The 49,881-nt window shown below is 59.8% G+C and carries 50 protein-coding genes and 1 pseudogene; 19 read left to right on the plus strand and 32 right to left on the minus strand.

Features of this window, described 5'->3' with window-relative positions; translation table 11 throughout:
• Positions 1 to 97: 97 nt before the first annotated feature.
• The 5 genes from BFP95_RS14725 to BFP95_RS14745 form a co-directional block, all read right to left on the minus strand.
• Positions 98 to 1,513 carry an MFS transporter gene (locus BFP95_RS14725; protein WP_065875373.1) on the minus strand — a complete coding sequence of 472 codons (1,416 nt, stop codon included), beginning with the start codon at positions 1,511 to 1,513 and terminating at the stop codon, positions 98 to 100.
• 142 nt (positions 1,514 to 1,655) lie between these two features.
• Positions 1,656 to 2,393, minus strand: coding sequence for an NAD-dependent epimerase/dehydratase family protein (locus tag BFP95_RS14730; protein WP_065875374.1), 738 nt, complete (start codon positions 2,391 to 2,393; stop codon positions 1,656 to 1,658).
• A 15-nt stretch (positions 2,394 to 2,408) separates the two neighbouring features.
• A complete protein-coding gene (locus BFP95_RS14735; RefSeq protein ID WP_065875375.1) occupies positions 2,409 to 3,041 on the minus strand; it encodes a glutathione S-transferase family protein in 633 nt (210 codons plus the stop codon).
• A gap of 137 nt (positions 3,042 to 3,178) precedes the next feature.
• Positions 3,179 to 3,604 carry a DUF6252 family protein gene (locus BFP95_RS14740; protein WP_139113247.1) on the minus strand — a complete coding sequence of 142 codons (426 nt, stop codon included), beginning with the start codon at positions 3,602 to 3,604 and terminating at the stop codon, positions 3,179 to 3,181.
• A 153-nt stretch (positions 3,605 to 3,757) separates the two neighbouring features.
• Positions 3,758 to 4,789 carry a LacI family DNA-binding transcriptional regulator gene (locus BFP95_RS14745; RefSeq protein ID WP_175405978.1) on the minus strand — a complete coding sequence of 344 codons (1,032 nt, stop codon included), beginning with the start codon at positions 4,787 to 4,789 and terminating at the stop codon, positions 3,758 to 3,760.
• A gap of 212 nt (positions 4,790 to 5,001) precedes the next feature.
• Between BFP95_RS14745 and BFP95_RS14750 the strand changes: the two genes are divergently transcribed.
• Together BFP95_RS14750 and BFP95_RS14755 are read left to right on the plus strand one after the other, a co-directional pair.
• A complete protein-coding gene (locus BFP95_RS14750) occupies positions 5,002 to 5,535 on the plus strand; it encodes a gluconokinase (RefSeq protein WP_065875378.1) in 534 nt (177 codons plus the stop codon).
• Positions 5,536 to 5,618: 83 nt separating this feature from the next.
• Positions 5,619 to 6,971, plus strand: a complete 1,353-nt coding sequence (locus BFP95_RS14755) for a GntP family permease (RefSeq protein WP_065875379.1) — start codon at positions 5,619 to 5,621, stop codon at positions 6,969 to 6,971.
• A gap of 155 nt (positions 6,972 to 7,126) precedes the next feature.
• Here BFP95_RS14755 and alaC read toward each other — a convergent pair whose 3' ends face one another.
• Positions 7,127 to 8,338: an alanine transaminase gene (gene alaC / locus BFP95_RS14760; protein ID WP_065875380.1), complete on the minus strand. Its 1,212-nt coding sequence runs from the start codon at positions 8,336 to 8,338 to the stop codon at positions 7,127 to 7,129.
• 196 nt (positions 8,339 to 8,534) lie between these two features.
• Between alaC and BFP95_RS14765 the strand changes: the two genes are divergently transcribed.
• Positions 8,535 to 9,017 (plus strand): GyrI-like domain-containing protein, encoded by a 483-nt coding sequence (locus BFP95_RS14765; RefSeq protein ID WP_049711832.1) that lies wholly within the window; start codon positions 8,535 to 8,537, stop codon positions 9,015 to 9,017.
• Positions 9,018 to 9,059: 42 nt separating this feature from the next.
• Here the strand turns inward: BFP95_RS14765 and BFP95_RS14770 are convergent, their stop codons facing one another.
• Positions 9,060 to 9,665, minus strand: a complete 606-nt coding sequence (locus BFP95_RS14770; RefSeq protein WP_065875381.1) for a pyridoxamine 5'-phosphate oxidase family protein — start codon at positions 9,663 to 9,665, stop codon at positions 9,060 to 9,062.
• Positions 9,666 to 9,685: 20 nt separating this feature from the next.
• A complete protein-coding gene (locus BFP95_RS14775) occupies positions 9,686 to 10,174 on the minus strand; it encodes a GNAT family N-acetyltransferase (RefSeq protein WP_065875419.1) in 489 nt (162 codons plus the stop codon).
• 139 nt (positions 10,175 to 10,313) lie between these two features.
• Between BFP95_RS14775 and BFP95_RS14780 the strand changes: the two are divergent.
• Positions 10,314 to 10,546, plus strand: a pseudogene (locus BFP95_RS14780) (SRPBCC domain-containing protein); the annotation flags it as partial.
• A 47-nt stretch (positions 10,547 to 10,593) separates the two neighbouring features.
• On the opposite strand, the gene BFP95_RS14785 reads toward BFP95_RS14780, so the two are convergent.
• Positions 10,594 to 11,448 carry a LysR family transcriptional regulator gene (locus BFP95_RS14785; RefSeq protein WP_065875382.1) on the minus strand — a complete coding sequence of 285 codons (855 nt, stop codon included), beginning with the start codon at positions 11,446 to 11,448 and terminating at the stop codon, positions 10,594 to 10,596.
• Positions 11,449 to 11,537: 89 nt separating this feature from the next.
• Between BFP95_RS14785 and BFP95_RS14790 the strand changes: the two genes are divergently transcribed.
• Positions 11,538 to 11,999, plus strand: coding sequence for a multidrug/biocide efflux PACE transporter (locus BFP95_RS14790; RefSeq protein ID WP_065910357.1), 462 nt, complete (start codon positions 11,538 to 11,540; stop codon positions 11,997 to 11,999).
• On the opposite strand, the gene BFP95_RS14795 is transcribed toward BFP95_RS14790, so the two are convergent.
• Complete coding sequence (locus tag BFP95_RS14795) at positions 11,956 to 12,714, minus strand: SDR family NAD(P)-dependent oxidoreductase (protein WP_065875384.1); 759 nt, start codon at positions 12,712 to 12,714, stop codon at positions 11,956 to 11,958. The genes BFP95_RS14790 and BFP95_RS14795 overlap by 44 nt on opposite strands.
• A 105-nt stretch (positions 12,715 to 12,819) precedes the next feature.
• Between BFP95_RS14795 and BFP95_RS14800 the strand changes: the two genes are divergently transcribed.
• Complete coding sequence (locus BFP95_RS14800; protein ID WP_065910360.1) at positions 12,820 to 13,716, plus strand: LysR family transcriptional regulator; 897 nt, start codon at positions 12,820 to 12,822, stop codon at positions 13,714 to 13,716.
• Here the strand turns inward: BFP95_RS14800 and BFP95_RS14805 are convergent.
• Entirely contained in the window at positions 13,713 to 14,630 is a 918-nt protein-coding gene (locus BFP95_RS14805) for a LysR family transcriptional regulator (RefSeq protein WP_065875386.1), read from the minus strand. The genes BFP95_RS14800 and BFP95_RS14805 overlap by 4 nt on opposite strands.
• A gap of 121 nt (positions 14,631 to 14,751) precedes the next feature.
• Here BFP95_RS14805 and BFP95_RS14810 point away from each other — a divergent pair, with 121 nt between their 5' ends.
• From BFP95_RS14810 to BFP95_RS14820, 3 genes are read left to right on the plus strand one after another with little or no spacing between them, the layout of a single operon-like run.
• Entirely contained in the window at positions 14,752 to 15,510 is a 759-nt protein-coding gene (locus tag BFP95_RS14810) for a 5-oxoprolinase subunit PxpA (RefSeq protein ID WP_065875387.1), read from the plus strand.
• A 58-nt stretch (positions 15,511 to 15,568) separates the two neighbouring features.
• Positions 15,569 to 16,447 carry a 5-oxoprolinase subunit B family protein gene (locus BFP95_RS14815; protein ID WP_065910362.1) on the plus strand — a complete coding sequence of 293 codons (879 nt, stop codon included), beginning with the start codon at positions 15,569 to 15,571 and terminating at the stop codon, positions 16,445 to 16,447.
• Positions 16,444 to 17,418, plus strand: a complete 975-nt coding sequence (locus BFP95_RS14820; protein ID WP_065875389.1) for a 5-oxoprolinase subunit C family protein — start codon at positions 16,444 to 16,446, stop codon at positions 17,416 to 17,418. Before BFP95_RS14815 ends, BFP95_RS14820 begins: the two co-directional genes overlap by 4 nt.
• A gap of 124 nt (positions 17,419 to 17,542) precedes the next feature.
• Here BFP95_RS14820 and BFP95_RS14825 read toward each other — a convergent pair whose 3' ends face one another.
• Positions 17,543 to 19,159: an inorganic phosphate transporter gene (locus BFP95_RS14825; RefSeq protein WP_065881063.1), complete on the minus strand. Its 1,617-nt coding sequence runs from the start codon at positions 19,157 to 19,159 to the stop codon at positions 17,543 to 17,545.
• Between the two features lie 139 nt (positions 19,160 to 19,298).
• The gene (locus tag BFP95_RS14830; RefSeq protein WP_065875391.1) at positions 19,299 to 20,318 is read right to left on the minus strand and encodes a transporter; all 1,020 of its coding nucleotides are present in this window, start codon (positions 20,316 to 20,318) and stop codon (positions 19,299 to 19,301) included.
• Between the two features lie 259 nt (positions 20,319 to 20,577).
• Here BFP95_RS14830 and BFP95_RS14835 point away from each other — a divergent pair, with 259 nt between their 5' ends.
• Positions 20,578 to 22,206: a methyl-accepting chemotaxis protein gene (locus tag BFP95_RS14835; protein WP_065910365.1), complete on the plus strand. Its 1,629-nt coding sequence runs from the start codon at positions 20,578 to 20,580 to the stop codon at positions 22,204 to 22,206.
• Here the strand turns inward: BFP95_RS14835 and BFP95_RS14840 are convergent, their stop codons facing one another.
• Both BFP95_RS14840 and BFP95_RS14845 read right to left on the minus strand, forming a co-directional pair.
• Positions 22,207 to 23,379, minus strand: coding sequence for a GAF domain-containing sensor histidine kinase (locus tag BFP95_RS14840; protein ID WP_065875393.1), 1,173 nt, complete (start codon positions 23,377 to 23,379; stop codon positions 22,207 to 22,209).
• Positions 23,380 to 23,561: 182 nt separating this feature from the next.
• Positions 23,562 to 23,867 carry a PepSY domain-containing protein gene (locus tag BFP95_RS14845; RefSeq protein WP_065875394.1) on the minus strand — a complete coding sequence of 102 codons (306 nt, stop codon included), beginning with the start codon at positions 23,865 to 23,867 and terminating at the stop codon, positions 23,562 to 23,564.
• 155 nt (positions 23,868 to 24,022) lie between these two features.
• Between BFP95_RS14845 and BFP95_RS14850 the strand changes: the two genes are divergently transcribed.
• Entirely contained in the window at positions 24,023 to 24,886 is an 864-nt protein-coding gene (locus tag BFP95_RS14850) for a sterol desaturase family protein (RefSeq protein WP_065875395.1), read from the plus strand.
• Here the strand turns inward: BFP95_RS14850 and BFP95_RS14855 are convergent.
• Together BFP95_RS14855 and BFP95_RS14860 are read right to left on the minus strand one after the other, a co-directional pair.
• A complete protein-coding gene (locus BFP95_RS14855; RefSeq protein WP_065875396.1) occupies positions 24,878 to 25,540 on the minus strand; it encodes a helix-turn-helix domain-containing protein in 663 nt (220 codons plus the stop codon). The two genes, BFP95_RS14850 and BFP95_RS14855, sit on opposite strands and share 9 nt — an antisense overlap.
• A complete protein-coding gene (locus tag BFP95_RS14860; RefSeq protein WP_065875397.1) occupies positions 25,541 to 26,668 on the minus strand; it encodes a glycerophosphodiester phosphodiesterase family protein in 1,128 nt (375 codons plus the stop codon).
• A 232-nt stretch (positions 26,669 to 26,900) separates the two neighbouring features.
• Here BFP95_RS14860 and BFP95_RS14865 point away from each other — a divergent pair, with 232 nt between their 5' ends.
• A complete protein-coding gene (locus BFP95_RS14865) occupies positions 26,901 to 27,224 on the plus strand; it encodes a DUF2025 family protein (RefSeq protein ID WP_065875398.1) in 324 nt (107 codons plus the stop codon).
• 228 nt (positions 27,225 to 27,452) lie between these two features.
• Here BFP95_RS14865 and BFP95_RS14870 read toward each other — a convergent pair whose 3' ends face one another.
• The gene (locus BFP95_RS14870; RefSeq protein WP_065875399.1) at positions 27,453 to 27,773 is read right to left on the minus strand and encodes an antibiotic biosynthesis monooxygenase family protein; all 321 of its coding nucleotides are present in this window, start codon (positions 27,771 to 27,773) and stop codon (positions 27,453 to 27,455) included.
• Positions 27,770 to 28,471: a CTP synthase C-terminal region-related (seleno)protein gene (locus BFP95_RS14875; RefSeq protein ID WP_065875400.1), complete on the minus strand. Its 702-nt coding sequence runs from the start codon at positions 28,469 to 28,471 to the stop codon at positions 27,770 to 27,772. Before BFP95_RS14875 ends, BFP95_RS14870 begins: the two co-directional genes overlap by 4 nt.
• Before the next feature lie 80 nt (positions 28,472 to 28,551).
• Between BFP95_RS14875 and BFP95_RS14880 the strand changes: the two genes are divergently transcribed.
• Positions 28,552 to 29,469 carry a LysR family transcriptional regulator gene (locus BFP95_RS14880; protein ID WP_065875401.1) on the plus strand — a complete coding sequence of 306 codons (918 nt, stop codon included), beginning with the start codon at positions 28,552 to 28,554 and terminating at the stop codon, positions 29,467 to 29,469.
• Here the strand turns inward: BFP95_RS14880 and BFP95_RS14885 are convergent.
• From BFP95_RS14885 to BFP95_RS14900, 4 genes are all read right to left on the minus strand, one after another.
• Positions 29,454 to 29,984: a DUF1003 domain-containing protein gene (locus tag BFP95_RS14885; protein ID WP_065875402.1), complete on the minus strand. Its 531-nt coding sequence runs from the start codon at positions 29,982 to 29,984 to the stop codon at positions 29,454 to 29,456. The two genes, BFP95_RS14880 and BFP95_RS14885, sit on opposite strands and share 16 nt — an antisense overlap.
• Positions 29,985 to 30,060: 76 nt before the next feature.
• Positions 30,061 to 31,380, minus strand: coding sequence for a methyl-accepting chemotaxis protein (locus BFP95_RS14890; protein ID WP_065875403.1), 1,320 nt, complete (start codon positions 31,378 to 31,380; stop codon positions 30,061 to 30,063).
• 262 nt (positions 31,381 to 31,642) lie between these two features.
• Positions 31,643 to 32,701 carry a diguanylate cyclase gene (locus BFP95_RS14895; RefSeq protein ID WP_065889877.1) on the minus strand — a complete coding sequence of 353 codons (1,059 nt, stop codon included), beginning with the start codon at positions 32,699 to 32,701 and terminating at the stop codon, positions 31,643 to 31,645.
• A 193-nt stretch (positions 32,702 to 32,894) separates the two neighbouring features.
• Positions 32,895 to 33,521: a TetR/AcrR family transcriptional regulator gene (locus BFP95_RS14900; protein WP_065875405.1), complete on the minus strand. Its 627-nt coding sequence runs from the start codon at positions 33,519 to 33,521 to the stop codon at positions 32,895 to 32,897.
• A 122-nt stretch (positions 33,522 to 33,643) separates the two neighbouring features.
• Here BFP95_RS14900 and BFP95_RS14905 point away from each other — a divergent pair, with 122 nt between their 5' ends.
• The 4 genes from BFP95_RS14905 to BFP95_RS14920 all read left to right on the plus strand — a co-directional run bounded on the left by BFP95_RS14905 (position 33,644) and on the right by BFP95_RS14920 (position 37,816).
• Positions 33,644 to 34,693 (plus strand): MBL fold metallo-hydrolase, encoded by a 1,050-nt coding sequence (locus BFP95_RS14905; protein ID WP_065875406.1) that lies wholly within the window; start codon positions 33,644 to 33,646, stop codon positions 34,691 to 34,693.
• Between the two features lie 273 nt (positions 34,694 to 34,966).
• Positions 34,967 to 35,548 carry a hypothetical protein gene (locus tag BFP95_RS14910; protein WP_256534212.1) on the plus strand — a complete coding sequence of 194 codons (582 nt, stop codon included), beginning with the start codon at positions 34,967 to 34,969 and terminating at the stop codon, positions 35,546 to 35,548.
• 110 nt (positions 35,549 to 35,658) lie between these two features.
• On the plus strand, positions 35,659 to 37,161 hold the full coding sequence (locus BFP95_RS14915) for an amidase family protein (RefSeq protein ID WP_065910369.1): 1,503 nt from the start codon (positions 35,659 to 35,661) through the stop codon (positions 37,159 to 37,161).
• 97 nt (positions 37,162 to 37,258) lie between these two features.
• Positions 37,259 to 37,816: an AAA family ATPase gene (locus BFP95_RS14920; protein ID WP_065910371.1), complete on the plus strand. Its 558-nt coding sequence runs from the start codon at positions 37,259 to 37,261 to the stop codon at positions 37,814 to 37,816.
• Here the strand turns inward: BFP95_RS14920 and BFP95_RS29010 are convergent.
• The 7 genes from BFP95_RS29010 to argH form a co-directional block, all read right to left on the minus strand.
• Complete coding sequence (locus BFP95_RS29010; protein WP_083207121.1) at positions 37,746 to 38,126, minus strand: helix-turn-helix domain-containing protein; 381 nt, start codon at positions 38,124 to 38,126, stop codon at positions 37,746 to 37,748. The two genes, BFP95_RS14920 and BFP95_RS29010, sit on opposite strands and share 71 nt — an antisense overlap.
• 94 nt (positions 38,127 to 38,220) lie before the next feature.
• The gene (locus BFP95_RS14925) at positions 38,221 to 39,171 is read right to left on the minus strand and encodes a hypothetical protein (protein ID WP_065910376.1); all 951 of its coding nucleotides are present in this window, start codon (positions 39,169 to 39,171) and stop codon (positions 38,221 to 38,223) included.
• A gap of 89 nt (positions 39,172 to 39,260) precedes the next feature.
• Entirely contained in the window at positions 39,261 to 40,451 is a 1,191-nt protein-coding gene (locus BFP95_RS14930) for an MFS transporter (protein WP_065875411.1), read from the minus strand.
• A 101-nt stretch (positions 40,452 to 40,552) separates the two neighbouring features.
• Entirely contained in the window at positions 40,553 to 41,374 is an 822-nt protein-coding gene (locus BFP95_RS14935; protein ID WP_065875412.1) for an ABC transporter substrate-binding protein, read from the minus strand.
• A gap of 25 nt (positions 41,375 to 41,399) precedes the next feature.
• A complete protein-coding gene (locus tag BFP95_RS14940; protein WP_065875413.1) occupies positions 41,400 to 42,164 on the minus strand; it encodes an amino acid ABC transporter ATP-binding protein in 765 nt (254 codons plus the stop codon).
• Positions 42,165 to 42,188: 24 nt separating this feature from the next.
• The gene (locus tag BFP95_RS14945) at positions 42,189 to 43,067 is read right to left on the minus strand and encodes an amino acid ABC transporter permease (RefSeq protein WP_025859372.1); all 879 of its coding nucleotides are present in this window, start codon (positions 43,065 to 43,067) and stop codon (positions 42,189 to 42,191) included.
• A gap of 118 nt (positions 43,068 to 43,185) precedes the next feature.
• Complete coding sequence (gene argH, locus BFP95_RS14950) at positions 43,186 to 44,613, minus strand: argininosuccinate lyase (RefSeq protein WP_065875414.1); 1,428 nt, start codon at positions 44,611 to 44,613, stop codon at positions 43,186 to 43,188.
• 193 nt (positions 44,614 to 44,806) lie between these two features.
• Between argH and BFP95_RS14955 the strand changes: the two genes are divergently transcribed.
• Together BFP95_RS14955 and BFP95_RS14960 are read left to right on the plus strand one after the other, a co-directional pair.
• On the plus strand, positions 44,807 to 45,766 hold the full coding sequence (locus BFP95_RS14955) for a LysR family transcriptional regulator (RefSeq protein ID WP_065875415.1): 960 nt from the start codon (positions 44,807 to 44,809) through the stop codon (positions 45,764 to 45,766).
• Between the two features lie 270 nt (positions 45,767 to 46,036).
• Positions 46,037 to 47,581: a Fic family protein gene (locus BFP95_RS14960; protein ID WP_065875416.1), complete on the plus strand. Its 1,545-nt coding sequence runs from the start codon at positions 46,037 to 46,039 to the stop codon at positions 47,579 to 47,581.
• Positions 47,582 to 47,730: 149 nt separating this feature from the next.
• Here BFP95_RS14960 and BFP95_RS14965 read toward each other — a convergent pair whose 3' ends face one another.
• Positions 47,731 to 48,378: an HAD-IB family hydrolase gene (locus tag BFP95_RS14965; protein ID WP_065875417.1), complete on the minus strand. Its 648-nt coding sequence runs from the start codon at positions 48,376 to 48,378 to the stop codon at positions 47,731 to 47,733.
• A gap of 302 nt (positions 48,379 to 48,680) precedes the next feature.
• Positions 48,681 to 49,844, minus strand: coding sequence for a ribonucleotide-diphosphate reductase subunit beta (locus tag BFP95_RS14970; protein ID WP_175405967.1), 1,164 nt, complete (start codon positions 49,842 to 49,844; stop codon positions 48,681 to 48,683).
• Positions 49,845 to 49,881 lie beyond the last annotated feature (37 nt).

A 49,881-nucleotide genomic window follows, 5' to 3' on the forward strand; every position in this document is an offset into this window, starting at 1 on the left:
GGAGCAAATAGCGTGCCGGGTGCGAAGCGCCCGGTTTTGTTGGGGATGACGTGGCCGCCGCGGCAAGCATTGTCCCGCAGGCGGCCAACTGTTGCCGTCAATGGGCGATATTTTCCAATGCCAAATTACGCGTACGCGGCCCGAACCAACTGATGGTGATCATCACGATCAACATGCTGCTGGCAATAAACGCCAACACCCCTGGCGTGCCCAGGTGTTCAAGGATAAAACCGATCAACAGGCTGCTGAACACCGTGGACAAGCGGCTGAACGAATAACAGAACCCCACCGCCCGCGCGCGGATGTTGGTGGGGAACAGCTCGCTCTGGTACGAGTGATAGCTGAAGCTGAGCCAGGCATTGCAGAACGTAATCATCACCCCGCAGATCACCAGCCCCACCGCCGTGGTCTGCAGCGCGAACAGGCTGCCGAAGATCACCGCGCCCATGGCTGAGCCGACGATCTGCCATTTGTTTTCAAAGCGGTTGGCCACTTTCACAAACAGCAACGGCCCCAGCGGGTAGGCGAGGGTGATGATAAAGGCGTAGAGCAAGCTGTGGGTCACGCTGACGCCCTGGCCCGAAAGCAGCGCCGGCAACCAATTGCCAAAGCCGAAAAAGCCGATGGCCTGAAACACATGAAACACAATCAGCATCAACGCGCGGCGACGGTACGGCGGTTGCCAGATATCGGCAAAACGGCCACTGCCCTGCACGCTGACGGCTTCCGGCTCAGGCTCGTCCAGTGGTTTGCCGTGATCTTTCTGACAGCGCGCCTCAAGGTTGTCCATGATCGCACCGGCTTCTTCGAAGCGGCCCTTTTGCGCAAGCCAGCGCGGCGACTCCGGCAGGCGTTTGCGCAGTTGCCAGATAAACAACGCAAACACCGCGCTCGACAGTACCACCCAGCGCCAGCCGGACACGCCGAACGGCGCTTGCGGCACCAGCCACCACGACATCAATGCCACGGCTGGCACTGACAGAAATTGGATAAAGAACGCGAAGGCAAACGCCGAGCTGCGCATGCGCTTGGGCACCAGTTCAGACAGGTAGGCGTCGATGGTCACCAACTCAATGCCCAGGCCAATCCCCACCAGAAAACGCATGCAGATGATGCCCACGGCGGAGGTTTGGATACCCATCAGCACGGTGGCGACGGTGTACCAGATCAACGCAAAGGTGAAGATCGCCCGCCGACCATAGCGGTCGGCGATGGGGCTGAGCAGGCTGGCGCCGAGGAACAGGCCAAGGAAGGTTGCCGAGGCGAACGCGGCCTGGTCGGAGAAGCCGAATGCGCCCGCGCTGCCGGTATGGAAAATCCCGTCGCTGATCAAGCCGGGGCTGATATAGGCGGTCTGGAACAGGTCATACAGCTCGAAAAAGCCACCAATCGACAGCAGCGCCACCAGGCGCCAGACCGTCGCAACGGCGGGCAGGCGGTCGATGCGCGCGCTGATATGGGCTGCACGGAGGGGGTCGATGCCGTCGGCGGCAGAGGCGGTGAGTGTGGACATGGGAGGCGATTCCAGGGGCAGTGACCTGGAATCTTAGCGGGCTAACGGAAATCGGTGCTTGTGAAGTTGAGCTTGTTTGGCCGCACATTCACCGATTTATTGCGCCAAAGCTCTATCTTTCAAGGTTTTATGGCGCAGAGCCTCAGTAGGTTACGGGTATTTCAAACGTCTGGAAGGCGTCGTCCACCGGTTGGTAACCCAGCACGCGTGTGGTTTCGCTCAGGTCCAGGCGCTTGAAGCGGTTATTGGATATGCCATGGGCGATCAGGTGCTTCACGCCTTCAGCCTCCACCGAGCGCTGCAGCAACTGCACCGCATCACGCGGGCTGAGCCAGGCGCTGAGGTCGCGGGCGTTGTTCAGGTCGTGGGTTTCGGGAAATTCAAAGGCGCCGATGCGCAGGGCGATCGTCGAAAGTGGCGTTTTGGCTGCGTAGTAACCACACAGTGCTTCGCCATAGCATTTGCTCACGCCATACAGGTTGGCGGGCATCACCTGCATGCCAGGGGTGATCTGGCGGTCTACCGGATAGCCTTCGATGGTCTGGGCGCTGCTGGCGAACACCAGGCGTTTTACCCCGGCGGCCACGGCGGCTTCGAACAGGTAGGTGGTGGCGAGGATATTGTTGGGCAGCAATTCGTCGAATGACGCGCTGGCGTGCGGAATGCCTGACAGGTGCACGATTACGTCGATGCCGTCGAGCAGGGCGGCGAGGCTGGATGGGTCGCTGAGGTCGGCGTGCACAAAACGGTGCTCGCCCAGGTCGACATCCGGCGCGATACGGTCTGTGAGGGTGAAACGGTAGCGGTCTTTCGAGGCCTCGAAAAACGTCTTGCCGATTCTGCCGCAGGCGCCGGTGAGCAGTACGTTGAGTCCTTTCACGGTGGAGTCCTTATTTTAGTTATGGCCGTCGAGGGCAAAAGTCTGGAAGCCTTTGTGCTGGCTCAGCCGCTGGTAGTACGCGCCAATAGCCGGGTAGGGCGGGCGTGCCATAGGCGTCATCTGCCAGCGGTGCACCGACAGCCCGATCAGGATGTCGGCGAGGGTGAATTCATCACCGGCCACGTAAGCGTTTGTGCGAACGAGCTGTTGCTCCAGAATGCCCATCTTGTCGTTCCAAACCTGCACAGCAGCGTCGATCTGCGCGGCGTCCAGACCATCCGGGTTATTACGCACCAAGGCCGTGAACGCATCGCCCCAGGCGCGGTTGAGTTCGATGGCTTGCCAGTCTATCCACTGCTCGACCCGGGCCCGCGGTGCAGGTTCGGCGGGCAGCAGGTCATGCCGTTGGTAGAGGTTCACGAGGTAGCGGCAGATGGTGTTGGATTCCCACAGCACGCCGTGGTCGTCGATCAGCACGGGGATCTGGGCGTTGGGGTTCAGGGCGAGGAATTCAGCAGACTGGGTAGGCTTGAAACCGATGCCCCAATCTTCGCGGGTGTAGTCGATGCCGAGTTCCTGGCAGGTCCACAGCACTTTGCGCACGTTGATGGAGGACGTACGGCCGAGGATTTTCAGTGAGTGTCCCATGGTGCTTCCCTTGCGATGGAGAGCAGCCAATTTAGCAGGGACATGCGGGTGGAGCGAGACCGTCGTAAGGCGCTGGCGTTAAGAGCTCTCTGGCAAGCGAAGGGCCCTTAGCGCGTCAAATGAATAAAAATACTTCTTCAAAGTGAAGGGCCAGTAAGTTTAACAACACCGTTTGTTATCTTCATTTCCGGTTCAGCTTCCATGCCTGGCGCGTTGAAGCTAAAAGTCCCATCCAATAGCGAGTTGGCAAAATCAACACTTAATAGCGTGAAGGTTCCACTGTCCGCAAAGTAGCTCCATCCAAAGCCTGAGTAACGATGATAATAATAGGCAAACACTTCCTCGTCTCGCCCAATGTTGTAGGTTCCTGGGGAGATATTTTTGTTTAGGTAGATGAATAAAACTCGATCCTTTGATTTGTCGCTGCCAACGACTACAAATTGGGTATTGCTCGCGTCTTGAAGATCCACTGAGTCTGAGGTGAATGGGAGGGGTGTAACCGATGCATTGCAGCCGATCACACCTTTGGCGAATAGCGTTTTATTGGAGATGAGCGAGTACATGGCAAGACCCTTTTCAGTGAGAACCAAGTGTCAGGAAATATCCTTGAGGATGTACTTATAAGGCGCCCACCGGTGCTTGCCTACTGTCAAAGTTGACAGGTCAGAAGAGTACAACCTGCTGTGTTTTGGCTCAGAATGCACGCCGCAAAGCGCTTACGTGCTCTCGCGCACCTGCAACTCAAACCCCATATCCACCACCGGCTTGGCGATCTTGTTACCCGCCATGATCGTTAGCAAATGCTCCGCCGAGCGCCGGCCAATCGCTTGACGCGGCGTGCTGATGCTGCTCAGGCGCGGCACCATATAAGAAGAGGCGGGCAGATCGTTGAAACCCAGCACCGCGACGCGCTCCGGCACCTTGATGTCATGGCGCATGGCTTCCAGCAGCGCGCCTTGGGCCAAGTCGTCGTTGCCAAAGAAGATCGCATCCACATCCGGATGGGCGGCCAACAGCTGCAAAAACAGCTCGCCACCCAAGCCGACCGAAGAGGGCCGCGGTGTCAGCAATTCCAGCGCCGGGTCATACAGGCCGGCCTGTTGCAGCGCCCGGCGGAAACCTTCGCCACGCAGCAAAGTGCGTTGGTCCAGTTGCGCACCGATGTACGCCAAGCGTTTGTACCCACGGGACAGCAAATGCGCTGCCGCCGTTTCACCCGCCGCCAGTTGCGAGAAACCCACGCAGTTCACGCCGGCATTCGGGTCCAGGTCCATCATGTACACGCAGGGCACGTTGCTGGCCTCGACCATCCGTCGGGCGCTTTCGGTGCGATCGAACCCGGTGAGCAGCAATCCACGTGGCTGGTAGGCCATGTAGTTGCGCAGCAGGTTTTCTTCTTCGTCACGGGAATAGTGGAAGTTACCGATCAGTACTTCAAAACCCTTGGGCCGCAGCACTTGGTGGATAGCTTCGAGGGTTTCGATGAACAGCAGGTTGGACAGCGACGGCACCAACACCACCACCGAATGGCTCTGTGCCGAGGCCAGGGCGCGGGCGGCGGGGTTGACCACGTAGTTGAGTTCGGCGGCGGCTTGCTGCACTTTTTCCACCAGCTCGGTGGCGACGGTGCTGATGCCACGCAGGGCGCGCGACGCGGTAATCGGGCTGACGCCGGCCAGGCGGGCGACTTCGTTAAGGGTCGGGCGACCCGTGGTGCGCAATTTTTTATCGTTCTTAGAGGTCATCAGGCGGCTTGCCAAACAAAAATCGAGGCACTAAGGTAGCGCTGTCTCCAAACGGCTGCAAATGCTTGAACGTTGGGTTGCCTGATCCCGTTCGAATGATTGGAGCGGATGCACGCGTCACTCCATAAAAAAAGACAAGAGGCGCGGGAAAAGCCTGTTTTTGCACTAGCCTTACAGCGTGCAAAGGTAGCGCTATCTGCGTCCTGAGGTGTTTCATGAGTCAACCTGTTACCGCCCTGGTTATCATGGGTGTTGCCGGCTGTGGCAAGACCAGCGTCAGCGAGGCCCTGTGCCGGCTGAACGGCGCCACCGCCATTGAAGGCGACAGCTTTCATCCCGCCGCGAATATCGAAAAGATGAGCGCCGGCCACCCCCTCGACGACGACGACCGCGCCGGCTGGCTCGACATCCTGTGCGATGAACTGCGCCGTTCGCTCAAGGCCGGCGAACACCCGGTGCTCACCTGCTCCTCACTCAAGAAAAAATACCGCGACCACCTGCGCGAAGCCGCGCCGGGCCTGGGGTTTGTCTTTTTGGAGCTGACCCGCGAAGTGGCCGCCGACCGCGTGTCCCATCGCCCCGGCCATTTCATGCCGGCCAGCCTCATAGACAGCCAGTTCGCCACCCTTGAATCGCCGATAGGCGAACCGCTGACCCTGGCCCTCAACGCCAGCGAAGACAGCATCGAGGAACTGGCCGAGCAGACCAACACTTGGTGGCTGCAACACGGCTTTGAACGAACCCGATAATTTTTTGCCGGAAAGATAGCGCTATCCCCGGCGAAAGATTCAACACCCGCTTTAATAACAACAACAAACAGGAGAGACCCCCCATGTTTGGCATGTCCCACGAGTCCTACCTGCTGCTAGACGCAGTGGTCACTATCATCGGGTTGATCGTTCTGATCACCAAGTTCAAGGTGCACCCGTTCATTGCACTGATCATCGCGGCCGGCTTCCTCGGCCTGACCTCGGGCATGCCCGTGGACAAGATCATCAAGGCGTTCCAGGACGGTTTCGGCGGGGTGCTCGGCTTTGTCGGCATCATCCTCGCGCTGGGCACCATGCTCGGCAAGATGATGGCCGAATCCGGCGGTGCCGATCAGATCGCCCAGACCCTGATCCGCGCCTTTGGCAAGGACAAGGTCCAGTGGGCCATGATGTTTGCCGCGTTCCTGGTGGGTATCCCGCTGTTCTTCGAGATCGGTTTTGTCTTGCTGATCCCGCTGGTATTCATCGTCGCGCGCCGCACCGGCGTGTCGCTGATCAAGATCGGCATCCCGCTGCTGGCCGGCCTGTCGGCGGTACACGGCCTGGTGCCACCGCACCCGGGCCCGCTGCTGGCTATCGGCGTGTTTGGCGCGGACATCGGCAAGACCATCCTGTACGGCCTGATCGTCGCACTGCCGACTGCCATCATCGCAGGCCCGATCTTCGGTACGTTTATCGCCAAGTACATCCCGGGCAACCCGTCCCAGGAACTGGTCGACCAACTGGCCCGCGAGACCGATAACAAGTCGTTGCCGAGCTTTGGCATCACCCTGGTCACTGTGCTGCTGCCGGTGTTCCTGATGCTGCTCAAAACCTTTGCCGACATCGCGTTTGCCGAAGGCAACGTGGTGCGCAACTGGATGGACATGATCGGTCACCCGATCACTGCGCTGCTGCTGGCGTTGCTGCTGTCGCTGTATACCTTCGGCCATCGCCAAGGCATTCACTCCAAGCAAATCCTCAAGCTGCTCGACGCCAGCCTTGCGCCGACCGCCGCGATCATTCTGATCATCGGTGCCGGTGGTGGCTTCAAGCAGATGCTGGTGACCAGCGGTGTGGGCGACGTGATTGGCCATATGGCGGTCAACGCGCAGATCAACCCGATCCTGCTGGCGTGGCTGGTGGCGGCGGTGATTCGCGTCGCGACGGGCTCGGCCACCGTGGCGACCATTACTGGCGCGGGCATTGTGGTGCCGGTAGTAGGCATGATTCCAGGGGTTAACCGTGAGCTGCTGGTGTTGGCGACAGGGGCGGGTTCGTTAATCCTGTCTCACGTCAACGATGCGGGGTTCTGGCTGGTTAAGCAGTACTTCAACATGACCGTGGCTGAGACGTTCAAGACGTGGACGGCGATGGAGACGATTCTGTCGATCGTGGCGTTGATCTTTATCATGCTGTTGTCGTTGGTGGTGTAAGCCGCACCACCGTTACCCCTGTGGTAACCCGATCAAATGTGGGAGCTGGCTTGCCTGCGATGCAGGCACCTCGGTGTAGCAAATACACCGAGGTGATGCTATCGCAGGCAAGCCAGCTCCCACATGTTTGACCGCATTTCTTCAGGGAGATTGGGTCAGGCCTTGGTGACCAGGCCATCCGCCCGGAACATCCCGCGAATCCCGCGCACGGCCTGGCGAATCCGGTCCTGGTTCTCGATCAGTGCAAAGCGCACATGATCATCCCCGTACTCGCCAAACCCAATCCCCGGCGACACACACACCTTGGCTTCCAGCAGCAACTTCTTGGCAAATTCCAGCGAACCCATGGCGGCATACTGCTCGGGGATTTTCGCCCAGACGTACATCGACGCCTTCGGATTTTCCACCATCCAACCCAGCTCATGCAGGCCCTTGACCAACACATTGCGGCGCTGGCGGTACTGCTCGGCAATGTCCTTCACGCATTGCTGATCGCCTTCCAGCGCCGCAATCGCCGCCACTTGCAGCGGGGTGAACGTGCCGTAGTCGTGGTAGCTCTTGATCCGCGCCAGGGCGTTGACCAGTTCCGGGTTACCCACCATGAAACCGATGCGCCAGCCGGCCATGTTGTAGCTCTTGGACAGGGTGAAAAACTCCACCGCAATGTCCTTGGCGCCCGGTACCTGCATGATCGACGGGGCTTTCCAGCCGTCGTAGACGATGTCGGCGTAGGCCAGGTCGTGCACCACCAGCACGTCGTACTGCTTGGCCAGCGCAATCACGCGCTCGAAGAAATCCAACTCCACGCACTGCGCAGTGGGGTTGGACGGGAAGCCCAGGATCATCATCTTCGGTTTGGGGATCGAACCGCGAATCGCCCGTTCCAGTTCAGCGAAGAAGTCCACGCCAGGAATCAGCGGCACCGAGCGGACCTGGGCGCCGGCAATCACGGCACCGTAGATGTGGATCGGGTAGCTCGGGTTCGGCACCAAAACAGTGTCGCCCTGGTCCAGGGTGGCCAGCATCAAGTGCGCCAGGCCTTCCTTGGAACCGATGGTCACGATGGCCTCGGTTTCTGGGTCGATGTCCACTTCATAGCGGTCTTTGTACCAGCGCGAAATCGCCCGGCGCAGGCGCGGAATGCCTTTGGAGGTGGAGTAGCCGTGGGTGTCTTCACGCTGGGCGACGGTGACCATTTTCTCCACGATATGCGGTGGGGTCGGGCCGTCAGGGTTACCCATGCTCAAGTCGATGATGTCTTCGCCGCGCCGACGCGCAGCCATCTTCAGCTCGGCAGTGATATTGAACACGTAAGGGGGGAGTCGATCTATGCGCGCAAAGCGGCGCGGCAAACCTTGGTCAGCCATTGTTGCCTCGAGGGTACGTAAGCGCCCGGAACCGTCCGAGCGACGTCGGCCACTGCGGTGGCCTGCGGGGCAGACAATACGGTCGGTGATGGCCAGTTGTCCAGATGCGTAGGAAAATTTTCTGCATGGAGTCCAATACGGATATGCCCCTATACTCGATGCGGGTTTGTTCCCTCATAAGAAGGAGACTGTTCGTATGGATCAGCAGACAAAACAACCGTTAGAACCGCGCATGGAAGCGGGCAAGGCCCTGGTGATTGCCGGCGTACAAGGGCGTTATTCAAAGGCCACCGTGGGTGATATCCCCAAGCTTTGGGAGTTGTTCGATACCTGCATCAAGGATATCAAGCAGCGCGTTGGCGGGGTGACGTATGGCGTTTGCCATAACCCCCATCACGGCGAATTCGATTACATGGCCGGTGTTGAAGTCCCGAGCAAAGCCGAAGTGCCGGGCAACTTCGAGTCTATCGAAATTCCGCCGCTCAACTATGCCGTGTTCCCGCATTACGGGCCGGTGCAGGCGCTTGAGCAAACCTACGAGCGCATCATGTTCGAATGGCTGCCCCATTCGGGCTATAAGGTGATGGGCGCGGATTTCGAGCGGTATAGCGCGGATTTTGATGGGCGCAAAGGCACCGGGACGGTGGAGATCTGGTTGCCGGTTGGCGAAAGAGGCTGACGACCGCCTTGCAGAAGCCGGCTAGCCGGCTTCTGCGGGATATCAGTACAACGTATTTCTGACCCGCTCCGGCATCTCCCGGTCATACGCCTCGGCGTCGAACTGCCCATCATTGAGCCGTTTGTGAAACGCCCCCGCTGACGGCAACGCCGAGCGGTCCAACTGTTTCTCTGGGTTCCAGCAATCCGAGCGCACAAACGCCTTGGAACAGTGGAAATACGCGGCCTCCACCTGCACCAGTATCACCGACCGCGCCGGTTTGCCATTCACCGCAAAGCTCTCCAGCAGCGCAGGTTCGATGGAAATCTGCGCCCGGCCATTCACGCGCAAGGTCTCGCCAATCCCCGGGATGATGAACAGCAAGGCAATCCGCGGGTCCTGGATCAGGTTGCGCAAGGTATCCACGCGGTTGTTCCCCGGCCGATCCGGAATCGCCAGGGTGCGCTCATCCACAATCCGCACAAACCCAGGCACATCGCCGCGTGGCGAACCGTCGATGCCGTCCGGCCCGGACGAACTCACCACCACCAACGGCGACGCCCGCACCATGGCCTGGTAGTCCTCGTTGAGAAACGGGATTTCCTTGCGCACGGCGCGCTCGTGGGGGAGGCCGTAGAGGGTGTCGAGTTGTTCGAGGGTTGTCAGCATGCTTACCACCTCCTTACCGTTCAAAATACTAACGCCAACCGGCGCTCATACCCAATCCGCCCCTTGTACGCCTCCCCACTGTCCACCCATCCTGCCGCCAGATACAGCCGCATCGCCGCCACATTGTCCGCGTCCACCGACAACTCCAAGCCCTTGATCTGTGGCCACGCTTGCAATGCCGCCGCCGGCAACGCCTGCAAACACGCCTTGCCGAATCCGCGCCCTTGCTGGTGCCGGTCCACCTGCAATGCATGCAGCGTCGCGCTGTGTTCATGCGCCCAATGGGGCAGGCAAGGTGGGCGTTTGAGCAACAGGAAGGCCACGGGCTGGTCGTCGGCTAGCAGGGCGAAGCCTTTGATCGCGTCGGGATTGGGATTGGCCAGCAGGCTGTTCAGCGCACAGTAGATATCACCGGAATACGCCAGTTGCTCGGGATGCACTTGCAGGGTGTCGAGCTGCTGTTTCTGTACAAGGCTCAGCGTCTCATAGGGGACGAGGCGGGTTTCCATGGGGGGGCGCATCCGAAATCCTACAAAGAGGCGGGGATTCTAGCGGGTTTGGCGTCTGTCGGGTCGACCGGAAACCTTGAGCGACGCGAACTATAGTGAGCCCCGTGCGCCCATTGAATCTCTGAACACAACAATACGGCGCCTGGTGTTTACCGATGCGTTTACGCCGGGCTGGATCCCGTCGGGTAAGCCGTTCATGACCGCTGAAGTGACCCTGCAAGAGGTCGACGGCAACAAGACCCTCTACACCGCCGCGCCATGCACTGGAGCGCTGAAGATAAAAAAGCCCCTGAGGCCATGGGGTTTCATGACGGCTGGGGCCAGAGCCTGGATCGGCTGGTGACGCTGGTCACCGAAGGCATGAGGGATTGAGCTAACGGTAGGCGCTCCCACATTTGATCTTCATTGTCTGGTCGGGATCACTCGAGCATCTTGCCCAACAACCAACTCCCCGCCGGCCCCGGCGGGTGCTGCCGCGACCACAACGCGTCCACCGCCACCGAGCGCGGCCAACTGCGTGCTTTGAGCTCCACCAATTGGCCGCCATCAAAACGCTCCACCAGCCAGCGCGGCAGCGGTGCCCAGCCGAAGCCCAGTTGCGCCATCTCCATCAACATCAAGTAACTCGGCGCCGACCACACGCGGCCGCTGGGGCGGGTTTCAGTCGGGTTGATGATGCTGGCCAGGCGCAGTTCGCGATGCTGCTGCAGCGTGTCGGCGGGGATGTTTTTCAGTTTGGCCAGTGGGTGCCTGGCCGCGACGAACAGTGAGATTTCCGTGCTTTCTGCTACCGGCGCGCCGGTGAGGTCAGGCGGGTAGTTATCCTGTTTTTCAATAAAAGCGAGGTGCGCACGGCCACTTTGCACCAAGGCCATCAAGTCCTCGCACTCAGCGATCAGGCATTCCAGTTCAAGGTCCGGGTAACGCTGCTCAAAGGCGCTGAGCGCGACCTCGAAGCGATCGGACTGGTAAGTATCGGACATGGCGATGGTCAGCTTCGGCTCCAACCCCTGGGCCAGTTGGCTCGCCGCCAGTTCCAAACGACTGCTGGCCTCCAGCACCTGCTCGGCGCGTTGCAGCAACACATGGCCGGCCGGGGTCAGTGTCGGCTTGCGGCTAGTGCGGTCAAACAGCACCACGTCCAAATCAATCTCCAGGCTCGCCACTGCCGCGCTGACGGTGGACTGGCTCTTGCCCAGCTTGCGCGCCGCTGCGGAAAACGAGCCTTGCGTAGCTGCCTGTACGAACGCCTGCAGCACTTCATGGGAGGCCATGACTATCGCCTTGATCGATGGTTATTGGTTATGAAGTATCGAGTCAAAGGGTAAACATGGCAACCCTCGTCACTCACAGAGCGCTGGTTATGAGCCCTACCAAGTCGGTTACTGAACGTGTTTGCCAAGCCATCGGTTTTGAGGGATTGGCATTGTTGATCTGCACCCCATTGCTGGCGTGGATCATGGACAAGCCCGCCCTGGAAATGGGCATGGTCACCCTGGCGATCAGCCTGATCGCGCTGACCTGGAACGTGATCTTCAACGGCCTGTTCGACCGCCTCAAAGCGCGCCTGCAACTGGCCAACACGCCGTGGACGCGGGTGTTGCATGCGTTGCTGTTTGAAGGCGGGCTGATTCTGGTGTGTGTGCCGCTGATCGCGGCGTGGCTGAACATCAGCCTGATCCAGGCGTTCATCCTCGACATAGGTGTACTGCTGTTTTTCCTGCCGTACACCTATGTGTATCACTGGGGCTATGACGTGCTGTGCGAGAAGCTCCTGGGGCTTAAAGAAACATCCCCCCCGAAGCCTCAATGCGCTGACCGGTGATCCAGTTGCTGCCGTCGGCCAGCAAACTCGAAATCGCCCCGCCGATGTCGTCCGGCAAGCCGGCTCGGCCCAGGGCGGTGTTGTTGGCGACCATGGTATTGAGGGCAGCGTTATCGCGCACGGCGCCACCACCGAAGTCGGTTTCAATGGCACCAGGTGCGATGATGTTGACGGTGATACCACGAACGCCCAACTCTTTGGCCTGGTAGCGCGTGAGCACTTCCATCGCACCTTTCATCGACGCGTACGCTGAATAGCCCGGCAGGCTGAACCGCGCCAGGCCGCTGGAGATGTTGAGGATGCGGCCACCGTCGCGGATCAGCGGCAGCAGTTTTTGCGTAAGAAAGAACGGCCCCTTGAAGTGGATAGCCACCAATTGGTCGAACTGCGCTTCAGTGGTGTCGGCAAAGCTGGCGTGGGCGCCGATGCCGGCGTTGTTGACCAGAAAGTTGAAGTGATCCTGTGCGAAAACCGCCTTGAGCACATCGCCGACGCTGCCAACAAACTCATTGAAGCTCGCACTTTGGCTGACATCCAGTTGCAGCATCGCCGCGCGGCCACCCAATTGTTCGATCTGCGCGACCACGGCCTGCGCCTCGTCGGCCTTGCTGTGGTAAGTGCCGATGATATCGACGCCTTGCGCCGCCAGGTGCAGTGCGGCGCTTTTGCCCAGGCCACGGCTGGCGCCGGTGATCAATGCGATTTTACGGGTCATGGTGAAGTCCTCTGAAGTAGTGGTGAGACTGAGTGTATTTGTCCGGTCATAACGTGATAAACAGGGTTAAACCGGAATCACTGGCCGGATAGAGCGAACAATCCCATGAACAAACTTGAGCTGCTGCGCACCTTCGTGCGCGTCACCGAACTGTCGAGTTTTACCCAGGCAGGCGAGAGCCTGGGCCTGCCGCGTTCAACCGTTTCCGAGCATGTGCAGGCGCTGGAGGAACTGCTCGGCGCTCGCCTGCTGCAACGCACCACGCGCAAGGTCCAGGCGACCCAGGACGGCCGCGTGTTGTATGAGCGCAGCAAGGATTTGTTGTCGCACATGGAGGAACTGGAAGGGCTGTTTCGCCAGGACGAAGCGCAGCTGAGCGGGCGTATTCGTGTGGACATGCCCAACGTGATGGCGCGGGAATTGATCCTGCCGCAACTGCCGGCATTCATGGACGCACACCCGCTGATCGAGCTGGAAATCAGCACCACCGACCGTCAGGTCGACCTGCTCGCGGAAGGCTTTGATTGCGTGCTGCGCGTCGGCGCACAACCGGACCAGACCGTAGTGGCACGCTTGCTGTGCAACCTGCCGATGATCAACTGCGCGAGCGCGGCGTACTTGCAACGTTACGGCGTGCCCGAGACCCTGGCCGACCTCGCGCAGCATCAGTTGGTGCATTACGTGCGGCCGTTGGGCTCACGCTCGGCGGGCTTTGAATACGTGCAGGGCAACAAGGTGCAGCGCGTTCCCATGGCCGGGCGGGTGACAGTCAACAGCACCGATGCGTACAGGGCGGCGTGCCTCGGCGGCTTCGGCATTATCCAGGTACCGGCGCTGGGCATTCGTGACCTGCTGGAAAGCGGTGAGTTGGTGGCGCTATTGCCGGACTACCCGGCACCCCCGCTGGATGTCTCGCTGCTTTACGCCGGCCAGCGACATTTGCCGCAGCGTGTACGGGTATTCATGGACTGGCTTGCCGCCACCTTGCAAGCCCGGCTTTAGCGTCGTGCCGACAACTGCTGCGGCGCCAGGAACGCGTCGTGGAAGTAATCGCGCACCGCCTGCATCGCCGGGGTAAACGCACGCTCACGGTGCCAGGCCAGGCCGACGCTCATGGGCGTTACCGGGTCGGTGACGGTCAGGGTTTCGATGCGTTTGCCTTCCAGTGACCAAGGCCTGTGCACCAAATCTGACAGGATCGCCACACCGCTGCCATTGGCAACCATGCTGCGCACCGCCTCCACCGAACTGGTGCGCAGCCGCACCCCTGGCGTTTGCCCGGCCTGTTCCCAGTAGCGCATGGCGCTGTGTTCGGCCTCGTCGACGGTGAGCAGGATGTAGGGTTCCTGGGCCACATCCGCCAAGCTCACGGCGCCGCGTTCGCACAGGGGGTGATGGCTGGGCAGCCACAGGCGACGTTCCGAATTGAACAGGATTTCCGAGACGATATCCGGGTGGGTGAGGTTGGCGGTGAGCACCACCGCCATGTCGAACTGGCCGTCGAGCAAACCTTGTTCGATGGCTTGGCGCTCCTGTTCAAAGACCTCGATGGTCACGTCCGGGTGCCAGTGTTCCATGCGCTGCAGGTGGTGGGGCAGGAAGTAGCCGAGCACCGTGTAGCTGGCCGCCAGGCGCAACACGCCACTGGCGCGGTAGTCGGGCAACGGGCTGTTCAACGCATCATCGACACTGCGCACAATCACATAGGCGCGGTTGAGAAAGTGCCGGCCGGCATCGGTCAGGTTCATGCCCTGGGCCGAGCGCACGAACAGTTGCACACCCAGCATGGCCTCCAATTCCTTGATCGCCGTGGTCACTGCCGATTGGGAGATATTCAGGTGAATCGCCGCCTGGGAAATCTGGCCAATCTCAGCCGTGGCGACGAAATAGCGGACTTGGCGCAAGGTCAGGGACATCTGCCTCTCCAAAACGTAGGGCTATCTGATTTTCAGAAGATGGGTCATCTGATAATAGATCTTCCCAAGGGGTCAAGCGGCAGCCTACTTTCCAATATCACCTTTTGGCGGAGCGACCCTGATGCAGGCAGTGGATTTCAACTCAGACATGGGCGAAGGCTTCGGCCCCTGGACCATTGGCGACGGCGTCGACGCGGAGCTGATGGCTTATATCAGCTCGGCCAATATCGCCACCGGCTTTCACGCCGGTGACCCCGGCACCATGCGCCGTACCGTCGAGCGTGCCAAGCAACTGGGCGTCGCTATCGGTGCGCACCCTGGCTTCCGTGATTTGGTCGGCTTCGGCCGGCGCCACATCAACGCGCCGGCCCAGGAGCTGGTGGACGACATGCTCTATCAGCTCGGCGCGCTGCGTGAAATCGCGCGCGCCCAGGGCATGACCCTGCAACACATCAAACCCCATGGCGCGCTGTACATGCACCTCGCCCGCGACGAAGAAGCCGCGCGGCTGCTGGTGCAAAACCTGCAAATCATCGAGCCGACGTTGCTGCTGTACTGCATGCCCAACTCAGTGATCTGGCGCGTCGCCCAGGAACTCGGGCAGCCGGTGGTGCGCGAGTTTTATGCCGACCGTGAGTACGATCTGACGGGCTCCATCGTGTTTACGCGCAATGTGCGGGCGCTGGATCCGGCGACCGTGGCGGCGCGAGTCCTGCGTGCGTGTCAGACCGGTCTGGTGCGCACCGTAGAAGGCGAAGACTTGTTTATCGAATTCGATTCCATCTGCCTGCACAGCGACACGCCCGGCGCGCTTGAACTGGTGGAGGCGACCCGCGAAGCCCTGGACCAAGCGGGCATCACCGTCAAAACACCCCAATAAGATCGAAACATCATTTTTTTTCGCCTGCCTTTCTACAATGATTCCAAGAGGAACAGACATGGCTGAAACGTCCCCCATCCGCTACAGCTTCGGCGGTGATGAACACCTGTTTGCCGAGGTCAGCGAGAGTATGTCGCTGGAGGCCTTTTTCAAAGGCATGGCCGTGACGCGTGCGGTGGAGCGCCTGGCGCTGGAGGGCGTGCTGGACGTGTGCCTGGCCAACGCATCGTTCCAGATTCGCTTCGACCCCGACCGCATCGCGCCCTATGTATTGCTCGATGCGGTGCAGACCGCCGAAGCCCAGGCCGTGGCCGAACGCACCCTGCACACGCGCATCATTGAAATTCCGGTGCTCTACAACGACCCCTGGACCCATGAAACCCTGATGCGCTTTCGCGACCGCCACCAAGACCCCAGCGGCACCGACCTTGAGTACGCGGCGCGTATCAATGGCCTGGCCGATGTGGATGCGTTTATCGCCGCCCACAGTGGCGCGCCGTGGTTTGTGTCGATGGTCGGCTTTGTCGCGGGCTTGCCGTTCATGTTCCAGATGGTCGAGCGCGAGCGTCAATTGCAGGTGCCCAAGTACCTGCGGCCGCGCACCGACACACCCAAATTGACCCTCGGCCATGGTGGCTGTTTCGGCTGCATCTACTCGGTACGCGGCGCAGGTGGCTACCAGATGTTCGGCGTGACCCCGGCGCCGATCTACGACCCGGCGCAGCAATTGGCGTACCTCAAGGAACACATGGTGTTCTTCCGTCCCGGCGATATCGTGCAGTTCAAACCGATGGACCGTGACGCCTACGACCTGGCGGTGGCCGAAGTGGACGCAGGACATTTCGACCTGCGCATCCGCCCGGTGGAATTTTCCCTCGACGCCTTTCTCGCCGACCCCATGGGTTATCCGAAATCCCTGCAGGAGGCGCTGGCATGATCAAGGTGCTCAAACCCGGCCTCGCCACCTCCGTGCAGGACCTTGGCCGCGAAGGTTATTACCACTTGGGCATCCCGCCGTCGGGTGCGTTGGACCAATATGCATTGAGCGCAGCCAATCACCTGGTGGGCAATCCGGTCGGCGCGGCGGGGTTGGAATGCACGCTGATAGGCCCCGAACTGGCGTTTCAACAGGACGCGTTGGTGGCACTCAGCGGTGCCTTGATGTCGCCGCGCCTGGACGGTGAAGTCGTGCACCAGGACACCGCGTTCCAGGTGCGCGCCGGGCAGGTTTTACGCTTTGAATTTCCCAAGGCCGGCGCGCGGACGTATCTCGCGGTGGCCGGTGGTATTGACGTGCCGTTGGTGCTCGGCAGTCGTTCGACTTACACCCTCGGCGCACTCGGCGGGTTTCACGGTCGGCGCTTGCAGGAAGGCGACGAATTGCCCATCGGTGACGCCAGTGGTACGGGCCGTGCGGGCGACAGTTTACCGATGGCGTTGCGCCGTTCGGTGGGCGGTGATGTGACCCTGCGCGTGGTGCCGGGGCTGTATTACGAGCGGCTGACAGATGCGGCCAAAAACAGCTTTTTTGCCGAGCCCTGGACAGTGGGTTCCGAAGCCGACCGCATCGGCTATCGCTTCAAAGGCGGCAGTGCGCTGAGCTTTCAGCCACGGGAGCAGCCGTTTGGCGCGGGCTCCGATCCTTCTAATATCGTCGACAGTTGCTACCCGATCGGCTCGATCCAGGTGCCGGCCGGGTTGGAGCCGATCGTGTTGCATCGGGACGCGGTGTCGGGCGGTGGGTACGCGATGATTGGCACGGTGATCAGTGCCGATCTGGACTTGATCGGGCAGATGCAGCCGAACCAGCGGGCGGGGTTTGTGGCGGTGACGCTGGAGGAAGCACTGGAGGCGCGGCGGGTGTACAAGAAACGCGTCAAAGCGATGACTGGACTCTTCAACAACTGAATACCTGCAAAACCACTGTGGGAGCTGGCTTGCCTGCGATGGCGATCTTTCAGTCAACAAATGTGTTGAATGTTAATCCGCTATCGCAGGCAAGCCAGCTCCCACATTTTTGCTCTGAGTTGTGTCAGAAGAGTTTGGTGAACAGCCAGTAGAGGCTGCCCGAAAGAAGAATGGCCGCGGGCAATGTGAGCACCCACGCCATCAGCAAATTACGGATAGTGCGCATCTGCAACCCACCGCCATTCGCCACCATGGTCCCTGCCACACCCGACGACAGCACATGCGTGGTCGACACCGGCAACCCGTACATGTCCGCCGCGCCGATGGTCAGCATCGCCACCATCTCGGCCGAGGCGCCTTGAGCATACGTCAGGTGCGTCTTGCCGATCTTCTCGCCGACTGTCACCACGATGCGCTTCCAGCCCACCATGGTGCCCAGGCCCAGGGCGATGGCCACGGCGATTTTCACCCACAGCGGAATGAAGCGTGTGGAACTGTCGATCTGTTGCTTGAACAGTTGCAGCTTGCCCTGGGTGTCGGCGTCGAAATTGCCGACCTTGCCCTTGTCCATCAGGCGAATGGTTTCGCTGGTCAGGTACATGTCGTTACGTACGTTGCCGACGGCTTCGGCGGGCACTTTGGCCAGGGAACCGTAGCCTTTGACTTCATCCCCGATCTGCCCGGCGAGCGCGGCGAGGGCGGGCACCAGTTCCGGCGTGGCTTCCTTGGTGCGCACGTAGGTCGAGAGGATCGGACGCGGGTCGCCTGTCAGCGCTTGCGGCGCGCTTTTTACCAGGGCGACCTGGGTGACTTCGGCCACGGCCGCGAACTGCAACGACTGCTCGGCGGGCATCGCCCGGTTCAGCGCGTAGGCCATCGGCAGCGTGCCGACCAGAATCAACATGATCAGGCCCATGCCTTTCTGCCCATCGTTGGAACCGTGAGCGAAGGAGACGCCGGTGCAGGTGGCGATCAGCATGCCGCGGATCCACCACGGCGGTGGCGTGTCGCCTTTCGGCGCCTTGTACAGCGCGCGGTTCTTGACGAAGGCGCGCAGGGCCAGCAACAGCATCGCCGCAAACGCAAAGCCGATCAGCGGCGAGAGCAGCAAGGCGTAACCGATCTTGATCGCCTGGCTCCAGTCCACACCGCTGGTGCCGTCACGCCCGTGCATCAAGGCATTCGCCACGCCAACGCCGATGATCGAGCCAATCAGCGTGTGGGAAGACGACGCCGGCAACCCCAGCCACCACGTGCCGAGGTTCCACAGGATGGCGGCGATCAACAGCGCGAAGATCATCGCAAAACCGGCTGATGAGCCCACCTGCAAAATCAGCTCGACCGGCAGCAGCGCAATGATGCCAAACGCCACCGCACCGCTGGAAAGCAGCACGCCGAGGAAGTTGAAAAAGCCCGACCACACCACCGCAAAATGGGGCGGCAGCGAGTTGGTGTAGATCACCGTCGCCACCGCGTTGGCGGTGTCGTGGAAGCCGTTGACGAACTCGAACCCCAGGGCAATCAACAGCGCTACGCCCAATAGCAGGAACGGTGTCCAGGTGGTGAGTTGCGCGCCCATTTCGTGCATGTCATGCATCAGGCTGTAGGCGGTAAACAACAGGCCCATGGCGAGTACGGCGAAGAAGATGATCACCGTCACCAGGCTGGGTTTCTTGTCCAGCCTGGGTTTGGGGTCTGCAACTGAGGTGTGGGTGGAGGCAGTCAAGGAAGGGTTGGCCATGCCGGAGCATCCAGTGTTGTGAGGATGCCGTTCATAGTCATTGCAGAATGTTACAGAGATGCTGCCGCAGGTCAGTGTTTAGGGAATTGGATTTGCCGCCGGTCCATAAAGCACCGCAGCTCCCACAGTTGATCTCATTTCAGCTTGAGAATTTGCGGAATGCCCAGCGTCCGGCGATTAACGTGAAGGTCGCCACCAACGCCACTAATATCCAAAACCCCTCCGGATCCTGTGAAAGCGGCACGCCCCCGACGTTCATCCCAAAAAAACCGGCGATGATATTGATCGGCAATGCCAGCACCGTCACCACGGTGAGAGTGAACAACGTGCGGTTGCTTTGCTCGTTGAGGTTGGCCGCGATCTCTTCCTGCAACAGCTTGATGCGTTCGCCCAGGGCCATCAGGTCGTTGATGATCAGCGCAAACTCCTCGGTGGACTTGCGCAATTCCTTCACGTCTTCCTTTTGCAGCCACTGCGGCGGGCGATTCAGCAGGCGCAGCAGCGAGCCCGGCTCCAGCGCCAGCAGGCGTTGCAGGCGCACCAGCACCCGGCGCGCGGCACCCAGTTCGGCGCGGTTGGTGGACAAGCGCGAGGACAGCAACTGGTCTTCGATATGGTCGACGCTGATGCTGGTCTTGCGCACGATCTGCGTCAGTACTTCACCCTGGTCGCGCAGCAGGTGCACCAGCAGGGCCAGCGGTGAGCGAAAGCGCTCACCGGCTTTCACCGATGAGCGCAACTTGTCCACCGAGTGCAGCGGTTGCAGGCGCGCACTGATCAACAGACGGCTGCGGGCGCAGACCCAGAGCGTGGAAATATCCGACGACACCATGCTGCTGAAGTTGAACACCACGTCGTTGACCACGGCCAGCAAGGCCGAGTCGACATGTTCGATACGCGTGGAGCGCGAACCTTCATGCAGGGCTTCGAAGAACTCTTCCGGCAGGTCCAGGTGTGCCTGCATCCAGCGTTCGCACGCCGCGTGGGCCAGGTTCAGGTGCAGCCACAAAAACTCTTCCGGGTCGGCCGGTTGCTGCAGGGCCTGAAGCGCCGTGGCCGAATCTATCTGCTCGCCCTTCTCACCGGGCCGAAAACGGAAACCGTAGAGCAAGCCAAACAGATCGGGATCCTGGTGGCTGTGATCAATGCTGTGGTTCATGGGGGCTCGCAGAGAAATGGCCTGTAGGACGTTTCACAGGTCGCGTGGGCGATCATTGCAAGGGGAAATGACAGTTTTGTGACGATTCTGGAATTATTTCGTTGCGGTGACATTTATTTGACCGTTTGTCAGCAACCGTTCAAGAAGCCTCTAGCTCGGCCGATTCAGGGCGTTATGAACCGCTGTGGATGGGCGGTGCTTTAACAACAAGGACGTTAGGCGTGCACGCACCAATTCCTTGTATCGAGGCTTTTCCCCGATGAATGTTTTGCGAACCTCCTTGAGAGCACAAATCCTGTCGCTGCTCGGTGGCAGCCTGTTGGCGATCTTGCTGATCGCCCTGGCGTGTTTCAACTTCCTGTCCAACGGGGTGCAGAGTTATCGCAGTTTGATTGATGGGCCGTTACTGACTTCACAGATGATTGACGAGGCCAACCTGCAATTCAAAGTGCAGGTGCAGGAATGGAAAAACGTCCTGCTACGCGGCAAGCAGCCTCAGGACATGGAGAAATATTGGGGCCAGTTCCAGGACCGCCAGCGCGATGTGCAAGGCATCCTCACGCGGCTGGTCATCCAGACCATCGGCGACCCGACCCTGAGCCGGCGTATCGAAACCCTGCGCCAGGAACACGTGCAACTCGGCGTGGCCTACCAGAAGGGCCGCGATGCCTACGTAGCCGCGGGCGGCGATGCAACCGCTGGCGACACGGCGGTCAAGGGCGTGGACCGCGCTGCCAGCGAGCAGATGAGTGCACTGGTCAACGACCTGCGTGCGCAAGGCAGCCAACAATCCAAAGCCATCAGCGCCTACGCTGAGCGCACCGTGTTGGTGGGCCTGGCGGTTATGTTGCTGTCCGGTGTGTTGATCGGTCTGTTCAGCCTGTGGTTGATCAACCGTAACCTGATCCTGCCGATCCGCAGCCTGATCGATTACGTGACGCAACTGAGCCACGGTCGCTTCGCCGAGCGCGTGGCCAGCCGTCGCCAGGATGAGCTGGGCCATCTGGCCGCAGCGGCGAATACCTTGCGCGATTTTCTTGCCGAAACGTTCAGCCGCCTGCAGCGCAGCGCCACCGACCTGGTCAGTTCCAGCGGCGAGTTGAATGCTATCGCCGGGCAGATGGCCAACGGTACCAGTGATCAATTCAACCGCACCGACCAGGTGGCCACGGCCATGACGGAAATGTCGGCCACCGCTCAGGAAGTTGCGCGCCACGCCGCCAGTGCTTCCCGTGCTGCTGATGAGGCGGATCATTCGGCCCGCGAAGGCGGTGAGGTGATGAAGGTCACCATCGCCACCATCGGCCAGATGCGCAACGAGATCCTCAACACCGGCACCATCATCCGCCGCTTGGAAACCGATAGCGTGCGCATCGGCAAGGTGCTGGAAGTGATACGCGGGATCGCCGAGCAGACCAATCTGCTGGCGCTCAACGCTGCGATCGAAGCCGCGCGCGCAGGCGAGGCCGGTCGTGGTTTCGCGGTGGTGGCCGATGAAGTGCGCAGCCTGGCGCAACGCACGGCGGCGTCGATCATCGAGATCAACGGCATTATCGAGGCCGTGCAAACCGGCGCGGTGGACGCGGCCGAAGCCATCCTGAGCGGCCAGTCGTGCAGTGATGACAGCGTGGAGAAGGTGACGCAAGCCGGCGCCATGCTGGCTCACATCACCCAGGCGGTGGAGGCGATCCGCGACATGAACCGCCAGATCGCCACGGCTGCCGAGGAGCAGACATCGGTGGCGGAGGATATCTCGCGCAACATCACGCAGATCACCACCGTGGCCACGGCCAACCTCGATAACGTCAAACGCACCGAAGCGGCAAGCCACAACCTGCGCGGGTTGTCGAGCGAGTTGAATGAGGTGACGGCGCGTTTGGGCGCCTGATCAAGCGGTCGGCAAGCTGAACGTGAACACGGTGCCGTGCTGTTCGGTGGTGGACACGCTCAGCTCACCGCCGTGGGCATCGGCAATTTGCTTGACGATGTACAACCCCAGGCCAAGCCCGGCCTGGGGCGCCTCCTTGACCGGCCGCGCATAGGGCTGGAACAACCGAGGCAGGGCCTGTGCACTGATCTGCCCGGGGTTTTTCACCGTCAGCGTGAAGTGCGACTGCTCGACCCTGGCCGTGACTTCAACGGGGCCATCGTGGCTGCCGTGGTGGATGGCGTTGGCGACCAGGTTGGAGAGCAGTTGCGCCAACCGTTCCCGGTCACCCTTGAACCCTCGAAGTTCGCCGATATTCGCCACAATCTCGCGTTGTGGGTGGACGCTCTGGACCTCTGACACCACATGTTGCAACGCGGCCTGTAAGCCCTGGCAATCGCCCATGCTTACCGGAATGCCGCTGCCCATACGTCCACGGGCGAAATCCAGCACGTCTTCCACCAGTTGCGCCGCACGCCGACCACTGGTGAGGATATGCCGCACGGTGCTGTCAGTGGCAGGGTCGGGGTGCTTGCGCAGCAGCCGTTCGGCGCCGAAATTGATCGCGAACAGTGGGTTGCGCAGATCATGCCCGAGCACCGCGATGAACTGCTCGCGTAATTCGGCGGTGCGACGTTCTTCCTGCAAGTCGGTTTCGGTTCGTTGCTGGCTCTCTTCGGCCTCGATTTGCAGCGACAGCACGCGAGCAAATGACTCCATGGTCGATTGGATGGTGCTGTTGCGCAGGCAGGCGGGGTTGGGGTCGAGCGCGCAAATGGTGCCGAAGAAGCGCCCATCGGTTCGAAACACGGGCACGGAAATATAGCTTTCAAATCGGTAGATCTGTGGGGTGTGGTGGTCGTGGTAGAGCGGGTCTTCGCTGGCTTTATCGATCACCACAGACACGTGGGAGCTGCGGATTTCGTGGCAGAGGGTGGTGGTCAGGTCCAGCTCGCCACCGACACCCAGGCCGAAACCCAGGGTGTCGAGCACCGCGCAGGCTGTCCAGGTGTTTTCCGTAACGCGGGCAACAGCGGCAAACCGCAGGCCGGTCATGTCACTGATGACCTTGAGCATGGCCGGCACGGCGCTGATGCGACCGATAGTGGCGATGTCGGCAGCTTTTTGCCCCATTGGCTGTCTCTGTTGGTGTGCGGTGGGCGTCATGCCTTGGCTGATGCACGGGATTCTAACGGCCTTGCAGTGTATGTAGGCAACTTCCTTCGTCGCCGGGATGAATTTCCTACAGCTTGCCGACGAGCGCGCACAAAAAAACCGCGCCACCCTTAGGTGGCGCGGTTTTTTAAGAAGACAACTCAAGTGTCGAGCTTGTTTTCCAGGACTTCGCTGGTTTTGGCGTCAAGCTTCACGTCCCACTTTTTGCCGGTGGTGTCGGTCAGGTCCACCTCGTAGACCAGGCGGCCGGCTTCGTTGTCCAGCTCGGTGTCATTGATGGTGGCGCCGGGGTGTTTGGCAACGGCGTCTTTGTTGAGCTGCTCGAAAGGCTTCACGGCGCCGGACTGCAACAGGCCTGGAATCTGGTCTGGGCGAACATCGGCCTGGGCCAGGCCGGCGGTCAGGGTCAGGGCGGTAGCGGCGAACAAAGCGGTCAGGTTTTTCATGGTGTGTGTCCTTGTCTGGTGAGCTGTTTAAGTGGGATCAGGTTATCCAGCGCAACTTAATTCATCCTTAATTATTTCAAGCGGTTGCGCAGTTTGTTCAATCCGACGCGCGCGGGGGATTTCATGCTGGGGGCTCACTTCAAAGGAGACTCGGCATGAAACGGTTAGTGAGTTGGATCTACGCGCCCACCTTTTTGCTGGGGTTTATCGGTTGCGGACTGTGGCAGCCGAACAGCTTGATTCTGCTGTTCGTGATAGCCGTCGCAGTGTCATTCCTGGCAGAGCGGTGGTTGCCCTATGAACCGCAGTGGAATCGCAGCCTGGGCGATCGTCGGCGCGACACCTTGCACGCCTTGGTCAACGAAAGCCTGAATGCCGCTGGGTTGTTGATCCTGCCGGGGCTTACGGCGCTGTTGGCGTTTGAAGGTATCTGGCCGCGTGGCTGGCCGCTGTGGGAGCAACTGCTGATGGCGATTGTGCTCGCTGATGCCGGTATTACCTTGATGCATTACGCCAGCCACCGCATTGGGGCGCTGTGGCGTTTGCATGCGGTGCACCACAGCGTGCAGCGGCTTTACGGCTTCAATGGTTTGATGAAGCATCCGTTGCACCAGATGCTGGAAGCCACGGCGGGGCTGTTGCCATTGATCCTGCTGGGCATTCCCACGCCGGTGGCGCAGTTGCTGGCATTGGCCATCGCCGTTCAATTGTTGTTGCAGCATTCCAATGTAGACATGCGCCTGGGGCCGTTGCGCTGGGTGTTCGCCTGGGCGCCGGTGCATCGGTTTCACCATATGAAGTACGGTCGCGCCGGGGATGTGAATTTCGGGCTGTTTTTCAATCTGTGGGATTGGCTGCTGGGCACGGCGTTCTATCGCGAGGGGTATCGCATGGGGCCGGGAGACCTGGGGATTGGCAGTCGACCGGATTTCCCGGTGGCATATGGGGAACAGTTGCGTGACCCGTTCAGGCCGGTTGCCTTGAGCAAGGAGCCGGCACTGCCAGACGATTTACGCTAATAGCTGCACCTCCAGCTGGCGCAATGAGGCTGCCGCCGTGACGCCAAACAACTGCTTCATGGTTCGTGAGAAGTGCGCGGAATCGGCAAAACCCGCACCGTGCGCAGCGTCGGTCAGTGTGCCGCCGGCAATTGCCAATTGCAGGGCGATGCGCAAGCGTCGCCACAGCACCAGGCGGCGCACGGGCAAGCCGAGTTGATCCGAGAACAGCCGCTCCAGTTGGCTCAATGACAGGTGCGCCGCTTCGGCCAGGGCGTGGGCAGAAACCTTGCCGCTCAACTGTTGATCCAGTGCAGCAAGGGCTCGTTCCACGCGTGGATCATCCAGCGTGCGCCGGGGGAGTTGGCGCAACCCCTCCAGGGACAGCTGCTCGTGGATCAACAGGTGTTGCAAGTGGGCGGTATCAAACACGGCGGGTTCGGCATACAGCACCTTTACCTCACCCTCAGTGTCGAGAATGGCGTGGGTCTGCCGCGAAGGGATAAACAGGCGATGGGTTGTAGTGACCTGGCCATCGAGGCTGACCGTGATTGGCCGGGCGCAGAGCATCAACTGGTGGGCGTAATGTGCATGGGGCGCGGTGCGCCCCAGCTCGCCGAGGATAAGGCCGTAGTCACGCCCCAACCACAGGCGGCCTGACCATTCGGCCTTCACTCAGTACTTATAGTCGTTCAGCAGGTCCTGCACGCTGGACGACGGCCAGCGTTTGTAGAATTTCAGCAGTTCGGCGGCGCGGTTGGTGAAGATGCCATCGACGCCCGCTTTCATTACCTTCTCGAAGTCGACCGGCTCATCCACGGTGTAGACGTGTACCAGCAGGCCTTTGTCGTGGGTCAGCTTGTTCATCTCGGGTTTGACTAAGTCCGTATAGCTCTGGTCGCCGTGGTCTGTCAGCTCAGCCGATGGGCCGGTGCCGATGGCGCCGAGGCTCTTGGCTTCGTCGACCCATTTTTCGAACTCAGCAGCGTCCTTAGGCTCCTGCTTGGCGTAGTAGGCGGCCTTGGTGGTTTCACCGGATTCGGCGAAGGTCTGCTTGTTTTTCGGTTCGATGCTGCCTTCACCCACCCACAGCAGGAGGATTTTCGGGGTGTTGGGCATTTCGTTCTGCAGCTCTTTGAGGCTCGCCACTTCGAAAGTTTGCAGCACCACGCGGCCCTTGCCCTGGCCGACGCCGGTGTTGCTCTTGCCCAGCTTGGAGCCAGCGGAACTCAGCCAGCCTTTGTCCAGCAGCTTGTTCTTCAGGTCGGCTTCGATGCCTGGGAATTGCTTGGGCTCCTTGGTCTCGATGTAGAGGCCGGGTTTGTGCTGCGGGTTGCCTTCGGCGATCTTGATGATGTCGTCCAGGCTCTGGATTTTCAGGCCGACGAAACCCGGGCGGGCGCGGTCCGGGTAGGCGGCGTTGAACCAGCTGCCGGCGTCGAGGGTTTGCAATTCTTTCCAGGTGAACTCGTTGGCCGGGGCGTCCTTGCGGTCGGGAAACTTGGTGGCCACGTCGGTGGTGCGCTGCAAGTTGTTGTCGTGCAGGGCGAACAGCACGCCGTCCTTGCTGCGCTGCAGGTCCAGTTCCAGGTAGTCGGCGCCCAAGTCACGCGCAACCTTGTAGGCGGCGGCGGTGGACTCAGGGGCGTCGTACGAAGCGCCCCGGTGGGCGATCACGGCAGGGTAGGGGATGCCTTCGTTAGTCGCCAATTCAGCCGGGCTGATCGGGTCGGCAGCCTGTGCTTGGCCAAGGCCGAGCATCAGGGCCAGCAGCAGGGCGCTCTTGGTAAACGTGACAGGCATATGCGAAGTCCTTTCGTGGAGGAGGCTTTGAGAAGGCCTCCTTTTTAACAATTGATGGCGAAAGGCGCTATCACCAAACCGACATTAACGTGCGCACGGGCAAAATTTTCGGGTTTTTATGGGATGCATTGCAGTACTCTTGGCCGAAGCTGCCCCGTTAGAGGACGGTACTTTTCGCCACGCGTGTAAACCATCTTTCCAGTCCATGTAGGACTTTTCAGTGAGGTTTACCATGCGCATCACCTCCGAGCTTATCTGCCAGGCCGCCGACCAACTCCACGGGTTTGTTGGCCTCAACCGCAAGACCGGCCAGTACATCGTACGTTTCAGCGAAGACGCCTTCGGTATGGACGTGGCCGATGACGGCATCATCCCCACCGCCGAGTTTGTCTGGCTGCCGGCCCCGGAGCAGACCATGACCCTGTCCCGCGAACGCCTCCAATTGCTGCTGGACCAGAACATCGACGACCGCATCAACATCACCGAACCGTTGCGGGTGTACATGCGGCGGGTGGAGATTGCGCAGATCAGTGCGTTGCGCAGTCTGGTGAGCTGAATAAGGCGACAACCATAGGTGTTTGTAGTGAGCGGGCTTGCCCCGCGCTGGGCTGCGAAGCGGCCCCAATAAAGCCACCGCGGTTATCCAGACAAAACGCAGTGTCAGGTTTTAGGGCCGCTTCGCAGCCCAGCGCGGGGCAAGCCCGCTCACTACAATATTTCGTAGATACCTTTGGCTATCGCAAGCAAGCCTCACAGGGTTTTGTGCTGCTCTTCAGGTACTATTTCAATTTTGGAATGCGTAGGCCCGTTCGACTTTGCACACCCGGGTCTGAAAGGCCGAGTACCAAGTGGCGCGCCCCTGTTCGCGCACCGCTTGATGCTCGGCGTGCTGCTTCCACGCCGAAATCGCCGCCTCACTCTCCCAGTACGACACGGTAATCCCCAGGCCATCTTCCCGTGCCGATTCCACACCGAGAAACCCCGGTTGTTCGCGCGCCAGTTCCAGCATGCGGTTGGCCGCGTGGCCGTAACCTTGATCGCCCTCGGTGCGCAGTGAGCTGAAAATCACCGCGTAGTAGGGCGGGGCAGGCGTGCGCGCGATCATGCCGACACCGCCTGACAGGCTTTGAGCAGGGCAATCGCCAAGGGTGGGGTGACGCCTTTTAATGCGCTGCGTTCGGGTTGGAACAGGGTGGCCACGAAGAACGGGTGGTCGAGCAGTTCCACCGCGCGCAGGTCACCTGCCGAGTCATGGCCACTGGGGATCAGATCGCCTTCCAGCAGGGCATTGAGAAACTCAGGGTTCACGCCATAGCGGCAACGATAACCTTCCTGTACATCAAGAGTCCCGTAGGCTTCGGCGATGCGGGTGTAGGGCGCCAAACGCACGGTGTCGGTGGCTTCCACCAGTGTGCAGTTCAGTGGCGTGATCACCGCGCGCTTTGCATGCGGAGCGAGTTCGCCATGCTCGGCGTCCTTCCAGCCCAGCACATTGCGGGCATATTCCAACACTGCGTGTTGAAAACCGCCGCAGGTGCCGAGAAACGGTCGCCGCTGTTCGCGGGCAAAACGGATCGCTCGCAGTGCGCCATCGGTATCGCGGTAGGGGCTGCCGGGCACGCACCAGAACCCGTCGAAGCCATGCAGTGACTGGGGCAGGGCATCCGTGTCGAGCCACTGGGTATGAACGGTCAGGCCCAGGGTGTCGGCTGCCTGTTGCAACGCCACGGGTATGGCCTGGTGGGCGATAACATCGGGGTTGTAATCGCCGATCAGGGCGAGGTGCAAGGGTGTGGCGTTCATCGTGTACGTCCCATGGCTTGTGGTGTCCTGGGGTGCACTATAGATTGGCGAGCACGCAATTAAAATTGGCGTTTTCCCACATGTTCAATGCAGCCACGCACTATTCAATTGACTACCCTGACCTGTCGCTGATCCTTGCCCTGGTGCGCGGCGGCACCCTCGCTCGGGCGGCGGCGTTGTTGCGGGTGGACGTGTCCACGGTGTTCCGCGCAGTGCGGCGCCTGGAGGCGGCGCTGGGCCAGACACTGTTTGAAAAGAGCCGCACTGGCTACTTGCCCACCAGCCTGGCAAGCAACCTGGCCCAACAGGCGGAGCGCGCTGAACAAGCACTGGAGGCGGCGCGTGTTGGCGTGGAGCAGGGGGGGGAAGTGATCAGCGGCACGGTGCGCCTGACCTGTACCGATTCGGTGTTGCAGGGTTTATTGCTGCCGGCCCTGGCGCAATTCATGCCGCAGTACCCTGCGTTGATCCTGGAGCTGAGCACGTCGAATGATTTCGCCAACCTCAGCCGCCGCGACGCGGACATCGCCCTGCGCCTGACCCGCACGCCGCCGGAGCATCTGGTGGGCCGTCGCCTTGGCGGCGTGGCCTATCAGGTATGCGCCAGCCCTGGTTTCGCCCGCCAACACGCGGGCCGTGAGTTGGCCGACCTGCCCTGGATCGCCCCGGATGACTTCCTGCCCGACCACCCTACGGTCGCCTGGCGCTGCGAGCACCTGCCCGGTGTGCGCCCCAGTTATCGCTGCAACAGCATGTTATCGGTCACCGATTTGGTGCGGGCGGGGTTGGGGGTGGCGGCGTTGCCGGACTTTCTATTGGATGCAGGCCTGCAACCGCTGGGCCCCGCGTTGGCCGGGCACGATACGGCGTTGTGGTTGCTCACGCGCGCGGACTGCCGGGCGTTGCGCTCGGTGGTGACGCTGTTCGATGAACTGGGGCGGCATATTGGGATGAAGTGTGGCACCGCCGCTCCCACCGGGGATCACTGGAGTTCTTGAGGTTTTCGGACAAAGTGCTCATGCATTTCACACGTCAGGCTTTCGATGTGTTCTGTCAGTTGTTTGGTCATTTCCGTAAGCCGGGTATTTTGCTCCAGCAGTTCCAGTAACTGTCTGGTGGTCTGCTCGGCCTGGGCCTGGCGCTCGGTATTGGCAGTCGCCAAGGCTTCGCGGTGCAGGGCATCGGCGTCCGTCTGCGCTTTGTCGCGGGCAGCCTGGCGCGTCTGGGCCAGCAGGATCAGCGGCGCGGCGTAGGCCGATTGCAGGCTGAAGGCCAGGTTGAGCAGGATGAACGGGTACACATCAAAGTGCGTGATGCCGGTTGCGTTCAGCACCACCCACAGCACCACGATTGCGGTTTGCGCGCCGAGGAAGGTGGGAGTGCCGAAGAAGCGGGCGAAGGCTTCGGCCTTGAGGGCAAAGGTGTCGTTGCCGAAGGTCGGTGCCAGGTGGGCGTGAGAGCGGTGGAAGCGCAGGTGGTCAACGGGCGTGGCTTCGGGCTTTTCTGGGGTCATGGCGGGCTCGGGTCTTTTGCTTGCAGACAATCAAGCACTATAGACCGAGCCCCCCGGCAGGCACATGAAGAACCGGTCAGTTGCCGCCGCGCTCATTGGCAAACGTACTCACCGCCTGGACCGCCTCGCTGGTGCCTTCGCGAATCTGCAGGATCACGGTGCCAGCGCGATTGGCCAGGTCGACCCCTTGCGCAGCGCGGTCGCGGGTGCCGTCCATGCTGTGGATGGCCTGGCGGGTTTCATCCTGGATCATCGCGATCATGCTGGAAATTTCCGTCGTGGAGCCGCTGGTGCGCGCCGCCAGTTGGCGTACTTCATCCGCCACCACCGCAAACCCGCGACCTTGTTCGCCTGCACGCGCCGCCTCGATGGCGGCGTTGAGTGCCAGCAGGTTGGTCTGGTCGGCGATGCCACGAATGGTGTTGACGATGGTGGTGATCTGCTGCGAACGCTCGCCCAACTTGGCGATCAGCTGCGAGGAGCTGTCGATGTCCGCGGCAATGTCGCGCATGCCACTGGCCGTTTGCTGGATCACCTCGGCGCCTTTTTCGGCGATGTCCCGAGTGGTCAGGGAAATATGGTACGCCTGGGCCGCGCTGGCAGCGTCGGCGGCATGTTGTTGCACCATAGCGGTGACATCGGAGGCGAACTTGACCACTTTGCACAGGCGCCCGCTGGCGTCGTACACCGGGTTGTAGTTGGCTTCGAGCCACACGGTTTGGCCATTTTTATCCACCCGCTCGAACTGGCCGCTGAACAATTCGCCTTGGTTCAGGCGCTGCCAGAAATCACTGTAGGCCGAGCTTTTGGCCATCTCTGCGGTGCAGAACATACGGTGATGCTGACCCTGGATCTGCGCCAGGCTGTAGCCCATGCGCTGCAGGAAGTTTGCGTTGGCAGTGATGATGGTGCCGTCGAGGTTGAACTCGATCACCGCCATGGCACGGCCGATGGCCTCGAGTTTGGCATTGGCTTCGCTTTCGGCCTGTAGCCGTGGGGTGACGTCCATGGCGTACTTCACCACTTTGATCACTTGACCCGCGTCATCACGCACCGGGTTGTAGCTGGCTTCCAGCCACACCGACTGGCCATCGCCGGCCACGCGTTCAAAGGTGCCGGACTGGAACTGACCATTGCGCAAGTTCGACCACAATTGGTTGTACTCGGCGCTGCGGGCGAACGCTGGGGTACAGAACATTCGATGGGACTGGCCCTCGACCTGCTCGGCGCGGTAGCCCATGGTCTGGAGGAAGTTGGGGTTGGCCCGTAACACGTTGCCGGACAGGTCGAATTCGATCACCGCCATGGAGCGCTCGATAGCGTCCAGCAGGCTGGCCTGTTGGGCAATGGTGTGTTGCAAGGTGTTGATGGTTTTTTTATGGGCGTTGAATAGCATGTTCGGGTGCTCGGGCAAGCAAACTTCTAGGGTTTCCGTGGGTATGCGCCTGCCCCCGTAAGGCATCCGCCATACGGTTGACTTGCTCATTGTCAGCTTCCTTGTGCTGACAGAGGGGGGGAACAACGGGTTCAGAGTGATCAGCCTGGCAAGAAGTTCGCCCCAGGGGCAGGACCTTTTTTGGGTAGCCGACCAATGGTGGCATTGTGCTTCCTTCTCGGGTGCCGAGAGGAAGATTCAGACGAAGAGTCGTAGGACAACTTCAGGCGGAGTGGGCGATCACTTCTTCGCTGACATTGACCCGGTTGCGCCCGGTGTCCTTGGCGGCGTACAGCGCCCGATCCGCCGCATTCAGCCACATCGCGGCATCGGTGAAGTAGGGGTGGAAATCTGCCAGGCCGATGCTCAGGCTGACACGCAGCTCTGGGATCTGCGGGTTGCGATAGTTGCAGAAGGTTTCGCGCATGCGTTCCATCACCTGCGCCGCTTCTTCCAACGGTACTTGCGGAAGAATCACACAGAACTCATCGCCACCGTAACGCCCGGCCAAGTCGTTTTCACGCAGGTTGCGCCGCAGTTCCAGGCTCAATTGGCGCAGTACGGCATCACCGACGATGTGGCCGTGGGTGTCGTTGATCTGTTTGAAGTGATCGATATCGATCAAGGCAATCGTGGCGTGGCTTTGTTGCTGCTGGCACTTGTGGAACTTGAGGTGCAGCAGGTCTTTCCATGAACCGTGGTTAAGCAGGCCGGTGAGGCTGTCGGTGCGGCTGAGGGCGCTGAGCGCACGTTTATGTTCGGACAGTTTGATCGCCAGTTGGTAGCAGACCATCCCGATGGCCATGGGGTAGAGCGTCAGCATCGGCAGGCAGGTGTAAACCTGAGTGAGGCTGACATTGGGGTTGAACGTGAAGCCGAACAGCGCACCTGCGACGCCGATACCGGCGGCTTGCGCCAACAACCCGCGCAGGAACAGACGCTTGCCGCCCGCAGCCACGTTGTTCATGGTCATCATTGAAAGGATCGTCACGGTTGTGAGGGGCGTGAACTGCGTGGCCGTGGCCCAGAATCCACCCCACAACGAGTCGTACAGCAGATTGCGCTGCTCGGCCTGATAGGGGAATTGCGCACGAGTCGAGAGTTGGTATGCCAGATGCGCCCAGGCAAAACCGTTGAACAGCAGGAATGCCCATACCCAGCCCGGCATCGCCAGCGGATAAAGGGCGCCTGCGACACTGATGCAGCCGATACCCAGGCCGATAATCCTTGGCTTGTAGATACGCCTGGCAAATGAAAGCCCTTTGCCTCGTCTGTTTTCCATAAATTCCTGGGGCAGTTCTTTTTTCTGCGGGTGCAGCGATGTGCGTCAGCGGGTAGAACCGTTGATCGGATAATAATGGTGAATATTGTCAGTGATTCGCGTGTGAATAATCAGTGTCCTTCCAAGCCATTTGTGCAGGACAGCGTGCGAATACGTCAAAAACGACCAGGAATGTCGCTCAAGCAATGGTTTCTTACTGATGACTTGAAGGGGGGACTGCGTACCCAGCCAGAAACAGGTCAATGGCTGACTCGATAACGCTGGCCTGATTGGCCGCGTCGAGTACCGGCAGGCCCAACGTGATCTGCGGCCAGAATGCGAAGGCTTTGAGCAGGCTCTGGATCTGGTGCGCGGCAAATGCCGGGTCGCTGCAGTTGAGTCGGCCGTCCTCTTGAGCGGCGCGTACCCACTGGGTGAAGCCTTCTTCACGCGTGCTCAGGCGGTTGACCATGTCTTGTGCGCGCTCCGGGGAGTGGATGGTGGCGGCGATCGCGACCCGGGCCAGGTCGAGGAAATTGGCGTCCGACATCATCTTCATCTTCGCTTCCAGCAACCCACGCAGTTGTTCACGCAGCGGGCGATCGCTGGCGTAGCTGACGTCGAGTTGTGCGACGCTGCTGGCCCAGAGTTGATGGAGTATTTCGGCGAACAACTCTTCCTTGCTGGGGAAGTGGTTATACACCGTGCGCTTGGAAACGCCGGCGGTGGCGGCGATCTTGTCCATGCTGGTGACCTCGAAACCGTTCTCGCGAAACTCGGCGATGGCCGCTGCCACGATGGCTTCGCGTTTGCGGTCGGTGAGGCGTTGAGGGGCAGTCATGGGCAGCGCTCGGCTCTTCAGGGAAAATTACACTCGGTAGTTTACTTGCTCCGGATTTTGTTGCAATCTTGAAACTACACTGTGCAGTGTAATTTATAGCGACCCGTAGGAGTCACCCGGTAATGGCCACGATCTCGTCCCGTGTCGATTCTTCGCCAGCAACCCCCAGGCAGGACCAGGGCCACTTCAGCAACGATGCCCCTGTGCAGCACGGTGGCTTCGGCAAGACCTTGCGCATTTTCTGGAACATGCTGTTCAACAAGCCGCGCAGCACGCGACCGGTGGGGCAGATCCCGGTGCAACCGCTGACCCGCGAGCAGTTACTGGCGGCCCCGGATCACAGCGTGTTCCGCCTCGGGCATTCGACTGTATTGCTGAAAATGCGCGGTAAATTCTGGGTGACCGACCCGGTGTTCGCCGAGCGCGCGTCCCCATTCAGTTGGGCCGGCCCCAAGCGTTTCCATCAACCGCCCATCAGTCTTGAGGAATTACCGCCGTTGGAAGCGGTAATTCTTTCCCACAACCACTACGACCATCTTGACCGCAAGGCTGTCGTCCAATTGGCTGACAAAACCCGCTATTTTCTTGCGCCCCTGGGCGTGGGCGACACCCTGGTGAAGTGGGGCGTGGAGGCGAGCAAAGTGCATCAGTTGGATTGGTGGCAAGGCACTGAGGTGGATGGCATTCGATTTGTCGCCACGCCTGCGCAGCATTTTTCCGGGCGCGGCCTGTTTGATGCCAACCAGACCCTGTGGTGTTCCTGGGTGATGATCGATGGCGCGCGGCGGATCTTTTTCAGCGGTGATACCGGTTACTTCGATGGCTTTAAACGCATCGGCGAACAGTACGGCCCGTTTGACCTGACGTTGATGGAAACAGGTGCTTACAACGTCGATTGGCCCCATGTGCACATGCAGCCGGAGCAAACCCTGCAAGCGCACATCGACCTCAAAGGCCGCTGGCTGCTGCCGATTCACAACGGCACCTTCGACCTGGCGTTTCATGCGTGGCACGAACCGTTTGACCGCATCATGGCCCTGGCGTGGGAGCGCAGCGTTTCGATTACCACGCCGCCGATGGGGCAGGCATTCAGCTTGAATCAACCCGAGCGTGGGTATGCATGGTGGTTGGAGGTGGAAACCCAAGGCGCACAGGAACACCTCGCCAGCTGACGAAAGAGGTATCGGAAAAAGGAGTTTTCAAGCTGTTTCAGAGCTGCGACAGACGCCGGTCAAGGGTGCGATGATTCCCGGAAAGTCATTTTTCGGGGGGCAGATCTTATGGAGAGTAAGTGTGGGAAATATTGGCCAGCGGGTATGCCGTGTCCGACAGACCACCCCGCACCTGTGTTCACTGAACGGTCAGGTCAGGCAATTACGTCCAAGGATCATGCGAGCCTCAGAGGCATCAATTTTGGCATCGATCCCCGCGCTCATGATCAGCCTGTGAGCAGCGTTCCGGTCCCGGGGTATGACGCCCCAGGACTTCCCCTTAAACCCCTGCGCGACCCGTCGCTGTCACTGATTGCCTTGAGTGGTGTCGATCCTTCTGGGCCGGTGATGGTGCAAGTGCCCCTCGTCCAAAACAACAGCCCCTTTACGCCAGCCCAAGCGTTGAGCGGCAGGCGCGTGGGGTTTGCCGAGCGGTTCGGCGGCGGCCATGAACACGAGCTCATTGAGCACAACTCATCCTTCCTGAGAGCGCTGGACATCCTGTCACGGGCGGGGGCTCAGCCGGTACCGGTGCTTGCACACCAAGGCAATGGCCCGCAGTACTCGCGCAATGAAATCGATGAGCTTGTGCATGAATATCAACTGGACGCGTTGGTGTCCGACAGCCGCAGCGCCGCTTTCCATAGCGCTTGCAGGAGTGGGTATCCGGTGCTTGGCGAACCACTGGGGGATGGTGCGACGCTATGGTTCTACGGTGCGCAATGGTCGAGGGATTCGCTGAAAAGCCTGGTACAGGGGTATCGGAGCGTCCGGGATCTGATGGATGCAGGCGTGGCTACCCACAGCGTTGAATAATCCTACGTTGTAAATGACCTGCGTCGCGCTGCTGAACGGGGGATGGGTTTTTAGACTGGGGCACGGATCAATCTGGGTCCTTCGTCATTTCTTACCCCCTAAGAGGTCTTATGTTAGGTATCGCATATGGTATGGGCTCCATCGTTCGGCAACTCGTGCAGTCCTTCGCTGGCGACTACGCTCCCGTCGCGTCAAAGGCAGTTCCTCCAGGTACCGAATACCTCAGTGTCAAAGAGCTAGGCACGCAAATGGCCCGGTCGGACGGGCTCACATCGGCCAATCTGGTCACTTACCTGCAGGAACGGATTCGCAAGGTGGACCCGCAACTGAGCTCCGTCATTGAACTCAACCCTGAAGCACTTGAGGCCGCACGCGAGTTGGATCGTGAGCGAGCCAGCGGCAACGTGCGCGGGCCGCTGCATGGCATTCCTGTTTTGCTCAAGGACACCATTGAAACCTCAGGCATGCAAACCAGTGCAGGTGCGTATGGACTGGTCGGCGCAACGGCCGGCAAGAACGCGCCGTTGGTTGATCACCTGATTCAGCAGGGCGCGGTAATCCTGGGTAAAACCAATATGACCGAACTGGCTGGGTTTCGAGGTGGCCCCGATGGCTGGAGTAGCCGGGGTGGGCAAACCCGCAACCCTCACCAGCCCGGTGCGGACGTCGGCGGTTCCAGCGCCGGTTCCGCCGCCGCAGTCGCCGCTGGCCTGGCACCCTTGGCGGTGGGGGCTGAAACCAATGGTTCGATCATTGTGCCGGCAGCGTTCAATGGTGTTGTCGGGCTCAAGCCCAGCGTCGGCCTGCTGGATCGCAATGGGATTATCCCCGCGAGCCAGCGCCAGGACACACCGGGCCCGATGGCTCGCTCGGTGTTCGACGTAGCGCTGATGCTCAATGCCATGTCCGGCAGCGATCCTCAAGACCCAGCGAGTGTAGGAGCGCCCCAAGGTATTGATTACACCGAACTACTGGTTCCGGGCGCCTTGAAAGGCAAGCGTATTGGATATCCCGCGACGTTCTCCGCAAATGGCGAAACCCTGCCAGTGGTGAATAGCGTGCAATTTGGCCGGACACTTGAGGTGCTTCGCGAGCAGGATGCGGTATTGGTGCCGGTCAACATGCGCTTGGCGGATGCCTCACGCTACGACGAGTTACTGCTTTCGGATGTAAAGGAGGAACTGAACGGTTACCTGGCCAAGCGTTCGGGGTTACCAGTCAAGTCGTTGACCGAGTTGATCAAGTTCAACAACGAGCGCGATGGCACCGACGTGGATCATCAACCGGTGCTCAAGGAAATCAGCGCTTCAACCCTGACACCGGAGCAGCGCAAGCCACTGTGGGACGAATTGATCCAGGATTTTCGCAGCACAGTGGACGACCCGATCACGTCGGAAAAACTCGACGCCATGGTCTCGGATTTCGAGACCAACAGTTACTTCGGTGTCGCAGCGGCCGGCTACCCAGGGATCGCCGTACCTTCCGGGGCGAACGAGGACGGGCTACCGACCAGTGCCTACTTTTTTGGTACCCGCTGGTCCGAGCCCACGTTGTTGGCAGTGGCCCATGGGTATGAGCAGGCAGCCCAGGCGGCAATCAAACCTGGGCTTTGACCGGGCTCATAATTTCACATCGCAAATGGGGCGTCGGGTACTGCAACCGCAGTCCTGAGGTTCCCGGCGTCTACACTCAGTGCCATGGAGGGCCGCCATGGCCTACAGAATTCACATCCTCGGTGCAGCGGGCGCCGGTACCACGACGCTGGGCAAGGCCTTGGCCGAACGCTTGAACGTTGCCTATTTCGATTCGGACAACTTCTACTGGCAGCAGACGCCAGACCCTTTCACCGTCGCGCGACCCAAAGATGAACGCATCCGCTTGCTGCAGGAACAAGCCGCCGATCTTGAAGGCTGGGTGCTGTCCGGCTCACTGTGCGGCTGGGGCGACCCCATGATCCCGCACTTCACCCACGTAGTATTCCTGCGTCTCGACTCGCAATCACGCCTGCACCGTCTGCGCCTGCGGGAAGTGCAACGCTACGGCGATGCGATCCTGCCAGGTGGTAGCCGCCATGAAAACAGCGTCGCGTTCCTGGCCTGGGCCGCCCGCTATGATGGCGGTAACCACAGCCTGCGTAGCTTGCGCCGGCATGAAACCTGGCTAAAGGCGCTGACCTGCCCGGTGACGCGGCTGGACTCTACGCACCATTCGGTTGAGGGGTTGGTGAGTCAATTGATGCCGTCGGTGTGCCGAGCAAGCGGGAGATGATGCCTTGGGGCGTGGGCTCGGTTGAGGTCGTGTCAAACCGGCGCACACTCATCCCCCACCCCGGCGCAAACCCCGGGAAAAATACCAACCCCTCGGCCTCCAACCGAAATGCCAATGCCAGACGGGTTTCATCACCCACATCTCGCTGGCTTTCAAACTGTTGAATCGCCTCCGCCGACACACCTGCCAGGCGGGCCAGGTCTTCCCGGCTCCAGCCCAGCATCGCGCGTGCCTGTACGCTGTGTTTGGCGGTGAATTGATGCAGGACGATCTGCTGTTCTACGAAAGAGCTCATTGCCAGAGAGGACATGGGGTTTCTCCAGGGTTCGACGGGGGAGGACAAACTATACTGTGTTTTTGTACAGTTGTTTTGACCGCTCATCAACTGGATTTGTACTCACCCACTAATCCACCCCCGGCGCCTCACGAATGATCAAGTGATCCAGGTTCTCGATATTCGCGCTGAACACCCCAAATGTCTGCTCGGGGTTTTTCTTGCTCGGCACCTGTTTCAGCTCCGGGGTCACCCCGTAGAAGAAGCAATACAACGCCCGCTCGCTGTCCACCGCAGCCTTGATCTGCTCCAGGAACGCCGTGCGCATGCGGTAGTTATCGATAAGCTTTTTGTTCAGGTACACGTTGACTGAGTAGGGCTTTTTATCGAGCCACACCTTCTTTTCGAAGTCGATGCGAAAGCTGCTGGTGTAGTCCTTGATCGCCTTGATCTTGCCCCAGTAGATCAAGCCCTTGTTGTCTTGCAGGTATTCGATCTTCTTGAAAAACGTCCAGTAGCTTGCCGTGTGCTCGCCGATCTTCAACGGCATGCTCTTGAGCTTGTCCTTGTCGTCGATGTTGGACACATAGCATTCCACTGGGTGGGCGAAGACGCTGGTTTTGTCTGGGGTGCTGTCGTTGGTGCTGTGGGATGTGGATACACGAATTGAAGGTGTTTTCGCTGCATTTTGAGGGCTGCTTCCTTCCGCGCCGGTCAGTGGCGCCTTGCGCTCGTACTGACGCCGTGTAAGCACAAATTCCGATGGGAAATTTTCCTCGCGCTCGTCGTCACCTTCATCCGTCGCGGTTTTGTGCGTGCTGGCGTAGCGGCAGCCGTCGATATGCCGGGTGCTGGTTTTGTTCTTGAAATGCGGCGTGCGCTGGTAGTTAACGTTCTTCGCGTTGAAAGTGCTCAGCGTATTGCCGCCCTTATCAAACGCTGCGCGGCAGGCATCATTGGGGCACAGGAAACTGTCCTTGTCTGAGTCGAAATCAGCGGTTTCGTCGAAATTCAGGTCTCGTACGTCGTAGATCGATAGCTTGTCGTCGAGACTCAGGCAGTAGGCCGTGTCGAATTTCATGGGGCTCGGGTCCGTGAGATGAGTAGCGCGATACTACGCAAATATCAGCCCTATGGAGATCAAAAATGTGGGAGCGAGCGCCTCCCACATTAGATGTGTAGTGTTGGGGGCGGCGGGTTCTCAGCCACGCGTCGCCCACTCATGAAGCACAAGGTGCCACCGATTGCTGTGAGTGCACCAAGGGCATAGAACATGCTGGCGGGCGCCGCATTGATCAATAGATAACCACAAATCACCGGGCTCATCGCTCCGCCAAACGCCGCCAGGTTCTGCGCACCGTAGTAACTGCCGCGCAGGGCATCGGGAGCGATGGTGTCGATAAACAGGAACTCCGAGGGGTAGATGATCATCTCGCCCAAGGTGAATACGAACATCGCCAGGCACCAGGTGAGCAGGCTGTCGGCCAGGCTGAACCCGATCAGCCCGACAATGAACAGCAAGGTGCCGAGCACGATCCAGTAACGCAGTTGCTCACGCTTGAGAAACCGCCCGATCTGGTACTGCATCAAGATCACGGTGACGGCGTTGCAGGCCAGCACCGCAGACAGAATCTTCAGCGCCTCGGCGGGCTTGTAGGCCACCAGCAAAAACTGCGACAGATACAGGGTGTAGCGCCCGTGGACAATGGTGCTCAGCAGGCTGCCGCTGGTGAACAGGATCAGCGTGCGGTCGCTGCGCAACGTGCGCAAGGTGCTGAGGAAACTCAAGGGTTTGTGGCTGTCATCCCGTTGGGTGGGTGGAATGCCTATCATCAGGAATACGCTACCAAACGCGATGGCGCTGGCGATCAGAAACGGCGCCAACTGCATATGGCCGGCAATCACCACGCCGACCATCGGGCCAGTGGCATAGCCGACGTTGGTCAGCGTGTAGCGCAGGGAAAACACCTTGGCGCGATCACCCACCGGCAGGTTTTCGCTGATGATGGCTTTGGAGCCAATCAGGAATAGCGCCGACGCCGCTTCGGTGATCACCAGGGTCAAGGTGGTGAGGTAGAGGTTGCTGGCAAAGGTCAGCAACAGAAAACCGATGGAGCTGGACAGCATGGCCAGGATCAGCAGCTTGCGCTTTTCCAGGCGGTCGATGATGTAGCCGCCGTACAGGCCCAACAGTGTCGCGATGAATACGGCGATGCCCATCAGCAAGCCGATGTCCTGCTGGTTAAGGCCCAGGCGCGTGCTGAGCAGCAAGGCCAGCAGCGGGCTGGTCATGGCACGGCTGACCACGATGGTCACCGAGCAGATCAGCAGGCGGCGGATTACCAGGGAGTAGGTGACCACGGTGGGCGAGCGTCCTTTTTATTGTGCCAATGCACCACACATCAAATGTGGACACAGATCAATGTGGGAGCAGGCAAGCCAGCGCCCACATTCAGATCATTTTACTGGCCGGCATTGATGGAGATTTTTTCCACTGCACCTTGCTCCAGATCCCACTTCTTCAGGATCTTGCCGTAGGTCCCATCATCAATCATGCCCTGCAACGCTTCACTGATCGCCGTGACCAACTCGGTGTTGCTCTTCTCAATCCCGAGCCCCGTAAACTGCTTGGAAATCGCCAGGCCCACCGGCTTGTACTTGCCCTTGTCCAACGACATCAAATAAGGAATCGTCTCGCTGCCCTGCATCGCCGCATCCAGGCGGTTCTGCTGCAACTGCGCCCGCGCATCCGCCGAGCCCTCAGTACCAATCACCACGATCGCTGGCTTACCCGCTGCTTCGCAGTTTTCCTTGCTCCACGCGGCAATTTCCGACGGCCAGGTGGTACGACGGCTGGTGCCGACTTTTTTACCGCACAGGTCAGTCAATTCCTTGATCTCTTCACGCTTGGCCAGGGTGTACAGCTGCGGGCCACTGGTGAAGTAGTCGATAAAGGTCACCGACTTCTGGCGTTCGGCGGTGTCGGTCATGCCCGACAGCACGATGTCCACGCGCTTGGTGGTCAGGCCGCTGAGCATTTGCTCGAAGCCGGTTTCCTGCCATTTGATCTTCACGCCCAGGCGTTCGGCGAGGGCATTGCCCAAGTCGAAGTCGAAACCAGTGAGCTTATTGGTGGCGGGGTCCTTGAAATCCATCGGTGGATAATTCGGCACGATGGCCGCGCTGATCTCACCCTTGTCCTTGATTGCCGCCGGCAATGCCGCCAATACACAGGTGGAAGCCATCAGGCCTGCGAGCAACGTTGGGATAAACAATTTTTTCATGGGGGCGTTCTCGTTAGTTTTCTAGTTAAGTGCGAACGGCAGAAATGAAGCTTTGGGTACGCGGGTTTTGTGGGCTTATTAGAATTTCTTCGGGGCTGCCGGCTTCCACAATCTGGCCGGCATCCATAAACACCATGCGGTTGGACACTTCGCGGGCGAAGCCCAACTCATGGGTGACCACGATCATGGTCATGCCGGTGGTGGCCAAATCGCGCATCACCGACAGCACTTCTCCTACCAGCTCCGGGTCAAGGGCTGACGTGGGTTCGTCGAACAACATCAATTTGGGGCGCATCGCCAGCGCTCGGGCAATCGCCACGCGCTGCTGTTGCCCACCGGATAATTCCACCGGGTAGGCATTTCGTTTGTCCGCCAGGCCCACGCGAGCGAGCAACTCCAACGCATCCTCAATGGCTTCCTTGGGCGAGCGCTTGAGCACCTGGCACGGGCCTTCGATGATGTTCTGCAGCACGGTCATGTGCGGGAACAAATTGAAGCGCTGGAACACCATCCCGGTGGCCAAGCGCTGGCGGGCGATCTGCGATTCATTCATCTCGTGCAGCTTGTTGCCGACCACCCGGTAACCCACCAGCTCGCCGTCGACCCACAGGCCACCCTTGTCGATTTTTTCCAACTGGTTGACGCAACGCAGCAGCGTGCTTTTACCCGAACCCGACGGGCCGATGATGCACATGACTTCGCCTTGCTCGACCTCGATATTGATGTCGCGCAGCGCGTGATATTCGTCGTAATACTTGTTCAGGTTGACGGCCTTTACGATGCTTCTCATGGGGCAAATCTCCTCAACCCAGACTTACGAACGCTTGCCGGCGCCGCGGGCAAAACGACGCTCGAGGCGGCTTTGACCAAATGAAAGAACAGTCACCACCGCCAGGTACCAGATGCCGGCCACAATCAGCAGCTCCATGACTCGCGCGTTGGCGTAGTAGATGTTTTGCGCGTTGTGCAGCAGCTCCGAGTACTGGATCACGCTGGCCAGGCTGGTCATTTTCACCATGCTGATGAACTCGTTGCCTACAGGCGGAATGATCACCCGCATGGCCTGCGGCAGAATGATCCTACGCAGCGCTTGCAGGCTCGGCATGCCGATGGACTTGGCGGCTTCGTACTGGCCGGTGTCGACCGACAGCAAGCCGGCGCGCACCACCTCGGCGGTGTAGGCGCCCTGGTTGATGCTCAAGCCGAGCAGGGCGGCCACGAACGGTGTCATCAGGTCGACGGTGTCGATGCTGAACAGGCCGGGAATCGCGATCACCGGGAAAATCAGCGCCAGGTTGAACCACAGCAGCAACTGCAGAATCAACGGCGTGCCACGGAACAGCCAGGTGTAGGTGATGGCCACATACCGCAGGATCGGGTTGGCCGACATGCGCATGATCGCCGTGATCACCCCGATCACCACGCCCAGCGCCATCGCCAGGATCGACATGACGATGGTGTTCACCAGGCCCCAGAGGATGGCCTCAGACGTGAGGAACTGACCGATGTAGGACCATTCGATCTGGCCGTTGGCGAATGCACGCAACAGCGCGGCCAATACGATCACGATCAACGTGGCAAAAAACATCCGCCCGTAATAGCGACGCGGCACGTGTTCGTACTGCGTGATATCGAACTGGTTCTCGGACAACTTGCGCTCTATTTCCAAGCGCTCGGCCGGGGTTTGGTTCATGGTGATTCTCCAAAAAAGCGATTACCGCTCTACTCGATCCAACAGTTAAAACCCGATCCAATGTGGGAGCTGGCTTGCCTGCAAAAGCGCCAGCCCAAACACTACAAATCTCCCAGGCTTACATCCGAAACCCCTGATAACTCTCAGCCCATCGCTGCTGCTCAGCCAACGCCACCTTCAACCGCCCAATCTGCTCCCTGACCCGCTCCGGCGCCGTCCCACCCCACCCACTGCGCGCCGCAATCGCCGCCTCCAGGGTCAAGCAGTCCCGCACTTCAGGCAGCAACCGAGCATCCACCTCCGCCAACATCGCCGGCGAGGCTTCCCACAACTCAATCTCATGCTTCTCACAGGCCTGCACCAGCGCGCCGGTAATCTCATGGGCTTCTTTAAACGGCACACCACGGGTGGCCAACCAATCCGCCACCTCCGTCGCCAAGGTGAAGCCCATCGGCGCCTGACGCCGCAGCTCTTCCACCTGCACCTTCATGGTCGCAACCATCCCGGCCATCGCCGGCAGTACCAGCAGCAAGGTGTCCACGCTGTCCAACACACTGTGCTTGTCTTCACTCAAATCGCGGTTGTACGACAGCGGCAACGACTTGAGCGTCGACATCAACCCGGTCAAGTTGCCGATCAAGCGCCCAGCCTTGCCCCGCGCCAATTCGGCAATATCCGGGTTCTTCTTCTGCGGCATGATCGAGCTGCCGGTGGCGTAGGCATCGTCCAACACCACCCAGCGAAACTGGCGCGACGACCACAGGCAAAACTCCTCCGACAGCCGCGAAATATTCACCCCGAGCATGCCCGCCACAAACAGAAACTCCGCCACATGGTCGCGACTGGCTACCGCGTCAATCGAGTTTTCGCACGGCCCGGTGTAGCCCATTTCCTTGGCCGAATGCTCCGGCTGGCGCGCAATCGCCGAACCGGCCATGGCTGCCGCACCCAACGGTGACAGCGCTGCACGCGCATCCCAATCCACCAAACGTTGCACATCCCGCAGCATCGACTGCGCATGAGCCAGCAAGTGGTGGGCAAACACAATCGGCTGCGCCTGCTGCAAATGGGTAAAGCCTGGGCAGATGCTCTCCACATGCTGCTCGGCCTGTTCCACCAACGCCTTTTGCAGACCCAACACCTCAGTGGTGATGGTGCGCGCGTGGTCGCGTAGGAAAAGCCGCAGGTCATTCGCGGTCTGATCATTGCGTGAACGCCCGGCGCGCAGCTTGCCGCCCAAGACGCCGAGGCGCTCGGTCAATACGCGTTCGATGAAGGTGTGCACGTCCTCGTCATCCAGGGTCGGATGCAGGCGGCTGGCGGCGAAGTCAGCGCCGATCCCCTCCAGGGCTTCGAGGGTACGCAAGGTCTCCGACTCATCCAGCAAACCGGCGCGCTGCAACTCACGGGCATGGGCACGGGAGCCGGCCAGGTCGTAGGGCGTCAGGCGAAAATAGCGCTCAGGGCAACGCGACAACGCGGCCAATGCAGCAGACGGACCGGTCTTGAAACGAGCGCCCCAAAGGCGGTCGGTGGGCTGGGACATGGGTATTCCTCACGCTTGTTTTTAGAAGAGTCGGAGGCAGTAAAAATAAGTTTTCAACTAGACTGAATCAGCGTCTGACGCGCCGTATTCAAGGTTGCCAAGGGCGGTTGTTTATGTTCATTATCGCCGCCTGGCTATGTTCAAGGACTGGGTTGAAGCCTGTTGAATATGGCACTTGAGGTCAACGCGTATTATGGAAACTCCACTTTCCACTTCTGGAAACCTACCGCCAAAACCCGGCACACGACCGCCCCTGCAGCTGAGCGGGCTGGACTTCAAATTGCTGCGGGTATTTATGGCCGTGGTCGAAGCCGGCGGCTTTAGCGCCGCGCAAAACGAGCTGAACGTGGGGCTCGCGGCTATCAGCAAACAAATCTCCGACCTGGAAATCCGCATCGGCATGCGCCTGTGTACACGGGGGAGGGAAGGGTTCGGCCTGACCGAAGAAGGCAAGTTGGTGTATCAGGCGTCCATCGAGTTATTTACCTCGGTGGACAGTTTTCGCGACAAGCTTAGTTCGGCGCAAAACGAACTCATTGGCGACCTTAGTGTGGGGGTTATTGATAACACCGTGTCCGACGTTAATTCCCCGCTAATTACCGCGTTGGGGAAATTACATAGCGAATCACCAAAAATTAGATTGCGCCTACATGCCTCGCAATTGGACGAAGTTGAACGTGGCGTGGTGGAAGGCCGCTTGATCGTCGGCATCGTGCCGGTGTACCAACGCCGAGAGGAATTTGACTACTTCCCGCTGTACGAAGAAAAAGCCCACGTCTACTGCGCTGTAGGACATCCACTCTTCAGCGCGAGCGACATCACGCCCGACGTGCTGCGCCAATACGAAGTGGTGAACCACCGGTATGCGATCCACCGCGACAAGGCCACCTTCGTCAATTACGACAGCCAGTCCGCCTCGGCCTCACAAGTCGAAGCCGTCGCCATCCTGATCCTCACCGGCCGCTTCCTCGGCTTCCTGCCCGAACACTACGCCTCGCCATTGGTAAGGGAAGGGCGCCTGCGCGCACTGTGTCCGGAGCAAGTTCACCTGAGCACCGCCTTCAACCTCATCCTGCGCCACAACGCCCCGCGCAGCCCGATGGTAAAAGCCTTTGCAACGGCGCTGGGTGTGGACCTCAAAGCCACGACATAACACTCAAGCCAAACACCGTCCCTCCGAGCGACAGAGATCAACTGTGGGAGCTGTCGAGCCCCAGCGAGGCTGCGAAGGGATCGCCTCGGTCTCCTGACGGACCCTAAACTCGGATCGCTTTCTTTTAGGTCGTTATCGTTTTCAAATGAAATAGCTGAATTGTTAGCAAATTTAATAGCGCATTAGCATTTTCGTACTCACAAAATTATCGTTTTCGCCTACCATTCCCTAATAGTTATCGTTTTTTAGCGTTCGTTAGGGGATTCGACCATGCAGGTAGGCTTCAAGGCACTCGCTGACCGCTACCGTATCGCGCTTGCACAGCCACTACGCGTCGAATCGGTAATCGGTACGACCCGTATGAGCCACGAGAGCAATGGACATGTCGAGCGTAAGTACCCCCTCAGCTACCAACCCTCGGACGACTTTGCAGGGCATTTCGAGTTCGGGCTCAAGTACGAAGAAATTCACCTCGAATTCTTCGCTCGCCTATTTGCTGCCGCCGGCCCCGAACCCGTTGAAGCCTGGTGCCGGCAAACGCCCTTTGGTCAATATGCCCGCCGCACCGGATTCCTGTACGAATGGGTAACCGGACGGCAGCTTGATGTGCCAGACGTAACCAATGGCGGCTATGTCGATGCTGTTTCATCGCAGCATTACCTGACCCGCGTTGAGCCTCTGAGGATACGACGCTGGCGCATCAACGATAATCTTCCCGGCGTGCCAGCGTTCTCCCCTCTGATCCGCCGTACCGAAGCTGTACAAGACGCGCTGCAGTTTGATCTGGGTGCAGCACTGCGAGAACTGAACCAGACCTTTGGCGCCGATATCCTGATGCGCACGGCAAGTTGGCTGACGTTCAAGGAGTCGCGTGCCAGCTTCTTGATCGAGAGAGAGGCAGACAAAGCCGACAGGATCCAGCGGTTTGCCCACGTGATCGCCAAATACTGTGGCCATATCGAGGATCCGTTGAGCAACGAAAGCCTGCACACGTTGCAAGCCGGTATTTTGGGAGGCGAGGCTCTCGGGCTGGGCTTGCGGCGCTCGCCGATCTTTGTGGGGCAGGCGACCATGCGCGAGGACATCGTGCACTACATTGCGCCGCAATTTGAGGTGCTGACGCAACTGCTCAATGGCTTGAAAGCATTCGAGCTGGCAACACGAGGTTCTGAGTCGCTGGCCCGGGCAGCTGTAATCGCTTTCGCCTTCGTGTATATCCACCCCATGCGGGACGGCAATGGTCGGATCCATCGCTTTCTTATCAACGATACGTTGATCCGTGATAATGCGGTGCCTGATGGCGTGATCCTGCCGGTATCAGCCACGATCACAAGTTCGATTGATTTTCGGGCACGTTACGATCGCACGCTGGAGGTGTTTTCGCGACCATTCATGCAACGCTACGCCGCGTCTTATCGGTTTGGCGAACTCGTCGTCTACGAGGACGGCACCCGCAGCAACCTGGTCTTTGATGACTATGAAGATGCGCAATTCGCGTGGCGCTATCCCGATTTGACTGAGCATGTCCTGTATACGGCACAGGTTGTGGCGCATACCGTCCGGACAGAAATGGCTGATGAAGCGCGTGTATTGGTCATTTTTCAGCGCGCTCAGGAGCAGCTCAAAGAAGTGCTGGAAATGCCGGATCAGGACGCAAACCGCGTCATTCGCTCGCTAAAGGAAAATGGCTGGCAGATATCGGGGAAATTGAAAAAAGCTTATCCGCAGTTGGAAGTTGCTCACTTAGCCGAACGGGTAGTGGAAGCGGTGCGATCCGCATTTGAAGAACAAGAATCGGGTAGCGTTAACGAGTGATCGGGATGGGCCTATGCGGCCACTCAACCCCGGGCACCCCATGCTAGTGCGTTACCCAGTCTGACACCGATCAAACGGTGGGAGCTGTCGAACCCCAGCCATGGTGCGATGGGATCACCTCGATCCCCCCGCCAACCCAACCCCCCGCATCACCGCTGCAACCGAGCCCGCCTTTTCTTCTTCGCATGAAAATGCCGAAAATGCGCATCCTGCGCCGCCGCCAGCAACTCCCGATCCCCACGCGTATCGCCCCAGGCCCGCAGCCGATACTCCCCCAGGTCCCCATACACCGCCTCAAGCCGCAACACCTTGTTCTCACACCGGCAGTTATTCCCGGTGAGCTTACCGGTCAGCACCCCATCCACCACCTCAAGCTCAGTCCCGATCAACTTGATCCCAAGACGATCGGCAAACGGCTGCAACACCAACGTCGGCGACGCCGAGCACAGCGTCACCACCGCGCCCGAACCTAACTCCTGCTCCACCGACAGCACGCCGGCCGGGCGCATCAACCGCGCCCAATTGCGCTGGCAATACTCCTCGGCCTTCTGCTGCACCCACGCCTTCTCCACCCCGGTCATAAAGGTGCGGATCAACTGCGCCTTCAACTCATCCCGGCTGATCTGCTGCAACAAAAAGCGCAGACCTGGCACCGCCAGCTTGACCATCCGGCCATAAAACTCACCGGTGCCAAAGGCGAACTTGAGGAACGGCACGAAACTGTCGTGGTGGGTGAGCGTGCCGTCGAAGTCAAAGACGGAGAGTACTTTGGCGTCAGCGGGGCCGGCTTCGAGCATGTCTGGGTTCACGGGTTGGCCTCGGTCCTATCTAGTATTTTTAGGTGCGTGTCAGGTGTGACAGCGGGAGATTACTCCCGTGCCAATCTTTGGACTTTTGTAGAGCCCGTCGATGAAGGCTACCGATACTTTATCGGTGCAACACTGATGGCAATTGGGATGCAAGGCTACAGCATTGCTTGTACGATCCGAACCCTTCTCGGCGAGGTGATCAGCGCGATGTGCTTCAAGAAATGGCAAATCAACGCGCATAAAAAAGCCCTGAACAAGTCAGGGCTCCTTGATGTTGCTTGGCTTAGGAGTTAATCCCAGCTCAGCGCGCCGCCTGTTTGGTACTCGATCACACGGGTTTCGAAGAAGTTCTTCTCTTTCTTCAAGTCCATGATCTCGCTCATCCACGGGAACGGGTTGGTGGTGCCCGGATACTCTTCTTTCAAACCAATCTGCGACAGGCGACGGTTAGCGATGAACTTGAGGTAATCCTCCATCATCGCCGCATTCATGCCCAGCACGCCGCGCGGCATGGTATCGCGCGCGTATTCGATCTCCAGCTGAGTCCCTTGCAGGATCATCTGGGTCGCTTCTTCCTTCATCTCGGCATCCCACAAATGCGGGTTTTCGATTTTGATCTGGTTGATCACATCGATACCGAAGTTCAGGTGCATCGACTCGTCGCGCAGGATGTACTGGAACTGCTCGGCGACGCCGGTCATTTTGTTGCGACGGCCCATGGACAGGATCTGGGTGAAGCCGCAGTAAAAGAAGATGCCTTCCAGCACGCAGTAGTAGGCGACCAGGTTACGCAGCAGTTCTTTATCAGTCTCGACAGTGCCGGTTTCGAACTTCGGATCGGAGATCGAACGGGTGTACTTCAGGCCCCAGGCAGCCTTTTTGGCGACCGATGGAATCTCGTGGTACATGTTGAAGATCTCGCCTTCATCCATGGCCAGCGATTCGATGCAGTACTGGTAGGCGTGGGTGTGAATCGCTTCTTCGAAGGCCTGGCGCAGGATGTACTGGCGGCACTCCGGGTTGGTGATCAGGCGGTACACGGCCAGGACCAGGTTGTTGGCAACCAGGGAGTCGGCGGTGGAGAAGAAGCCCAAGTTGCGCATGACGATGCGGCGTTCGTCGTCGGTCAGGCCTTCGGGGTCTTTCCACACAGCGATGTCGGCGGTCATGTTGACCTCTTGCGGCATCCAGTGGTTGGCGCAGCCGTCGAGGTACTTCTGCCAGGCCCAGTCGTACTTGAAGGGCACGAGTTGGTTGAGGTCGGCGCGGCAGTTGATCATGCGCTTTTCGTCAACGGCGACGCGGGCGGAGGCGCCTTCGAGTTCGGCGAGGCCTTCGGCGACGTCGAGTTTGTCCAGGGCGGCCTTGGCGCGGACGATGGCGGCGGAGTCACTGGCGGTGACGGCGCGGGCTTCAAGGGCGGCGGCAGCGCCGGCACCGTCGAGGCGGTCCATGTTGGCTTCGGTGGCGTGGCCGGCGTTGGCGCCTTTG

Source organism: Pseudomonas sp. 58 R 12, from assembly GCF_900005865.1.
In the GTDB taxonomy this organism is placed as follows: domain Bacteria; phylum Pseudomonadota; class Gammaproteobacteria; order Pseudomonadales; family Pseudomonadaceae; genus Aquipseudomonas; species Aquipseudomonas tritici.

Excerpts from the sequence above, each read along its gene's own strand:
- BFP95_RS14890 (WP_065875403.1), bottom strand. The coding sequence starts at position 31,380 with ATGCTATTCAACGCCCATAAAAAAACCATCAACACCTTGCAACACACC.
- BFP95_RS14885 (WP_065875402.1), bottom strand. The coding sequence starts at position 29,984 with ATGACCCCAGAAAAGCCCGAAGCCACGCCCGTTGACCACCTGCGCTTC.
- BFP95_RS14900 (WP_065875405.1), bottom strand. The coding sequence starts at position 33,521 with ATGACTGCCCCTCAACGCCTCACCGACCGCAAACGCGAAGCCATCGTG.
- BFP95_RS14895 (WP_065889877.1), bottom strand. The coding sequence starts at position 32,701 with ATGGAAAACAGACGAGGCAAAGGGCTTTCATTTGCCAGGCGTATCTAC.
- BFP95_RS14940 (WP_065875413.1), bottom strand. The coding sequence starts at position 42,164 with ATGAGAAGCATCGTAAAGGCCGTCAACCTGAACAAGTATTACGACGAA.
- BFP95_RS14925 (WP_065910376.1), bottom strand. The coding sequence starts at position 39,171 with ATGAAATTCGACACGGCCTACTGCCTGAGTCTCGACGACAAGCTATCG.
- BFP95_RS14770 (WP_065875381.1), bottom strand. The coding sequence starts at position 9,665 with ATGCTGACAACCCTCGAACAACTCGACACCCTCTACGGCCTCCCCCAC.
- BFP95_RS14775 (WP_065875419.1), bottom strand. The coding sequence starts at position 10,174 with ATGGAAACCCGCCTCGTCCCCTATGAGACGCTGAGCCTTGTACAGAAA.
- BFP95_RS14865 (WP_065875398.1), top strand. The coding sequence starts at position 26,901 with ATGCGCATCACCTCCGAGCTTATCTGCCAGGCCGCCGACCAACTCCAC.
- BFP95_RS14820 (WP_065875389.1), top strand. The coding sequence starts at position 16,444 with ATGATCAAGGTGCTCAAACCCGGCCTCGCCACCTCCGTGCAGGACCTT.
- BFP95_RS14825 (WP_065881063.1), bottom strand. The coding sequence starts at position 19,159 with ATGGCCAACCCTTCCTTGACTGCCTCCACCCACACCTCAGTTGCAGAC.
- BFP95_RS14725 (WP_065875373.1), bottom strand. The coding sequence starts at position 1,513 with ATGTCCACACTCACCGCCTCTGCCGCCGACGGCATCGACCCCCTCCGT.
- BFP95_RS14960 (WP_065875416.1), top strand. The coding sequence starts at position 46,037 with ATGCAGGTAGGCTTCAAGGCACTCGCTGACCGCTACCGTATCGCGCTT.
- BFP95_RS14955 (WP_065875415.1), top strand. The coding sequence starts at position 44,807 with ATGGAAACTCCACTTTCCACTTCTGGAAACCTACCGCCAAAACCCGGC.
- BFP95_RS14735 (WP_065875375.1), bottom strand. The coding sequence starts at position 3,041 with ATGGGACACTCACTGAAAATCCTCGGCCGTACGTCCTCCATCAACGTG.
- BFP95_RS14845 (WP_065875394.1), bottom strand. The coding sequence starts at position 23,867 with ATGAAAAACCTGACCGCTTTGTTCGCCGCTACCGCCCTGACCCTGACC.
- argH (WP_065875414.1), bottom strand. The coding sequence starts at position 44,613 with ATGTCCCAGCCCACCGACCGCCTTTGGGGCGCTCGTTTCAAGACCGGT.
- BFP95_RS14830 (WP_065875391.1), bottom strand. The coding sequence starts at position 20,318 with ATGAACCACAGCATTGATCACAGCCACCAGGATCCCGATCTGTTTGGC.
- BFP95_RS29010 (WP_083207121.1), bottom strand. The coding sequence starts at position 38,126 with ATGTCCTCTCTGGCAATGAGCTCTTTCGTAGAACAGCAGATCGTCCTG.
- BFP95_RS14915 (WP_065910369.1), top strand. The coding sequence starts at position 35,659 with ATGTTAGGTATCGCATATGGTATGGGCTCCATCGTTCGGCAACTCGTG.
- BFP95_RS14840 (WP_065875393.1), bottom strand. The coding sequence starts at position 23,379 with ATGGGGCAAAAAGCTGCCGACATCGCCACTATCGGTCGCATCAGCGCC.
- BFP95_RS14765 (WP_049711832.1), top strand. The coding sequence starts at position 8,535 with ATGGATCAGCAGACAAAACAACCGTTAGAACCGCGCATGGAAGCGGGC.
- BFP95_RS14965 (WP_065875417.1), bottom strand. The coding sequence starts at position 48,378 with ATGCTCGAAGCCGGCCCCGCTGACGCCAAAGTACTCTCCGTCTTTGAC.
- BFP95_RS14875 (WP_065875400.1), bottom strand. The coding sequence starts at position 28,471 with ATGAACGCCACACCCTTGCACCTCGCCCTGATCGGCGATTACAACCCC.
- BFP95_RS14810 (WP_065875387.1), top strand. The coding sequence starts at position 14,752 with ATGCAGGCAGTGGATTTCAACTCAGACATGGGCGAAGGCTTCGGCCCC.
- BFP95_RS14945 (WP_025859372.1), bottom strand. The coding sequence starts at position 43,067 with ATGAACCAAACCCCGGCCGAGCGCTTGGAAATAGAGCGCAAGTTGTCC.
- BFP95_RS14870 (WP_065875399.1), bottom strand. The coding sequence starts at position 27,773 with ATGATCGCGCGCACGCCTGCCCCGCCCTACTACGCGGTGATTTTCAGC.
- BFP95_RS14800 (WP_065910360.1), top strand. The coding sequence starts at position 12,820 with ATGAACAAACTTGAGCTGCTGCGCACCTTCGTGCGCGTCACCGAACTG.
- BFP95_RS14755 (WP_065875379.1), top strand. The coding sequence starts at position 5,619 with ATGTTTGGCATGTCCCACGAGTCCTACCTGCTGCTAGACGCAGTGGTC.
- BFP95_RS14750 (WP_065875378.1), top strand. The coding sequence starts at position 5,002 with ATGAGTCAACCTGTTACCGCCCTGGTTATCATGGGTGTTGCCGGCTGT.
- BFP95_RS14790 (WP_065910357.1), top strand. The coding sequence starts at position 11,538 with ATGAGCCCTACCAAGTCGGTTACTGAACGTGTTTGCCAAGCCATCGGT.
- BFP95_RS14850 (WP_065875395.1), top strand. The coding sequence starts at position 24,023 with ATGAAACGGTTAGTGAGTTGGATCTACGCGCCCACCTTTTTGCTGGGG.
- BFP95_RS14795 (WP_065875384.1), bottom strand. The coding sequence starts at position 12,714 with ATGACCCGTAAAATCGCATTGATCACCGGCGCCAGCCGTGGCCTGGGC.
- BFP95_RS14815 (WP_065910362.1), top strand. The coding sequence starts at position 15,569 with ATGGCTGAAACGTCCCCCATCCGCTACAGCTTCGGCGGTGATGAACAC.
- alaC (WP_065875380.1), bottom strand. The coding sequence starts at position 8,338 with ATGGCTGACCAAGGTTTGCCGCGCCGCTTTGCGCGCATAGATCGACTC.
- BFP95_RS14785 (WP_065875382.1), bottom strand. The coding sequence starts at position 11,448 with ATGGCCTCCCATGAAGTGCTGCAGGCGTTCGTACAGGCAGCTACGCAA.
- BFP95_RS14835 (WP_065910365.1), top strand. The coding sequence starts at position 20,578 with ATGAATGTTTTGCGAACCTCCTTGAGAGCACAAATCCTGTCGCTGCTC.
- BFP95_RS14860 (WP_065875397.1), bottom strand. The coding sequence starts at position 26,668 with ATGCCTGTCACGTTTACCAAGAGCGCCCTGCTGCTGGCCCTGATGCTC.
- BFP95_RS14905 (WP_065875406.1), top strand. The coding sequence starts at position 33,644 with ATGGCCACGATCTCGTCCCGTGTCGATTCTTCGCCAGCAACCCCCAGG.
- BFP95_RS14805 (WP_065875386.1), bottom strand. The coding sequence starts at position 14,630 with ATGTCCCTGACCTTGCGCCAAGTCCGCTATTTCGTCGCCACGGCTGAG.
- BFP95_RS14880 (WP_065875401.1), top strand. The coding sequence starts at position 28,552 with ATGTTCAATGCAGCCACGCACTATTCAATTGACTACCCTGACCTGTCG.
- BFP95_RS14935 (WP_065875412.1), bottom strand. The coding sequence starts at position 41,374 with ATGAAAAAATTGTTTATCCCAACGTTGCTCGCAGGCCTGATGGCTTCC.
- BFP95_RS14970 (WP_175405967.1), bottom strand. The coding sequence starts at position 49,844 with ATGGACCGCCTCGACGGTGCCGGCGCTGCCGCCGCCCTTGAAGCCCGC.
- BFP95_RS14740 (WP_139113247.1), bottom strand. The coding sequence starts at position 3,604 with ATGTACTCGCTCATCTCCAATAAAACGCTATTCGCCAAAGGTGTGATC.
- BFP95_RS14920 (WP_065910371.1), top strand. The coding sequence starts at position 37,259 with ATGGCCTACAGAATTCACATCCTCGGTGCAGCGGGCGCCGGTACCACG.